The organism is Paenibacillus helianthi (assembly GCF_001909055.1).
Classification (GTDB): domain Bacteria; phylum Bacillota; class Bacilli; order Paenibacillales; family Paenibacillaceae; genus Paenibacillus_AQ; species Paenibacillus_AQ helianthi.
Map to the genome: position 1 here is coordinate 1 of NZ_LVWI01000031.1, position 57671 is coordinate 57671.

Here is a 57671-nt window from a genome sequence, read left to right on the forward strand (position 1 = left end):
GTTTGAACGTCTGGATCAATGGACGCGAATGAGGGTGCGAGCCTTTATGCGCAAAAAGAGATCTACGGTGTCAAACCGGCTGATACCAAACAAAGTACTGGAATCAGCCGGAATGGTATTTCTAACAAGCTTACTCACCACACGTTCCTAATTCAGGAGTGAAATAAGCAATCCGGCGACGGATGAAGGAAACTCACTCCTGAAGATGGGGAACTGACGAAGGAAAGCCGTGTGCGGGAAATCCGCATGCACGGTTTGACGGGGAGTCCGAGGGAGTAATCCCTCGTCTTACCCTACTGATCTCTACATAAAATGTTCTGCCAGTTATATGAATGCTGTTACTTCTTAAAGTTCTCAATAAACTTCTCAGCCAGGGACGACAAGTATTTGTCCTTCATCCAGACTGCGGCCACCCGGGTATTCAGTGAATCGCTGCGAATTTCCTTGGACAGAACATTGCTGTTGTTGGCAAGGATAAAAGCGGACCTTGGAATGATACCGATGCCGAGCCCTGCATTCGCCCAGAGCAGGGTCGTGCGGGCGTCATCGTTCATACAGAAGACCTGGGGATCGAAGCCATGCTCCAGACAGGTCTCGCGGATCAGCTGTTCGAAGCGGCGGTAAATAATGAGCGGCTGCTTACGGAGCTCCCCAATCTCAATTTCGGGCTCTCCACCTGTCCAGTCATATTCAGGTGCCATCACGGCAATCATAGGTTCCGATGAGGTGTATACACACTCAAGGCCTGCGGAGTTGAAAGGAGTGCGGACAATGCCGACTTCGACGATACCCTTGTTCAGCAGATCGAGAACGCGATAGGTATTGCCTTCGTGAATCTCGAATTTCACCCCGGCGTAGACCAGATGGAACTCCATCAGCCGCTCCTGAAGCAGGGTTGCCGCAGAAGAAGAGACGGTGCCGATGGACAGGGTGCCTGAGATACCTTTGACAAAATCCTTCAGCTCCCGGGTTGTAGAATCGGTCAATTCAAGAATTTGCTGTGCCCGGTCCCGCAGAATGATTCCGGCTTCGGTAAGCTGGATACTGCGCGGCCCGCGTTCTACCAGCTTCACCCCCAGCTCCTCCTCCAGCAGTTTCAGCTGTTGGCTGAGCGGCGGCTGGGCCATTTGCAGCTTTCTCGCCGCTGAGGTAATTTGTCCTTCTTCGGCAATAGCCATGAAATATTTCAGTTGGCGGATATCCATAAGTTAACCTCCGTATTGAGCTCGCTGCCATATGCGGATCGTATCGCATGGATACGAAACCAATATTATTAATATGTAAATAGGTATGACATAATCATAACGGGTCTTATTCCATTTTTCTAGCTGTTACATACTACATAGGTTAGGTGAGGATTACTGTGTTCAAAATTGCTGTATTTCTTAAGCCCTATAGGAAAGAAGTGACACTGGGGCCGATCTTCAAGCTACTGGAGGCCATTCTTGAACTCTTACTGCCCACCATTGTTGCACTGATCGTCAATAACGGCATCGGCCGCCATGACAGCGCCTATGTGTACCGGATGGGAGGGCTAATGGTGCTGATGTCCTTGCTCGGATTTGGCTGTTCCATGGTTTGTCAATATTATGCCGCCCGGGCTTCGCAAGGCTTTGGTACTTCCCTTCGCAACAAGATGTTCAAACATATTTCAGCCCTCTCCTATGCCGAGCTGGATACCTTCGGTACGCCTTCGCTAATCAACCGGATCACGAATGACGTGAACCAGCTGCAGCTCGCCGTAGCGATGCTGATCCGGCTAGTCATTCGCGCTCCGTTCATCTGCATCGGAGCTATTATCATGTCTATGATTCTCGACTTCCGGCTCTCGCTGATTCTGCTCGCGGCGACTCCGGTATTTGGCGTGATTCTGTATTTCATCATCACGCGCAGCTCGCCGCTCTACCGCAAATACCAGCAGAAGCTGGATCATCTGGCTCTGGTGCTCAGTGAGAATCTGTCCGGCATCCGGGTGATCCGCGCATTTGCCAGGAGCCGCAGTGAAAAACAGCGCTTCAACGCTGCTTCGGAGGATCTGACAGCGACAGCAATCCGCGTCGCCCGCATCTCTGCATGGCTGGGGCCCATGACAACGCTGGTGGTGAATGCAGCGATTATCGCCATATTGTGGGCAGGCGGCATCCACATTGATGCCGGACGGCTGTCCCAGGGCGAGATTATCGCTTTTATCAACTATGTGACCCAGATCCTGCTGGCACTGATCGTAGTCTCAAATCTGGTGATTATATTTACAAAGGCTTCATCATCGGCGAACCGTGTGAATGAAGTTTTGGATACTGTGGGCTCTGTTGCGGATATAGGGAATCAGGGCCTTACACCAGCAGAGAAGCAGGCTCCTGCGATTGCTTTTGAGCATGTCTCGTTTGGATACAACACCACAGGTGAGCTGGCATTGCACGATATTTCAGTGACCATTCAACGTGGAGAGACCGTGGGACTGATTGGGAGTACCGGCTCCGGCAAGTCAACTTTTGTGAACCTGATCCCGCGTTTCTATGACGCTGTTGAGGGGGAAATCCGGGTCGATGGGGTAAGTGTCAAAAATTATGGATTGGAGGAGCTGCGAAGCAAGATCGGCATCGTGCCGCAGAAGGCAACGCTGTTCAGCGGTACCATAGCTGACAATATCCGCTGGGGCAGGCAAGATGCCTCACACGCAGAATTAATAGCCGCTGCTTCTGTAGCCCAGGCTGAGGAGTTCATCCAAAAGCTGCCTGAAGGGTTGGATACTCCCGTCGCCCGCGGAGGTCTGAACCTGTCTGGCGGGCAAAAACAGCGGCTGGCCATCGCCCGTGCCGTGGTGATGCGTCCGCAGATCCTGATTCTGGATGATTCGGCAAGTGCACTTGATTTTGCCACGGATGCGGCCCTTCGACGTGCGCTGAAGGAGAGCAGCGGAGAAACTACTGTGCTGCTGGTCTCCCAGCGGGTGAGCACTGTCCGCCAGGCGGATCAGATTATCGTCTTGGATGAAGGACGGATCGCGGGTGTTGGCACACATGAAGCATTATTGCAGAGCTGTGGAGTGTACCAGGAAATCTGTCAATCCCAGCTTTCAAGTGAGGAGGTAGGTACGCGATGAGCTCCGGAGCAACCTGGAAAAGAATGTTTAACTATACCAAACAGCATAGAGGCATCGCCATCGCCGCTGTTTGCTGCGCCATATTGAGTGTCATCGCCAGCCTGATCGGACCGCTGCTGATCGGACGGACTGTTGACCAGATGGTGGGTCCTGGACAAGTGGACTTTGACCAGATCCTCCGGCTGCTGCTGATCTTGGCTGTGGTTTATATTGTCGGCAGCTTTTTTGGCTGGCTGCTGACTTACTATACCAACCGGATCGCCTACCGGACGGTCTATGATATGCGGAGTGAGCTGTTCGACAAGCTGAACGTGCTGCCGCTGAAGTTCCATGATAATCATCCCCAGGGGGATAGCATCAGCCGGTTCGTCAACGACATGGATGCTGTCTCGGATGGTTTGCTGCAGGGCTTCTCTACGCTGCTGACCGGAGTGGTCACTATTGCCGGGGCCATTGGACTAATGCTCTACATCAGTCCGGTGATGACACTTGTTGTGCTGCTCTCGGCACCGGCAACCTTTTATGTCGCACGTTTCATTACGACCCGTTCCCAGAAGCTGTTCCGGGAGCAGGCCAAAATTCTCGGCGGACTGAACGGGTATGTGGAAGAAGTCGTAGGCGGCCAGAAGGTGGTGCAGGCATTCCGTTACGAAGACCACAGCTTCGCCCGGTTCTCTGAACGGAATAACGAGCTGTACCATACCGGCATCAAATCGCAGTTCTACGGCTCGCTGTCCAATCCAAGCACCCGTCTGGTGAACAACATTACATTTTCTGTGATTGCGATGATCGGCAGCGCACTGGTAATCGGGGGCCATTTCTCGGTGGGGGATCTATCCAGTTTTCTAATCTATTCGAATCTGTTCGCCAAGCCGTTCAATGAAATAACCGGTGTGATCACTCAGCTTCAATCAGCCACGGCTTCGGCGCAGCGGATCTTTGCCATTCTTGACCTGCCGCCGGAAACCCAGGATGCCAAGAACGCACATGTTATGGGTGTGAGCCAAGGTACGATTGCTTTTGAAAAGGTAAGCTTCGCGTATACACCGGAACGTCCGCTAATTAAGAGCTTCAGTCTGGAAGTGGAGCCGGGCACGCGGGTAGCCATTGTCGGGCAGACCGGAGCAGGCAAAACAACACTGGTCAATCTGTTGATGCGCTTCTATGACGTGGACAGCGGCAGCATCAGGATTGACGGCACAGATATCCGGGCGATTACCCGCGACAGCCTGCGCCGCAATTTCGGGATGGTGCTGCAGGATACCTGGCTGTATGGCGGTTCGATCCGCGATAATATTGCTTACGGCAAGCCGGAGGCGGCTGATGAAGAAGTGATTGCCGCTGCCAAGGCTGCGAACGCCCACAGCTTCATCAAACGGCTGCCCGAGGGCTATGCGACAAAGATTTCCGGATCAGGGGATAATCTGTCCCAGGGACAGAAGCAGCTGCTCACGATCGCCCGCGTCATGCTTGCCGATCCGCCGATGCTGATTCTGGACGAAGCCACCAGTAGTATCGATACACTGACGGAGGCCCGTATTCAGAAGGCTTTTCTCACGATGATATCCGGCCGTACCAGCTTCGTGATTGCCCACCGGCTGTCCACCATCCGTGAGGCGGATGTCATTCTCTACATGAAAGACGGTGATATCGTCGAGAGCGGCACGCATGAAGAATTGCTTAAGCGTGCTGGCCATTACGCCAGACTATACAACAGCCAGTTTGCGGCGGTGTAGCCGCCAGCGGATTCAAATGGTCAATTCCCTGAGGTCATGCTCCATCAGCAACAGATTATTTTTCATTTCCTTCATTCCGGCCCGCGACAGCTGGCCCGATTCAAATATGAGCTGAATCTGATCTCGTTCCAGCTGGATGCCTACCCGTGCCAATTCATCCAGAGTGGTGTCGAAGTCCTGCCTGGAAGAGGAAGAGGCTTCACTTCTGCTATATCTGCTGAGCATTCGCTCGTAACGCAGAATCGAAGAGCTGACGTCCTCAACTTCTGTGCCGGCCGTAGGCAGTACGGCATTTAATTTTTCAATAACATACTTGATATTGCGCACTCTGAAGGCATCCAGGGCCTCCCGTCTTTCCTGGAAGCTTAGAGTCGCCTGGTTAAGCATGCCGGACACCTCCATCCATTGCCGGAGTGCCTGCAGGTTAGTTTTGTATTGGTCATCCTTGGTGAACCGGAACAGTGTCCGGTTGAGCCTATGCAGAGTGCGGTAAGCGATAAAAAGATTCACTTCTTTGTTCTTGATCGCCAGCAGAGTGCTTTCCCTTTGCCATTTGAGCGTGTCGATAAGCAATGGCCGCTGCAGTCTTTCGGCAGCTTCGTCTTTTTTCAGCTTACGGATTCTTGAATGGTATGTATTAATAATTCTGCCGATAGCAACTCTATTGTCGTCATTGGTCTGTTCACTTAAGGCAATCACCACATTGCGCAGAATTTCCATTTCAATAGGAGTCTCATCGTTGACCTGAGCGGCTTCCGCATCATCTCCAATTAGAAGAGGCAATAGGTAGTTGGATGCCAGTAAGGTCCACAGAATGACACCTGCCGCCAAAAAGATGATCAGATCCCGCTCCGGGAACGGATTTCCGTTATCCAGGAAAAAGGGCAGCGACAAGGTACTTGCCAGCGTGATCGTTCCCCGTACCCCGGACAGGGTGAGAATGAGCGCGTTTTTGATGGTATGTCCCGGGGCTGGCTTCTGATATCCGGTACCGGGCAGCGTCATTACAAGAACCCAGACAAAGCGCAGGGCCAGTAGAGCAAGTGTCAAGACCAGTGTATAGAGAATCACCTGAGCATGACCAAGACTGGAGCTGTTCCAGATGGTCCGGATAATCTCCGGGAGCTGGGTGCCGAGAATCAGGAAAACCAATCCATTCAATACATAAATAATTACAGACCAGGTGCTTTTGGAAACGATATTCAGTCGGGCGATCTCGGGATTTAATTTTTTATATCCAAAAGAGTGGGCGATACCCGCGCTGACTGCCGCCAGAATTCCGTTGACCCCAAGTTCCTCGGCCATCAGAAAAACAGCAAAGGGAGTTAACACCTCGATCAGCATGTGCAGCGTAACATTTTCCATCCCCAGTTTCCGCAGCCACTTTACAAATACATATTTCACCAGAGTCATTAGAAGTCCTAGCAGAATACCGCCGAGGGAGATTGCCGCAAAGCTGAGGCTGGCCGAACGTAAGGAGAACGCGCCGGTTACCATTGCTGCTGCGGCGAATTGAAAGGATACCAGCCCGGAAGCATCATTAATGAGTGATTCTCCCTCCAGGATTTTCATCGTGTGGTGGGGGATTTTGATCTTTTCCTCCAGCGCTCCGACCGCTACAGCATCTGTAGGAGCCAGTGCTGCGGCAAGAGCAAAAGCTGCAGCGAGCGGAATGACGGGAAGCAGCCAATTCAGAAAGAAGCCCAGGATGGCTACAGTCATGAATACCAACCCAAGTGCCAATAAAAGTATCGGTTTCTTTAATCGCCAAAGGGCCTCTTTGTCTGATTGCCGCCCATCATTAAACAGCAGAGGGGCAATGAATAATAGTAAAAACAACTCGGGATTGAGCGTTAACTCGAAGTGGAGAGGCAGGTAGGTAATTACGACTCCGAGTATAATTTGAATAATGGGGACAGATACAGAAGGAATGAACCGGTTGACCAGATTGGATAATGCGATTGCCGCCAGCATCAGTAAAATGAACTCAAAGATTTCCAAAAGCATTAACCACCTTATGTGTAAATTGGATTGCAATGTTGCTTTCCTCTGAGGAAGGGCGCTGATGTTGGTTCTTAGGATTCATGCAGCCGCTTGCGCATCATCCCCGGTGTACAGCCGTAAGTATTCCGGAAGACACGGATGAAATAATTGGTCTCCATGCCCAGTTGCAGGGCGATATCCTGCACCGGTGTATCGGCATTCTCCCGGATAAGCTGCAGTGCACGTTCGAGGCGGAGGTTCTGCAAATATTTATGCGGTGTGATCCCATACTCCTGCAGGAACAGCCGTTGGAAATGCTGCACAGAGTAGCCTACCGCAGCAGCGAGATTTGAGACCAGCAGCGGTTCGGTAAAATGCTCATTAATCAGGCTGACCGCCTTCTGTAAAGCCTCGTTGCGAACGCTCTCCAGCTCAAGACGGCCTGCGGGTCCTGAATCAGAGGCATTGCGGCGGAGTAACAGAAGGAGCCGGTAGAGCGCCACAGAGAGCTCTTGCATCACATGCTCGTCCTGGCGGCTTGCTTGCTGATTCACCGCATGCCAGATGCCGCCGACCTGTTCCCAGCATTCCTCAAAATGCTCGGGACGAAGCGGCGGGGCACCTGGCAGAATACCAATTCCTTCAAGCAGGCCCGGTGACAACTCGCCATGAAAACCGATGAAGCCTACATGCCAAGGGGTAAGCGACAGCGGGTAATACTCATGGCCCCTGTCGGGTGGATAGGCGAAGGCCATACCGGGTTCCAAGATTGTTTCATTTCCGTTCTCCAGGTCCCGGAACAGGCCTTTTCCACTGCGGATCAGAAAAATTTGGTATACCGGGAAGCCGCCTGGACGAACATGATGATACTGGATATGGCGGCCGACCGAATAGGGATACAAGGGGAAACGGTTCAGGTCGCGCGGCATTTCAATTAGGGAGAAAGGTAGCATGATGGTCACCTCGTATTCATTTTGTACTAGTAAAGCGAGTGTATATTCCTACTGCCTGAATGGATTTATCCTATATGATATACAGTATAAAGAATGATTCATGAAATGGACAGGACTTAATCTCAGAATGTATCAGAGAATAATCCCATCCTGACATGGACCACATACCGAAAGGATGAACCCACCCATGAATATGAAATTACCCCCAGTCAGCAGCAAGATTCCAGTCATGCTGCATGGAGCCGACTATAATCCCGAACAATGGTTGAAGTACCCTGAGGTGCTGCAAGAAGATATCCGTATGATGAAGCTTGCCAATTGCAATGTAATGTCTGTTGGAATCTTTTCCTGGGTATCCCTGGAGCCGGAAGAAGGCGTATTCACCTTCGGTTGGCTGGACAACATCCTGGATACCTTTGCCGAGAACGGGATTTATGCTTTCCTGGCTACACCAAGCGGGGCACGCCCGGCCTGGATGTCGGAGAAATATCCTGAAGTACTGCGTGTAGAAGGAAACCGCGTGCGTAATTTGCATGGCGTCCGCCACAATCATTGCTATACTTCACCTGTGTACCGTCAGAAGACGGCACTTCTGAACGGCAAGCTGGCAGAGCGCTATGCGCATCATCCGGCAGTTATCGGATGGCATATCTCGAATGAATACGGCGGCGAATGCCACTGTGACCTGTGTCAGGCGAGCTTCAGGGAATGGCTGAAGGTGAAATACAACAACAGCCTGGAAGAATTGAACCATGCTTGGTGGGCTACGTTCTGGAGTCACACGTATACCTCATGGGATCAAGTGGAATCCCCGGCCCCGCATGGGGAGACGCAGGTTCACGGCCTGAACCTGGACTGGCGCCGCTTCGTAAGTGAGGCGACCATTGATTTCTGCCAGCATGAGATTGATTCTGTGCGTGATTATAATCCCGAGCTGCCGGTAACGACCAATATGCACAATATTGACGGTGTGGATTACCGCAAGCTGGCCAAGATTCTCGACGTAGTTTCCTGGGATTCCTATCCGTCCTGGGGCTACTCGGATGATGATGACGACGCTCGTCTGGCCGCTTGGGCCGCAATGCACCACGATATGTACCGTACCTTCAAGCATAAGCCATTCTTGCTGATGGAGAGCACACCTTCGCTACTGAACTGGCAGAGTGTCAGTAAGCTGAAGCGGCCGGGCATGCACAAGCTGTCCTCGCTGCAGGCGGTTGCCCACGGTTCGGACTCCGTGCAATATTTCCAGTGGCGCAAAAGCCGCGGCTCGAGCGAGAAATTCCACGGCGCTGTTATTGACCATAGCGGGCACGCCGAAACCCGCGTCTTCCGCGATGTTGCCGAAGTGGGCCGGACGCTCTCAGAGCTGCAAGCGGTAGTAGGTACTACCACGCCTGTGCAGACAGCAATTATTTATGATTGGGACAACCGATGGGCGATTAAGGATGCGCAGGGTATCCGCAACTCCGGCCTGAAATATGAAGAAACTGTACTTCAGCACTACCAGGCACTATGGGAGCTGGGGATTCCGGTTGATATTATCGGTTCGGAAGAGGACTTCTCCGCCTACAAACTGGTGATTGCACCTATGCTGTACCTGGTCAGCGAAGATAACGGCAAACGGATTGAGAAGTATGTCGAACAGGGGGGAACCTTCCTGGGGACTTACTGGTCAGGTATAGTCGGAGAGACGGATCTCTGCCATTTGGGCGGATTCCCGGGTCCGCTCCGCCGGACGCTGGGGATCTGGGCGGAAGAGACAGAAGGCCTGCACAGCCGGGATCTGAACGGTCTGGTGATGAATTCCGGTAATGCGCTGTGTCTTGATGGAGACTATGATGCGCATGAAATTGCCGAGCTGATCCACCTCGAAGGAGCAGAGGCGCTGGGTACGTATCGTTCGGACTTCTATGCCGGGCAGCCTGCGCTTACGCTGAACCGTCTGGGTGAAGGCCGGGCGTACCACCTGGCTACACGTGTGAAGGATGCCGGATTCTATGTAGAGCTGTATGCGGCAATTGCCAAGAAAGCGGGAATTATCCGCACACTGGATACCGAGCTGCCGGCAGGCGTCACCGCTCAACTGCGGACCGACGGAGACAGTGACTATATATTTGTGCAGAATTTCAGCGGCGTGGAGCAGTCCATAGAGATGGATGCCAGAACGTACACTGTATTAGAATCCGGTGAGCCAGTTCCAGCGGTACTTACGCTTCCGGTTCATGGCCTGGCTATTCTGAAGCGGGTCACACTAGTTCATCAGGCAAGCTAATAGTTAAAAGGCAGGACCCGGTAGTGCTGGGTCCTGCCTTTTTTGGGCTGTGATCATAGTAGTAGCTGTCAGCCACTTAGCGGAAAGCCGCTTCGATTCCTGCGATAATCTGCAGATAATAGTCCGTGTCATGCGGTACAAAATGACTGATGTCTACCCTCTCTTGGACGTCAATCCGCTCACCACGATCCGTGATACGAAAACCTGAGACATCAAGCTGCTGCAGATCTCCCTGCCAGAATTTGCGGAAGGAGGCAAACTCTGCGGTGACGATCCCGGCAACTTCTTCCGGCTGCAGATGAAATTGGTCCAAGGGGAAAGGATTGTCATACAGGAAAACATTCGCTCTCTCCCTATCGATCATCCCTTCCTTGACCATGGAATAGGGGATGATTCCTAGTGGGATGAGCTCGTCATAAGTAAGCTGCAGTCCCAGCTCCTCCTCCACCTCACGGATGCCGTCCATGGCCGTCTCGCCCGCCAGTAAATGTCCGGCAGCAGTAATATCAAGCAAGCCGGCATAGTCCCGCTTGTCCTTGCTCCGCAACTGAAGATAGATATAGAGCGAATCTGCACGCTGTTCTACGAACCAGCAGTGAAAGGTCTCATGCCAAAGTCCGTACCGGTGCACTTCATCGCGTGGGGCGGTGCCAGTCACCTGGCCCTGTGCATCATATGTAGTAAGAATTTCGTCTGACATGTGGATTCTCCTTATTGGCCCAGTTGCTAATAACACTATCATAAAAAATAGGAGAATGCTCGGCAGTCATTGTTCAGAAAGGTATAATATGGCATAGGAGGGGAAGAGCATGCACGTGGGGATAGACAGGAAAGAATTCAATTCATTAACGGATGAAAGACTCGGCTGGGTTTGCATGGAGCCAACCTTCAAGCTGATCCGCGGAAAATCACCGGAAGTGAAGGCTGCGGCAATCAAGCAGTTGGGCAAGGGGCAGACAGCACTTTGCATGTTCCGCATCATGTATGACCACAGCTCTAAGTCATCAGCAGAGTTTTATGCATGGAGCTCTTACCTGCTGGACCAGCCGGGAACTTGGAACGGAGTGCTGGAGGGTGTACGTTTTTTTGCAGATGATGCCATGTTGGAGCTGCTTGAAGAGACACGGAAGAGGCTGGAAGCCAGAAACCGCCGATTGGGTTTGGGGTGGGGCGATGCTCGGCTGAACGATATCGAAACCGATCCTGAACTGCTGGAGATAGTCAATGGCCTGTATGAGCGCTTTAAGCGGCTAATCCCGAATACCCATAACGTTATCGCTGAATATATCCGTGCCCACCCGGACGAGTTCGTAGAATTCATCGGATGATTGGTGGGGTTTTGTAAAGAAGCGGCAAGATTTAATGAGTTGACATATCGGGAAATGTCGATATAATGATGGCATGAAACCAATTAGCCCGATTGATGTATTTAAGGCACTTTCCAATGAAGCACGACTTCAAATTTTGGAGTGGTTAAAAGATCCTGCAGCTCATTTTGGACCCCAGGGAGGGGTTGATCTTATCGAAATCGGGGTATGCGTAAGCCAGATTACAGCTAAGCTGAATATGACCCAATCCACCACCTCTCAATACTTGTCTGTTCTGCAGCGGGCAGGGCTTGTGCATGCAACCCGGTTGGGGAAATGGACATATTACAAAAGAGATGAAACAGCATTATCCCAAATAGCTGCTTACATCCAGAAGGATCTCTAGAGAATAAAGACTGAATTCAAACATGTGAATTCAGTTTTTAAATACAAAACAAATCGATAATTCGTGATATGTAAATTAATTAATTTTTGCTCTATACATCGACATATCACGAATTGTGTGATTACAAAAGGAGCTGTTCCATGTGACCACCCCATCTAAACCTTCTGCCAGCCAGGCAACCCTCGTTATCGTTGCCCATCCACATTTGGAGACATCCCGGATTAACAAGCGGTTGGCGGCCGAGATTGACGGAATAGGTAATGTTACCGTTCACCGGTTGTACGAGAGTTATCCGGACGAAAAAATCGACATAGCTCATGAGCAGGCACTGTTAACAGCTCATGAGCGTATCGTGCTTCAATTTCCATTCTTTTGGTATAGCTCGCCTGCCTTACTGAAGAAATGGATGGATGAAGTATTCGAGCATGGCTGGGCTCACGGCAAAGGGGGAGACAAACTGAATGACAAGGAGCTTCTGATTGCGATCTCTTCCGGAGGCGCTCAAAATATGTACCAGGCAGGGGGGCTTCATAATTACTCTTACAGCGAGCTGTTGCGGCCGTTTCAGCAATCCGCTAATCTGACCGGGATGATCTACCGCCAACCTTTTGTAGTGAGCGGAATCCGTGAAGTGAATGATGAACAGCTGGAGAACTATGCCGCAGATTATGGTGTCTATGTGTCAGGTGTGACAGCTTGATTCATGAAACGGGTTCCCGGAGCTATTCACCGGAACATGCAAAAAAACTGGACCGGCCTTTGTTAGGATGATCCAGCTTTTTTTGTATGTGTATGTCTATTTTAAATTTAGGAAGAGAATAGCCAGGTATTATCTAGCCAACCATCCGCCATCCACGTTCAGAATGTGGCCGTTCAGGTAGTCGGAAGCAGCGGATGCCAGGAACACAGCAGGTCCTTTAACATCTTCAGCGGTTCCCCAGCGTCCGGCAGGAATCCGGTCAAGGATGGAATCGGAGCGGTTCTGGTCGGCACGGATCGGAGCTGTATTCTCCGTAGCCATGTATCCAGGAGCGATTGCGTTGATGTTCAGACCGGAGCCAGCCCATTCATTGGCAAAAGCTTTTGTCAGACCAGCTACAGCGTGCTTGCTTGCTGTATAGCCCGGTACATTGATGCCGCCCTGATACGAGAGCATGGAGCAGATGTTGATGATTTTACCGTTGCCTCTTTCCAGGAAATGGCGGCCGGCGATTTGCGACAGCAGGAAGACCGTGTTCTGGTTGAGGTTGATGACATCGAACCAGTCCTTTTCACTGTGGTCCTTGGCAGGTGTACGGCGGATCATACCTGCACAGTTGACAAGAATGTCAACGTGGCCTGTGAAGGCAACGGCTTCGTCGAACATGCCTTGAAGCTTGGAGTGGTCGCTCAAGTCGCAAGCGATGCTGAGTGCTTTTACGCCAAAGGCTTCAGCAGCTGCTACGGTTTCAACACTGGCATTGAGGGAAGCGGAGATAACGTCTGCGCCTGCTTCTGCAAATGCAAGGGCAATCCCTTGCCCAAGACCTTGGGCCGCACCTGTTACGATAGCTGTTTTACCTGCCAAACTGAATAAAGATGACATTTGATTATTCTCTCCTTTTAAAAAACGTTGATGAGTATCTTGAAATGGCTTAAATGTGTATTTAATCTACCCGCATTCGATGTTGATGCCTGCGTTTCGGAACTGGCTTACGGCTTCGGCCGCAAGTCCGCTGTCTGTCAGCAGCACATCCACTTCCTGCAGTGAAGCGAATGTGCGCAGTGCAGTATGTCCGAATTTGTGATGATCGCAGACGGCGAATACCGTGCGGGCCGTGGATACTAAGGCTTGTTTGAAATCGATGAAATCACCGGTGTAAATGGACAGTCCGTGTTCAATATGAACGGCTGTAGCCGACAGAAAGGCTTTTTCTATATTCAGCTTTTGGACATAAGAGACCGCTTCGGGACCGGCCAGCATATTGCGGACCCGGTAACCTCCCGGAACGACGAGACGGATGTTATCTTTCTGAACCAGCTCGCTGATGATGTACACATCATTGGTGATGACCGTCAGCGGAATATTCTCCAGCCTCCGGGCAATTTCAAGCGTGGTACTGCCGCCATCCAGTGCAATAATATCATCCTCTGCGATATGGGCCAGCGCCAGCTGAGCAATCTCCGTTTTCTCATCGGAGTATTTATCCAGCGGATTCCTCAAGGGCAGAATGCCGAACTGATCGCTTTGAGCCAGCACGGCTCCGCCGTGGACACGCATAATCAGTCCTTGTTCCTCCAGCTTGCTTAAATCCTCGCGGATTGTTTTACCCGTGACCTGGAGCTTATCACTCAGCTCGTTCACTGTTACATCCTTCTGGTTCAGCATTACTTCCATAATCATCTCGTGTCGCCGTATCGGGTTCATCCGCCTGCCTCGTCTTTCCGTAGTTGTTTTTGTTCTATTGTAATTCCTTCATGCCTACGGGGTCCATATCATCATAACGCTTATTGTCTCCGGCCATGCTCCAGATGAAGGTGTAGTTGTGTGTACCTACACCGCTGTGGATCGACCAGCTTGGAGAAATTACCGCCTGTTCATTGTGCATTACGATGTGACGGGTCTCTGTAGGCTCGCCCATGAGGTGGAACACAATGGAATCATCCGGAAGGTCGAAATAGAAGTAAGCTTCCATCCGGCGCGGGTGAGTGTGGGATGGCATTGTATTCCACATGCTGCCCGGTTTCAGCTGGGTCATACCCATAACGAGCTGAGCACTTTGCACACCATTGGTGTGAATGAAGCGGTGAATGGTACGTTCATTGGAGTTTTCCAGGCCGCCCATTGCGCCGGATTCGGATTCAGCCAGCGTAGTTTTGGTAGTAGGGTAAGATTGATGTGCAGGCGCTGAGTTCAGGTAGAACTTTGCAGGCTTTACGCTGTCAGCGCTTTTGAAAATAACATCTTTGGCGCCTTGTCCAACGTACAGACATTCCTTGAAATCTATTTCATATTCTGTTCCGTCTACTACAACTGATCCCTTGCCTCCGACATTGATAACACCCAGTTCGCGGCGTTCGAGGAAGTAAGTAACTCCAAGCTCTTTCAGGTCAGTAGTGAGCACGACATCTTTATTTACGGGATTAGCACCGCCGACGATCATTCGGTCTTCGTGGGTCAGGACAAGCTTCAGTTCATCCGGCGCAAAAATGACAGGAATGTGGAACTCCTTGCGCAAGCGTTCTGTGTCAAATTGCTTAACTTCATTAGGATGGGATGCGAAACGTCTTTCCATTGAATATTCAATCTCCTTCGCAAACATATTTTCGTTCGTATAGGTACAATTTAATCCATATAAGTTCATTTAGCAAGTGATAATCTTTTTTAGTGTGTTTATTTTAGTTCATTTATTGCGTTTTGGCGTTGCCATATGAACTGAAAGCGTGCACAATAGAATTGGAAAGAGAATGGATTTCCAGTATGAGGATTCTGCCGCAGCGGAGCTGATGAGAACAGGGAGGAACGTACCCATGAGGTATATTACAGGTGGTAAACGCAGTTCCGGGAATGGATTCAGCACCATAATGTAATAAGATACGAGCTCAGTAGGTATGGACTTTCCAGACGCGTGCCATAACATATTAAAATTCAAGAAATCTGGAGGGAGAACGAAAGTGGGAGAACTTAAGGCTGCACCGGGCCCATATCAGGCCCGCCAAAAGGAAATTATCTATAATATCGCTAACCGGGCTGAACAGCGTCCATTGATGGACAGCGGGCTGTGGTTCCATGATGATGTCCGGAATAACTTTTATTATGCATCTTACCTTTTTGCTGCGGCGGTGGATCCTGGTTTGGAGCTGCCTTTTGAGCGGGCGGAGGCCAAACGCAAAGCAGAGGCCGTGATGCTCGAAACCGTGCTGCTGCAGAACCGGCAGCCTGGAACTCTATTATACGGCCATTGGCCGCTGGGACTGCATCCTCTGCCGCGTGAAGCAGCGCCGCATGAGCTGCCGGTGGAGATCATGGGCAGCCTGTTGGTCTGGTTCTTCAAGCAATACGGGAGCAGACTGAATGCCGGACTGCGGATTGCGTTTCACACGGCAATCGGACATATCTACCGCAGCGGCTTCTATCGTAAGCCGGTGGTTCACTTTGGACATCATGAGGCCAAATATACGGCAGCAAAGCTAATCTTCGGCAGGCTGTTCGATGATGAGGAACTGCTGGCAGACGGGCGCCAGAGCCTGGAGAATACACTGGCGTATATCCGGGAGAAGGGAATGCCGGAGTACGGCAGCCTGCCCTGGTTCTGGCACTGGGTGCAGGCATTCACCTGTGCCTGGTCGCTGGAGGAAGACAAAGAGATTAAAGACACGCTTGGAGAAATGCTGGATTACCTGTGGAATGAACGGGGACAATTCTATCTGCAGGGAGCCTGGGCTGGTGCGCATTCCCGGGGCTGGCCGCATGACGTTCCGGCGGATGGCAACGTACTCCATGACTATGTGCAATTTGGGGATTTCCAGCTGCCGCAGAGTATGCCGCGTACGGAATATGCCGGGTTCCTGTTCTATGAAGCTCCTGCTCAGGTGCGGGCTGCCGCAGTGAACCGCCAGACTCCGGTGGAAGTCACCAAGGTGACGCAAAAAGTCATGCCAGTAGATCCGAACCCGCAGCCGCTGATTCACTCCTATGTGTATATTACCGGGAGCTTCGCTGCTGGTGGTCTATGGGAGCGGGTAGAGGAGTTCGACAATGAGCAGCTCCGCTGGGCCTTTTCACTGCCAGTGTCTCCAGAGTATGCCGTGAACCGGTTCTACTTCTTCCATCCCGGCCAAGGCCATCACGAAGGTGACCCCCGCCATCAGAGCCGATATATGGAGGTGCTGTATCACCGGAGCACCATCCTCTCTTTGTTCCCTGTACCGGAGGGTGAAGCAGACACGATAATTGGAGTACTGCCCAAAGGCGAGTGGGTGAAGGAGTCCTCTGCGCTGTTCGGCAAGACGGGTGATGTCTATTTTGCCGTGTACCTTTCCCGCGGTTACCAGCTTATTGACCGGGAAGCTTATCTCGAAGTGTCAGCCCAAGGGATGCCGGGCGGAGTAGTTGTCGAGGCTATCAGTGTCAAGGAGGCTATGGAACGGGGAATCAGCGATTTAATGTTGTTTGCAGCAGAACGGGCAGCACATGCACCCTCTTTTGAGACAGGAGCTATCTTGGCTGTTCAATATAACAATATCGAAGGAGATCAGCTGCAATTAAGTACAGGAGATCAAATGACAACGCAAGCGCTGCTGAACGGCAGCCCGATCTCCTTGGAGCACTATACCGTTAGCGGAAGCTAATCAGAAATTCTGGAATTGCCAAAGAACCCGCAGGCAGGATGTGAGCCTATGCGGGTTCTTTTTAGATTATACCCTCATGTTGCAGGGGTTCTTATTTGTCTGTACGTGCCCGTTATCCTGTATCCTTTCCACCGTAAGCGTTATTGGAATTGTCTACACGATATGGGATCTTATCACCGTCATACTGCAAGCCGTCCGATTCATAATCCTGCCTTCATTTGCCTAAAAACTGGTTATCCTTTACAGTTTGAATAACGATGTCTTTCTGCACAAGGTTGCAAATCACCAGACCAGGGATACCGGAAAGAATCATCATTCAATACAGGGAGGTTATTCAATTGATTGCTACACTGCAAGCATCCCTAGTGGGGGCAACTGCAACGTTTGAACGCCATTACAAGCAACCGGTGGACAAGGTATGGGCGATGCTGACGGATAATGCGCTGCTGGCTAAGTGGTTTCCCGAGCTAAAAGCCCAGGACTTGTCGGCAGGAGGAAGCATGATATTCGACATGGGGGACGGCAGCTCTGTAGTCATGGAAATTATGGATATCAAGGTAAACTCCATTCTGGAGTATGTCTGGGGAAATGACAGCGTGCGTTTTGAATTAAGTCCCGATGGAGATGGCACCCGCCTGCTGCTGATCGAGAGCATCAGTGAAATTACCAGTCATACGGCCAAAGACCTCTCCGGCTGGCATGTCTGTCTGGATGTAATAGAGGCACTTCTCGACGGTGAGGAGCTGCAAAACCGTAAGAAGGTATGGGAGCAATGGTTCGTAGAGTATACCCGGCTGGTGGAGGAATTCAGGTTCACCCGAACAAACAGGGGATAAGGTTCAATGAAATGCGCGTCCATGTTATAATATTCAGGAGCATTCATACGAGACTGAATTTATCCCTGTAATGACTTATTGGAGGAGTAGCGTGGCAAAAGCGAAGGTGGCCAAACGGCCGACAAGAGATGAATTTGTGCTGGAGGAAATTGGCAATCAACTGACAGAAGCCATGCAGGAGGTCTCTGAGATTTTATTGACCGTCTGGGGCAAAGAGGAGCAGGTCCGTGGAACGATCGTTGGCATGGACTCGCGAACCGGCAAGGTGCATGTGAGTTTTAATGAGGAACTGTTCAAGGTTCCATTTATGGACATAATGGCTTTGGATTACCCGAGAGATTAGCAGGTAAGCAGATAGAGTGCAGCCGAAAGGTCGATGAATGATGCAAATCACCAAAACGAACGCCATGCGGATTCTTGATACCCGAAAAATAGCCTATGAGGTTCATCAGTACGACAACGAGGACGGCCAGATTCATGGAACTGCGGTAGCTGAAAAAGTGGGTCTGCCGCCTGAAACGGTCTTTAAAACGCTTGTCGCGCATAACGGACCGAACCTGTATGTGTTTGTCATTCCGGTGGCTGAAGAGCTTGATTTGAAAAAAGCCGCCAAGGCGGCTGGTGAAAAAAAGATTGAGATGCTCCCGGTGAAAGATCTGCTGAAATGGACCGGCTACGTGCGCGGTGGCTGTTCTCCGGTAGGGATGAAAAGGCTCTATCCGACCTTTATCGACAGCAGTGCCGAGACGCTGGCAACTATAGCGGTGAGCGGCGGGAAGATCGGGATGCAGATGGAGCTGGCACCCGATCAGCTCGCCGGAGCTATAGGCGCTAAATTCAGCGAGCTGATTAAGTGAGGTTCCAGATAAAGTCTCCAACCAAAAAGCAGTGGCCGATGAAAGGATTCATCCAGTCCACTGCTTTTTGCTGTTCAAAGGGTTACTCCCAATTAGAAACGGGCGGCGAGGTAGCCCAAATATTCCTTTAGTGCCGTCCCGGTATTATTTATTGCACCGGGGGATGGAGTGAATCTGGCTAAATAGAGTCGCCGATCAAGGCTAACGGTATAATCCGTCGGATACGCCAGCGGCAAAAGCCCGTTATTCTTAAAATGGATCATGGCACGGGGCATATGAAATGCCGAGGTAACCAGAATCGGGTGGCTGAGTCCCTTGCTTTTCATGAGGAGCTTTGTATAGGCGGCGTTCTGCTCCGTATTCAGTGACCGGTTCTCGGTCAGAATATCGGTCTCCGGGACACCGAGGCCCATTAGCTGCCGCTTGGCGATATTCGCTTCGTTGCCGCTGTCTGCAAATACTTGGCCGCCGGAGAACAGGATCGGCAGTCCCGTCTCGCGGTACAACCGCACTGCGGTCAGCAGCCGGTTCGCCGCCGAACCGTACAAATTGCCTTCCCCGTCGATATCAGGAGTTCCCGAGGTGGCTCCCCCGCCCAGGACGACGATTACATCGCCTTGAATCAGCTCGGGCTTGTCATACTGCCGTTCCAGGCTGCCCATCAGCAGATCACCGATCAAGGGAGTCATGGAGAGGTAGAGCAGGATAGTAATGCCGAACAGGACCAGTGACGGACGGCGGCTCTGCCGCCACAGCCAGATTGTCACACCCAGGAGCAGTACGACGAAGAGACCTGGCGGAAGCACGAAGCTGTAGACGGATTTTATGAAATAAATCAACGAATTCACCTCATTATGTATAATTGCTGCACATATTGTACCATGTTCAGTGGAAGCAGGCCTAGCGCCTTTGGATGCATAGGAGTCTGCTTTCCCGTGAACATCGGTTGATTTTGTGCCACTAAGCACGTACTATTATGGTATTACTTAGGGTTCGAAGGAGTGTAGTCTGTGCTGGAGCTTGGTTTTGATGATCCGGAGAAGCTGGTGGCAGTGGCACATGCGTTGTCGACCCGCTCCCGGGTTGATATTCTCCATTTATTAAATTCCCGGAATTTAAATGTGATTGAAATTGCTGAAGCGCTGAAGCTGCCGGTGTCCACAGTGGCCAACAATGTGAAGGTGCTTGAAGCGGCGCGGCTGATTAATACCGAGCTGCTGCCAGCTTCCCGCGGGGCGATGAAGGTCTGCAGCCGCAATTACGACGATATACATATTGCTTTGAATGAGGAGAAAGCTGCCCCTAAAGGGGCTGTACGTGTATACGAAATTGAGGTACCCATTGGACATTACAGCGATTGCGACGTGTCACCTACCTGCGGCATGGCCGATGCCGAAGAGATGCTGATCCGTGAGGATGAGCCCTCCGGCTTTTACCATCCCAGGCATATAGGCGCTCAGATTATCTGGTTCCGTAAGGGCTATCTCGAATATTTGCTTCCGTTGGAGGTGCCGAAGGGGGCGAGAGTCGAAACGCTGGAGCTATCGATGGAAATATGCTCGGAAGCCCCCAATTACGACAACAACTGGCCATCAGATATATCGGTCTGGATCAACGGGGTGAAGATTGGCATGTGGACAAGTCCCGGCGACTTCGGCGGCCGGCGGGGCAAGCTGAATCCGGTCTGGTGGAGCGATTCCTCCACACAATATGGCCTGCTTAAGACGTGGCGGATCGACATGGACAAGACCATGCTGGATATGGAAAAAGTATCGGATGTGAGCCTAAGCCAGCTTAATCTGGCACAAAGCCCGAAAATCCGGCTGAGGATCGGTGTCAGCCCGGATTCGGTCCATCAAGGCGGCGTCAATCTGTTCGGGCGGGGTTTTGGCGACTATGCGCAGGAAATCATGATGAAGCTGAGCTTTACACGGGACGAAGAAGAACCGGACCATTAGATACAGATAATCTGTAACTAATGGTTTTTTTTGCGTTTTATAGCATCCGAAAACAATATGAAAGCGTTGACGTAACGTGTTTATCTTCTTATAATCGGTATTAAATACAATAAAACAGAAACAAAACAAAAAAACCGTTTTTAATAGAGGTATTTGAGAGGACAGGTGTTATTCACATGACTACTAAAGCATATATTCCCAATTATCCAAGACCACAGTTTGTACGCAAGGAATGGCTTGACCTAAACGGAGAATGGAGTTTCAGCTTCGATGATGCCAATAGCGGTGAGGCTGAGGAATGGTATGCAACGTTTCCGGACGCCCGGCTGATTACGGTTCCTTTTACTTATGAGACTATCGCCAGCGGCATCGGTATTCAGGAATTCCACCCCAATGTCTGGTATGAGAGAACACTGGAGCTTCCGGCAGAAAATACCGGCCAAAGGGCGATTCTGCATTTTCAGGGCGTTGATTACCGGGCGAAATGCTGGGTGAATGGTTCCTATGTCGGCCAGCATGAAGGCGGATACGCCGCATTTTTCTTTGACATTACTCCATTTGTGACTTATGGTGCTGCCAACCGTATTGTGCTCAAAGCGGAGGACAGTATGGACTGCACTCAGCCCAGGGGCAAGCAGCGCTGGGTAGCCGACAATTTTGAATGCTTCTACGTGCAGACGACTGGAATTTGGAAACCGGTCTGGCTGGAATGTGTTAGTGAAGCCCGGATTGATTCCGTGAAAATGACGCCTGATATCGACCGGCACATGATCCGTTTCGAATTTCGGTTTACAGGTCTTAAGAAAGGAATGGACCTGACACTCGATTCGCTGATTACCCTGAAAGGACAGCAGGTGAAACGGTTCAGCCTGAGTGCTGACCGCGATCTGGTGAGCATTGAAGTAGACGTATGGCATGAAGCGGGAGGTCCATGGATGCAATCTCTGTGGTCACCGGAGGCCCCGAATTTGTATGACGTTGAGTTTAAGCTGCTTCAGGGATCAGAGACCGTAGACCATGTGTACTCATATTTCGGGATGCGCAAAATTTCTATTGAAAACGGACAGATTCTCCTCAACAATAGACCACTCTACCAGCGCCTGATTCTGGATCAGGGGTACTGGAGTGAGAGTCATTTGACACCGCCTAATGAGCAGGCACTAATCGGCGATATCGAGCGGATCGCGGAAATGGGCTACAATGGTCTCCGCAAGCATATGAAAATCGAGGATGCACGTTTTTTGTATTGGTGTGATGTGAAAGGGATGCTGGTATGGTCAGAGATGGCAGCTACCTATGAATTTAATGACCTCGCCGTTGAACGCTTCACCCGGGAATGGCTGGAAATTGTGCCACAGCAGTACAATCATCCTTGCATCATCACCTGGGTTCCGTTCAACGAATCATGGGGAGTTCCCGCCATTGCCAACGATGTCAGACAGCAAAAATTCACGGAAGGCATCTACCACTTGACCAAAGCCATTGATCCTTACCGTCCCGTTATAACCAATGACGGCTGGGAGCACACAGTTTCAGATATTCTGACGCTGCATGATTATGTGGAAGCTGGAGAACAATTCCTGGCTGCTTACACCGACAAGACTTCCATCGTGGATAATGGCATCTCCTTCAATAACTTCAAATTCGCCTGGGCCGAAGGTTACGCCTATTCAGGCCAGCCGGTTATTGTCAGTGAGTTCGGCGGCATTGCCTTTCAGACGGAGAGCGGCTGGGGTTATGGAAATCAGGTGAAGACAGAGCAGGAGTTCCTGGAGCGCTTCCAGACAATTACTGCGGCGATCAAAGCAACGCCATACATCAGCGGCTACTGCTACACCCAGGTCAGCGATGTACAGCAGGAAGTGAATGGCCTATTGACGGAGGACCGCAAGCCCAAGGTTCCGTTCGATAAGATCCGTAAGATCAATCTGAGTTAAGTTCGTCTATAGTGAATATTGTCCACGGAAGACGGTTTTCCATTCGTTCGCTGAATTGGAGCCGTCTTTTCATCTTTTCCGGTATGTACAGGATTCTAAAGGGTTCTTGCATCTATTCCATTTCGCTTTGTGCTCCAGCATGGTTCTAAATTGATAACCATAGGAACATGATCTGGTCAATAAAAACAGCGGTAGCCTAGGACTTGGTTATCTCGTCCGTGGCCGCCGCTGTTTCTATATGACGATATTACCATTCCAAAATCCTTGAGGAATCAAAGCTTCCAGTCCAGGGCTTTTTTCGTTCTGCAGTTAGAAAATCCGGTGTTTCCAGCCGTTCAGCTTGGAGACCGCTTCAATATAGTAGTAGTCTGCATAGATCAGCGAAACTTCAATGAAGGAATCCCCGCTGCCGGTGCCTTTGGTAAGGATCGCTTCATGCTCGGGCTGATCCCAGGTGGCGTAATTCTCTGTTAATGAGCGGAGGATACGTTCCGCCGCATCGGCATACAGGCTCTGTTCACCCCGTGGAACCAGATTGGCAAGCTCCAGCAGACCGGAAGCGGCAATAGCTGCAGCCGAGCTGTCCTTATATTTGCGTTCGTCATTTCCGGTGCGGAAATCCCAGTACGGGACCTGATCCTCCGGCAGCGCCGCGATGAAATAATGGGCAGTCCGCTTGGCGGTATGGAGAAAGCGCACGTCCCCGGTATGCCTGTACGTATTGATGAATCCGTAGAGGCCCCAAGAGGCTCCGCGGCTCCAGCAGGACTCTGGCGAATATCCCTGTCCGCCTAAGTTCTCAATATACGCGCCGGTCTCGGCATCAAAGGAGAGGATATGCTTGGTGGAACCGTCTTCCCGAATCCCGTACTGCATCGTAGTTTCTGCATGGCTGATCGCTATATGCTTGTAACGGGGATCACCGGTAACCTTGCTGGCCCAGAACAGCAGCGAGATATTCAGCATGGAGTCAATGATGACCCAGCCGTCTTTGTCCGCATTCCAGGCACGGATGAACCTGCCGGCAGGATTATAGCGGGCGGCCAGGAAGTTGGCGGCCTCGATTCCTCTACGCAGACCATCCTCATCGCCGGTCAATGTATGCTTGATGACAGCAGTAGGCAGGAACTGAAAGCCCACATCATGGTGCAATTCTTCAGTCGGCTTGACGAACCATTCCTCCAGGGTCGCGTCCCAATGCCAGGCTGCCTCTTTATATACATCTTTTCCCGTCATATCATGCATGATCCAGAGTAGTCCCGGCCAGAAGCCTGAAGTCCACCAGTCCGATCCGATATCGTCGAATTTGCCGTCTTCACCGGCATAATGCGGACATTTACCGCCGATTTGTTCTACCATGCGTGTGACCTTTGTATCCAGTTTGTCCATAGCTTCCTGCCAATAGGCTGTGCTCATTGCGGATGCCTCCAATATTTAAGAATGTGCTCTGAGTATATCGTGAAGAAGCTAGAGGAAGTTGCGAATTTATATCCCGAAATATCGAAATCTTGTCATGATCCTCAGGAGCATTTTCAACCTCAATGCTTTTTGACAGGGCTGTTATCGCGACAATATACCAACATTTCTGTGTAACCCAGCCAAACTACAGATGCAAGAAGGACGGTATGCTTGAAGTATTGAACATCCCAGGAGGTTATTAGACAATGAATCAGCTGCAAGTGTATGAAGCCCCTAAGGACATTCCGGGCCGGCAGGATTACCAGGTGAAGGTGCGGAATCCGGGTGAAGCGTGGCAAACGCTTTTTATTTATGAGGTCAAAGTAGACATGCATGAGGTCCGTCCGGCGTCAATGGCATTTTTTGATTTTGAGGGAGAAGCGGACGTAGAGATCACCTGCCTGTATACAAGGATTGAAGGCGGCGATCAAAGGCCGCGATATTATATTTTATGCTTCCCCCGATGGAGAAGCGTGGACCGCGATGTGCACGCCGCTTGATTTCGGCACATTGTCCGATGAATACGGCGGCAAGCTCGGTTTCACTGGCTCCTATGCCGGAATCTGCGCTCAGGATCTGGATCAGCAGGCGATAGCAGCGTATTTTAACTACTTTGAGTATAGAGCGGACTAGTACGGCAAAAGGAATACTATAGCCCATAACGAAAGGCTGATTACGGGGATACGGGAACGGGAGCTTCAAGCCCGATCAGGCGCCGTATTACACGGACAACCAGAAGGTGGCTGAGCAGACGAATAATAGGGTCAGACGAAGAATGTCCCCATTGCCATTTCTGGCAGAATAGGGCGTTCTTTTTTTTGCGAAAGAGGTGGAGAGGCCAAGCAAATAGAACACCATTTAAGGGTACGGACAGGGGAATGGCGGGGAGGCTGGCAGTCCAATCAAAGAAATCTTGCAGGAACCATTCGTTGTCAGCTATGCAATTTAAGCAATTGACAACATTTATGGATGGGTTTAACATATAAATTGCTCATAGGAAATTCCAAAAAAAGGCATGATCAGGTGAGGGAATATGGATGTCTGAGGCTGATTTTGAATACCAGGAGAAGATTAGAAGACTTGCTGTGAAGATTGTGAAGCATTACCGGGGGAAGGGCCCGGAGAACGTGAAGGTGAAGCTGGATAGCGAGTCACAGATCACAATTGAAATCAGGGGGATTCTCTCCAGTCTGTCGGAAATTCTGTTCAAGGAAGGTGCGGCTGATCTCGTAACGGAGTACTGGAAGGTGCTGAAGCCTTATTTAGAACGCGGTTTTATGGAGGAAATGATTGAGACGATAGGCTCCGGGTTTTCCTATTCTTGGCGACTTTGCAATTTGTATCATGAAGACAGGACGGTCATTATACAACTTAATAAATCGGTTTGATTAAAGAGAAAGGACCCTGGTCTCTTCGCTTTTTAATAAGCCCGTACACAGCATATGAAATAAGTATGCTTTGTATTGGCTTATTTTTTATTGCAATTATTGTGCAACAATTCACAAGGAGAGGTGAAATCGGATGGGAAATAAAGTATTGACTGTCTGCCCATATTGCGGCAGCGGCTGCCAGCTGTATTTGCTGGTCGAGAATGGACAGGTCGTGGGCGCAGAGCCTGCGGATGGGCGGACGAACGAGGGAAACCTCTGTCTGAAAGGTCACTACGGCTGGGATTTCCTGAATGATCCGCAGCTGCTGACCTCCCGCCTCCGCAAGCCAATGATCCGCAAAGAGGGAGTTCTTCAAGAGGTTACCTGGGAAGAGGCCATTCAGTTCACCGCAGAGAAGCTGACAGCGATCAAGGAGAAATACGGGCCGGATGCAATTATGGGTACAGGCTCGGCCAGAGGACCGGGGAATGAAGCAAACTATGTGATGCAAAAGTTCATGAGAGCGGCGATAGGGACGAATAATATTGACCACTGTGCCCGAGTCTGCCATGGACCATCCGTTGCGGGACTGACCTATTCGCTGGGAGACGGGGCCATGTCGAATTCTATCCCGGAAATTGAAGACACCGATCTGCTGCTGATTTTTGGATATAATGCTGCCGTTACCCATCCGATTGTGGCGAGAAGAATTGTAAAAGCCAAGCAGAAGGGGGCAACGCTGATCGTCGCTGACCCCCGGATGACCGAATCGGCACGGATTGCGGACACCTGGCTGCCGCTGAAGGGTGGCTCGAATATGGCGCTTGTGAACGCTTTTGGCCATGTGCTTGTGGAGGAGGAGCTATATGACAAGGATTATGTGTCTGATTTCGTAGAGGGGTTTGAAGAATACAAGGCGAATGTGCAGAAGTATACGCCCGAATATGCGGAGAGCATTACCGGTGTGCGGGCGGCTGATATCCGCAAGTCGATGCGTCAATATGCCAAATCCGATAAGGCGATGATCCTCTACGGCATGGGGGTGTGCCAGTTTGCCCAGGCGGTGGATGTGGTTAAGGGGCTGGCTTCACTGGCGCTTCTGACCGGTCATTTCGGGAGAGCGAGTGTCGGGATTGGTCCGGTGCGCGGTCAAAACAACGTGCAGGGCTCCTGTGATATGGGCGCACTGCCTAACGTCTATCCCGGCTATCAGTCCGTAGAGGACGCAAAGCTACGCAAGAAATTCGAGAAGGCCTGGGGCACATCTCTGCCGGATAAAACAGGCTATCGCCTGACAGAGGTACCGCACCTCATCCTGAAAGAACACAAGATTAAGGCCTATTACATTTTCGGAGAAGATCCGGTGCAGAGCGACCCGAATGCCGCCGAGCTGCGGGAGGCGCTGGATCAGCTGGAGCTGGTGATTGTCCAGGATATCTTCATGAACAAAACAGCGTTACATGCCGATGTGATTCTGCCCGCCACCTCCTGGGGGGAGCATGACGGTGTTTATTCCTCAGCAGACCGGGGATTCCAGCGCATCCGAAAAGCAATTGAGCCCCCTGGCGGGGTGAAACCGGACTGGCAGATCATCAGCGAAGTATCTACGGCCATGGGTTATCCAATGGCTTATAAGAATTCCGAGGAAATCTGGGATGAGATGAGGAAGTTGTGTCCGAGTTTTGCCGGAGCCAGCTACAGGAAGATGGAAACACAGGGTGATGTTCAATGGCCCTGTCCTTCCGAGGATCACCCGGGAACGCCTTATTTATACAAGGGGAACCGATTTACCACGCCGAACGGCAAAGGGCAGCTATTTGCATGTGAATGGAGAGCGCCGCTGGAGCAGCCGGATGTCGAATATCCCTTGACACTCTCCACCGTCCGCGAGGTTGGGCATTATTCGGTACGGACGATGACCGGCAATTGCCGTGCGCTCAGCCAGCTGTCTGATGAGCCCGGCAATATCCAGATCAGTCTGGAGGACGCGGCGGAATATGGCATTGAGAACGGCCAATTGGTACGCGTCATTTCCCGTCGGGGGAAAATCATGGCCAGGGCGCAGGTCAGCGGCCGGACCAAGCAAGGTGCTACTTACATGACCTATCATTTCTGGATCGGAGCCTGCAACGAGCTGACGGCTGACTATCTGGACCCTGTCTCCAAAACACCGGAATACAAATACTGTGCGGTCCGGGTCGAAGCGATCGCCGACCAGGCCAAGGCCGAGGCGCTCATCCGGAAGCAATACGCGGAGCTGAGAAAGCAGATGATGGTAGGGGCGATGAAGGAATGAACCACGTACACTCCAATTCGCTGGTCATTGCCGAAGCGGCCAAATGCATCGGCTGCAAGGCCTGTGAGCTGGCCTGCTTCGCGGTGCATAACCGTGACAACGGTGTAGGCTCCACTGTGGGTACAGTCACCATGCCGGTTGTACCCCGCTTGTATGTGATCCGAACAGACAGCTTCACGATGCCGGTTCAATGCCGGCAGTGCGAGAACGCCCCTTGTGCGGGAGCCTGCCCGGTCCAGGCTATCCGTCAGAAGGATGGAGTCATTGCCATCGACGCGGATGCCTGCATTGGCTGCAAGGCCTGTGCCTTGGCCTGCCCGTTCGGAGCGATCAGCCTATACAAAGCCTACAGCGGAGGTGCGGAGCTGCCGCAACCGCTGCTGCAGGAACGCCGTGACAGCAAGCTGCAGCGCAAAACCCGAATCATTGCCTACAAATGTGATCTCTGCAGGGATATCGAAATGCCCGGGGCTGCGGCCGGGGAGCTGGGGGCAAGCGGCAGAGATTCTTCAGTCACAGCTGTTCAAGGCCGCGAACCCTTCCCCGCTTGTGTTGCCGTCTGTCCGGAAGATGCGTTGAGGCTGGTCAAGGTGGGTTCGGGCAATCCACTTAGTCAGCACAGAGAAGGGATGACCTGCGATGTTATTCAGTGAACCCATCATTAAGATTGATCCTGAGCTGTGCACCGGCTGCCGCCGCTGTGCAGCAGTCTGTCCGGTGGATGCCATCATCGGCGAGCCGGGCAAGCCCCAGGAAGTGGATGCCCACCGCTGTGTGGTGTGCGGCCAGTGCGTGCAGATCTGCACCGTCTATGCTGCAGACAGCCTGGAGTCCGGGGATAACCTTAAGAATAAACGGCTTCAAAGAGGACAGCTCCCAAGTGTACGAGAGCCTTTGTTCGCGGCCTATTCCGCGGGTCAAGTGCCGGAGGTCAAGCGTGCGCTGGCCGATTCTGCACTTTATAAGGTGGTGCAATGCGCACCGGCTATCCGCGTCTCGCTGGCTGAGGAATTCGGCCTGCCCATGGGTACACTGACACCGGGCAAGATGGCTGCGGCGCTGCGGCATCTGAAGTTTGACCGGATTTATGATACGAATTTTGGTGCGGACGTAACCATTATGGAGGAGGGCACGGAGCTGATCGGAAGGGTCATGTCTGGAGAGCGGCTGCCCATGTTCACCTCCTGCTGCCCCGCCTGGGTCAAGCATGCGGAGACGGCAGCGCCGGAGCTGCTTGACCACTTGTCGAGCTGTAAGTCACCAATGCAAATGGTTGGTGCGCTGGTCAAAACCTACGGAGCGAAGCAGAACGGGGTAGATCCTGCAAAGATTTATAGTGTAGCGGTCATGCCCTGCACCTGCAAGGAATTTGAGTGCAGCCGCGAAGAAATGGAGGTTGACGGGCTCCGGGAGGTTGATGTGGTGATTACCACCCGGGAACTGGCACAGCTGATTAAGGATGCGGGAATTGATTTTGTGAATCTGCCGGATGAGCCGTTCGATTCGCCGCTGGGCATATATTCCGGGGCAGGCTCGATATTCGGCGTTACCGGCGGGGTGATGGAAGCGGCCATCCGTACCGGCTATGAGCTGGTGACGCACGAGACGATCCCGAATCTGCAGCTGGATTTTGTCAGGGGTGAAGAAGGGCTTCGTACGGCAACGGCTCAGCTTGGCGATCTGGAGCTGAGGGTTGCCGTGGTCGCCGGTTTGAAATATGTGTCTGAAATTCTGAAACAGGTGAAGGAAGGCACCTCCCCTTATCATTTTATTGAAGTGATGGGCTGCCCAGAAGGCTGTGTCAGCGGCGGCGGACAACCCAAGCTGCTGCTGGAAACATTGCGCAAGAAAGCCTATCAGGCCAGAAAAAGCTCGGTCTACCGCCATGATTCCCATCAGCAGGTGCGAAAATCACATGAGAATCCGGCCATTATTAAGCTGTACAAGGATTTCCTGGGTGAGCCGCTGGGCCATGTATCTCATCACCTGTTGCATACGACGTTTCATTCCAGGGAGAAAATGTCACCAAACCAAGCACTAGGTGTGAAGGAGGACTAATATGAACAGTTTTGTCATTGCCGATCCCGGACTCTGCATTGGCTGCCATACTTGTGAAGTGGCCTGTGTGGCTGCCCATTCCGCAAATAATATGTTCCTGCAGCAGGAAGAGAATCCGGACTTTTATCCCCGTCTGAGGGTAACGGAAACCGATCAGGTCACCGCCCCGGTGCAGTGCCGCCATTGCGAGGATGCTCCATGCGCCAATGTGTGTCCCAATGGTTCAATAACGAATAATAGTAGTAGTATCTCGATCAACCAGGATACCTGTATCGGCTGCAAGACTTGCATGCTGGTCTGTCCTTACGGGGCCATTGCCATGGTTCCGGCGTCCCGGGACGGACAGCGGCAGATCCAGGCCGGACTGCGCTCGAACGCGAGCGGAGTCTGGGCGCGGAAGGAGCGGCTGGTTGCCAGTAAATGTGATCTGTGCGATGAGAGTGGCAACGGTCCGGAATGCGTGCGGATTTGTCCCACACATGCGCTTCAGCTGGTGGTCCCCGGGAATGTGACGGAGAGCATCGCTGCCAAAAGAACAGCCAGTGCGCAGACACTGCAGCAGTTCGGCGGACTCATCCGGTTCTGAAATCATTTACCCTAGAAAGCATGGTGAATATCTTGTCTAATGCCTTGGCCGATTCCTTTGGCCGAATACACAATTATGTGCGCATCTCAGTAACGGACCGCTGCAATCTATCCTGTGAGTACTGTAAACCGGACCAGGCAGCCGCAGCTTCTTCACCGCAGCCGCTCACTTTTGACGAAATCAGTTCAGTGGTAGCTGTGCTTGCGGATATGGGCGTCACTAAGGTACGGCTTACCGGTGGCGAACCGCTGCTGCGGCCACGGATCGAGGAGCTGGTGGCCCGTCTTCATGATATAGGCGGCATTGAACGCATAGGGCTCACAACCAACGGAATGCTGCTGGCTTCCAAGGCAAGAGCGCTGCGCGGAGCCGGCTTGACCGACGTCAATATCAGTCTGGATTCCCTTCAGCCGGAACGCTTTGCAAGGATTACCGGGGGAGGGGATGTCGGCCGGGTGCTCCATGCCATTAGCGCCAGCCTGGAAGCCGGTATTGAACGCGTGAAGGTTAATGTGGTCTTAATGCACGGGGTAAATGACGATGAAATCGAATCCTTTCTGCAGATGACCAACAAATATCCGCTGGACATCCGGTTCATTGAATATATGCCGATCGGCCGGAAGAATGAAGGCTGGAAAGCGGGATATATGCCGCTCAGCGGGATTCTGGATCGCTGTTCCAGAGCGGGCTGGGCTTATGATGCGGTGCCGCCTGAAGCCGCGAACGGGTCCTCCCTTGAACATGGTTTATCTACAAGCGCAACAGATTCGGGGCCGGCCCGTTATTACCGGATTGCTGGAGCAGCAGGGAAATTCGGATTGATTGACCCGGTCAGCAAGCATTTCTGCATGACCTGCAACCGGCTGCGCATCACCTCCAGCGGCCATGTCAAACCGTGCCTCTTCTGGAATGACGAATGGAATGTAAGACCTTACATCGGGAAGGATGAACTCTTGAAGCAATTGTTCCTGCGGTCGCTTGAGAACAAGCCGGTGCGGCATGAAATGCTCGGGGGGCTTAAGGCGGATGGTTCATACCATCCGCTGCAGGAGAGTACGATCCGCCAGATGTCACAGATTGGCGGGTGAAGCAGGGATGACGGATCATACGGCTTACCGTATTGAGAGTGATTCACTTGGCAGCCTGTCCGTTCCGCAGGATGCCTATTATGGGATTCATACCGCGCGGGCGAAGGATAATTTCAGGGCCGGAGGCCGTCCGGCGAACCTCTTGCTGCTGCTGGCGATCGTTCGGGTCAAACAGGCGGCAGCGGAGGTGAACGGGCGAATCCATGCCTTGCCGCAGAAGAAGGCACAGGCCATTCTTGAGGCCTGCAGGGAGATTCTGGAGGGCCGGCTGGATGCACATTTGATCGTCGATGCCTATCAAGGGGGAGCGGGGACCAGCAGCAATATGAATGTGAACGAGGTTATTGCTAACCGTTCGATTGAGCTGCTGGGCGGGGTGAAGGGCGATTATAGCATCATCCATCCGATTGATGATGTGAACCTCCATCAATCGACGAATGACGTCTATCCAACAGCGCTGCGCATTGCTGTCATTCCGCTTCTGCGGCAGCTGTCGGAAGAGCTGGCTGCACTCCAGGAAGCATTCCAGGCGAAGGAACGTGAGTATGCGGACCTGCTGAGACTTGGGCGGACTCAGCTGATGGATGCACTGCCCATCCTGGCCGGGCAATCCTTCGGCGCCTGCGCCAAGGCAACTGCGCGCGACCGCTGGCGGCTGTACAAGTCAGAGGAGCGGCTGAGGGAGATTAACATCGGGGGAACGGCTGTGGGTACAGGAATGAATGCGCCGCTTGATTACATTTATGCCATGGCTGATGTACTGCGTGAGCTCACGGGACTGGGTCTTTACCGCAGTGATTTCCCGATGGATACGACGCAGAATATGGATGTGTTCGTGGAAGTGTCGGGCCTGCTTAAGGCCGCAGCGGTGAATCTGCTGAAGATCTCCAGTGATTTTCGGCTGCTGTCCTCCGGTCCAGCCGGAGGAATAGGGGAATATATTCTGCCGGCGGTGCAGGCGGGGTCTTCCATCATGCCCGGGAAGGTGAATCCAGTGATTGCCGAAATGCTAGGCTCCGTGGCAATGCGGGTGATCGCTAATGATACGGCTGTGACTTTGGCAGCCGCAAGCGGTCAACTGGAGCTGAACGCGTTTACCCCTGTGCTGGCTGAGGCCCTGCTGGAATCCCTGGAGCTCCTGCTTCGCGGCGTTCCACTGTTCCGGGAACGCTGTCTCAGCAGCCTCACACTGGATGAAGCCCGCTGCCGGGAGCATGTGGAGCGTTCAGGGGTGATGGCTGCAGCAACAATAGCTTATCTTGGCTATGACACCGCTTCCGAGCTTGCCAAGGCAGCGGCTGCTTCCGGGCGTCCCCTGGAACAGCTTCTGCTGGAGGGCGGATGGATGACCGGGAAGCAGATTCATAAGGTGCTGCATCCGCTGGAAGTGACCAAGCCAGGGATACCCGGCCGGTCACAGTGGACAGTTCGGAATATGGAAGGAGGCTTAAGCCAGGATGAGCTTGAATGATACTCCGCGAGGAGAAAGACCGCATATCGCCGTATTCGGCAGCCGCAATGCCGGAAAATCAAGTCTGATTAATGCGATTTGCGGACAGGCGGTGTCCATCGTATCTCCGGTAAGCGGGACTACGACCGACCCGGTGTACCAGCCCATGGAGCTGCTGCCGGCGGGTCCGGTTGTACTGATTGACACTGCAGGACTCGACGACACCGGTGAGCTTGGAGAGCAGCGAATCCGCAAAACGCTCGATATTTTGAAGAAAACGGATTTGGCGTTCCTGGTGGTAGACGCAGCAGCCGGAGCTGGAGACTTCGAGCGTGAGCTGCTGAGGACTCTGGGAGCAGCAGGAACGAATGTAATGGTTGTTCTGAATAAAATTGACTTGATTACAGCTGATCCGCAGACGCTTGAAGAGCAGTGCAGTCAAATAGCTGCGCGTCTCGGAACTGGTGCTTCTATCCCTCTGATGCCGGTCAGCACCCTAAGCGGCAGTGGAATTGATGCTCTGAAGAAGACGGCAGCTGCGGTGCTGGCCAAGGAGGAAGAACGCTTCCGGCTGGTAGGGGATCTGCTGAAGCCGGGCGATGTGGCGGTATTGGTGGTTCCCATTGACAAGGCTGCCCCGAAGGGCCGTCTGATTCTGCCTCAGCAGCAGACGATCCGGGATATTATGGAATGTGATGGGGTGGCTGTGGTGACCAAGGAACAGGAGCTGGCGCACACGCTGGCCCAGCTGAACCGCAAGCCGCGCATCGTCATTACAGATTCACAGGTGTTTCTGAAGGTGGAGGCAGATACACCGCGGGATGTGCCGCTTACGTCATTCTCCATTCTGTTCGCCCGGTATAAAGGGGATCTTCCCCGGCTGGTCAGCGGATTGCGCTCCATCACGAGACTGAAAGACGGGGATCGGGTGCTGATTGCTGAAGCCTGCACGCACCACCGCCAGTCCGATGATATCGGCTCAGTCAAGATTCCCCGTTGGCTGCGGGAGATTACCGGCAGGCAGCTGATCATCGATAATGCTGCAGGGAGTGAATTCCTCGCGAATTTGGAGCAATACTCGCTGATTATCCACTGCGGTGCCTGCATGCTTAACCGAAGAGCGATGCTGAGGAGACTGGATGAAGCAGAATTAGCCGGTGTACCGATTGTCAATTATGGCATGTTTATTGCCTATGTTCAGGGTGTATTTCCGAGGGCAATCGAAATGTTCCCGTCGGCTATGCTGGCCTGGGAGAATGGTACCGGAAGCCCTGCCCCAGTAGTCCCGGCTCAGTACTCAGTAACCCAGTAACCCATATAAATAACCCAGCACCCCCAAAAGGTCCCGTTCGTGGAATTTTCCTCGACGGGATCTTTTGAGGGTGCTGAGATTTGCAGCTGCAGACTTGCGCTATGTCGCTGTCCAACATCTGTGTTAGAAGCGCAGATCCCGTTCGCCAGCATGAATTCGCTCTAGATGCTCCCGGGTGGCCTTTCTGACCCCCTCCCGCGGAATCCGATCCAGATTCTCGCGGATCGTCTGCTCGCCAATCGCGCGCATTTCGTCATCGGCATAGTCGAGCAGGTATTCCTGAAAGGTCATCAGTGAATTCGGCTGACAGACATTGTGAATCTGGCCCGATTTGGCCAGCTGCATGAAGCGGTCGCCTGTGCGTCCTTCCCTGTAGCAGGCAGTGCAGTAGCTGGGAACATAACCGTCCTTGCACAGGTTTTTGATAATTTCCATCGGTGAACGGTGATCGCCGACAGTGAACTGTGGTGTATCCTCCTTGTTCTTGTTGACGCTATAGGCTCCCACCCCGGTGGCAGAACCCGCGCTGATCTGCGAAATACCGAGCTTGATGATCTGATCTCGGAACTCCGAATCCTCACGCGTAGAGAGAATCATTCCTGTATAGGGAACGGCCATTCTCAGCACGGCAACAATTCGGGCGAAATCACTATCGCTGACCAGATAGGGGTAATTGTCCAGGTTCACATTCTCGGCTGCACGGAGGCGGGGGACAGAGATTGTGTGCGGTCCGCAGCCGAAGGCCTGCTCCAGATGCTCTGCATGCTTCAGCATGGCAATGGTCTCATACTTGTGGTCGTAAAGGCCATACAGCACACCAATGCCAACATCATCAATACCTGCGCGCATAGCCCGGTCCATGGCCGTTGTGTGCCAGTCATAATCATTTTTAGGGCCTTCAGGATGATAATACCGGTAGCTGGGGCGATGATACGTCTCCTGAAACAGGATATAGGTGCCGATTGCGGCTTCTGCCAGTCTACGGTAATCCTCCTCGGTAGTGGCGGCAATATTGACGTTAATCCGCCGAATGCTGCCGTTGTCGAGCTTAGTGTCGTAGATGGTTCGTATGCAATCAATAATATAGTCGATGGAGCAGTTGCGAGAATCCTCACCGGCCTCAAGTACCAGCCTTTTATGTCCGAGCGATTGCAGCACCTTGACCTCTTCAACAATTTCGGCTGCATTCAGACGGCTCCGTTCAAACTCCGAGTTGGAATGCTTGTACCCGCAGTATACACAATTATTCACACAATAGTTGCTGACATACAGCGGCGCAAAAAGGACGATCCGGTTGCCGTAGATCTGCTCCTTGATGCCCCGTGATACCTGATACAGCTGCTCCAGCGTTTCCTTGTCCTCCACATTGAGAAGTACTGCAGCTTCCCGGGAGCTTAGCCCTTTGCAGGCTTTTGCTTTTTCCAGTATTGCGGCTATAATCTGCGAATCAGCAGCAGCTTCCGACCCATACTGTAAAGCTTCCAGAATCTCATCATCTTGAATAAAATCGGCCGGCTGGCGTTCATTTAGCTTGCTCACTCATATCCACTTCTTTCTGGATTGTTTTAATGATCAGGGCGTCTAGTGTTCCTGTAGAGAGCGGGAGAGATGCTTCAAGCTGTCGCCGCGTCCCATATCGACATGGAAACCGGCAGACTTCACCCGCTGCTCCAGGCAGAATCTGCATTGGGCGGATTCGTCACCCGTACAGATTTTGTTGTTGTAGAGCATATATTTGGCACGGACGGCCATAGGTGAGAGATTGGGCATCAAAACATTTGCCCCTGCCTGCAGCGCCCGCTCGCGTCCGTTAGGATGGGCGGTGCCCATCGCGGTAGTCGCTGGAATCAGGGCATCCGGCACCATCAGCCGGGCAAGAGCAATCATATCCAGAGTGTCCTCTACGGTTCCCGGCAGCTCGTCCTTCAATGGCGTGTCCCGATGTGGTAAAAAAGGGCCGATACCGATCATGTCCGGCTGCAGCTGCTGCAAATATAAGAGGTCCTCCGCTAAATCGGCAGCCGTCTGATCAGGCAGTCCGACCATGAATCCCGCTCCAACCTGATAGCCGATTCTCTGCAACGCGTTCAAGCGGTCCTGGCGGTTCTCATACTCCATTGTAGGATGGAAGGAGCGGTACAGGTTGGCAGACGCTGTTTCATGACGCAGCAAAAAACGGTCTGCACCTGCTGCGTACAGCCTTGAGTAACACTCATCATCCCGCTCGCCAATCGAAAGCGTCAGAGCAGCATCCGGGAACAGCTGTTTGACCGCCGCGATCAGAAGCACTAGCTTTTCTGTGGTATACCAGTCATCTTCACCGCTCTGCAGCACGAAGGTTCGGTAGCCCAAGGCATAGCCCTCACGGCAGCAATTCAGAATCTCTTCCGGCAGCAGACGGTAGCGGCTTAAGGACTTGTTACCCGAGCGCAGGCCGCAGTAAAGACAGTTTTGTTTGCATATATTCGAGAATTCGATTAGACCGCGCAAGTAAACAGCTCTTCCGTAGGTTCTTATTCTAGCCGCATGGGCCAGATCATACAGTTGCCTTCGGAGATCTCCGCCAAGATGGCTGAGCAGGTCTACCAGTTCCTGCTTATCCAACGATCCACCAGACGCTAATTGTTCCAATAACGGGTACGTTGAGCATCCCTCCCCCGGTCCATTCGTGATCACCATGCGCCGCACATGACTTGAAAATATTGTAACAAAAGTAAATTTACAGTACAGTGAGTTTTATGCTTGAAATTGCATGATTTATAAGTTCATTTCCAGTTTGCTTAAGTCGCTGATCCGCTCGGGATGCGTATACACATTGCAGGAATTTTGCCGGATAAAGCCTACCGCTGTGATTCCAAGCTGCTCCGCCAGCTCCACAGCCAGTCCCGTGGGAGCGGACTTGGACAGAATGATCTCGCAGCCGATTTTGGCTGCCTTGAGCAGGATCTCCGAGGAAATACGGCCGCTGAAGACGATGATTTTATTTCCGGGGTCAATTCCTGTTTTGAGACAGTGCCCGTAAATTTTATCCAGCGCATTATGGCGGCCGATATCACTGCGGGCCAGCAGGATTCCTTCAGCATCACAGAGTGCGGCACAGTGCACGCCTCCTGTCCGGTGGAACAAATCTGCACTGGTGAGTACTTCATCCATCAGGCGAAAACAATCTCTGAAAGTCAGTGTAATATGAACGCCGGGTTTGCTTTTAGCCGTACGGGCATCATTCACATAGACAAAGCCATGCCGGCTGGACCCGCAGCAGGAGGTGACATAACGTTTGGCGAACAGCTGTCGGTGGAGCGGATTCCAGCGGTCCGTAGTCACATGCACATAGCCTTCCTCTTCCTGCGTCCACAGCTGCTGAATATCCTGAATTCCCCGGATCATGCCTTCCGAAGCCAAATAACCGACAACCATATCCTCGATATATTCTGGTGTGCAGACCAGGGTAACAAATTCCTCGCCGTTGATTTTGACCGTTACCGGATGCTCTGTCACAATAGTATCTTCTTCCCGGGTGAGCCTGCCGCTGCGGTAGCGGATGATGCTTCCATGCTGCTCCGATGGCTGTTCCATTGTCATCCTCCATATATATTTAATTTTAATAATATAAAAAATAACTTAAAATGTTAAAAATTACTATATCGCTCTATCCTACTACAACACTTTTCCAAAATCCTGTCAATTTCAGATTTCACATTCAATGGATTTATGTTAATTGTTCACTTGCTGCAAGCAGGATTTCCGGGGGTTCGCCGCTTTCCCGACAGCTTGTGGACCAGCCTTCCTCTTGCTTTGTATACTGAAGGACAAGAAAAGGGGGTTCCCTGGCGCTGCCCTCTGATATACTATTAAGAAATAACTTGTACAACTAGAGAGAAGGGTGAAAGCATAAATGGCCAGCTTATTGGAGATTTTGCGCAAAGAAGTCGTACCGGCCGAAGGCTGTACCGAGCCGATTGCGGTTGCATATGCTGTCTCCTTGGCGGCAGAGCTTCTTGAGGAAGATATCACGGCAATCCGGCTGCAGCTCAGCGGGAATATCATTAAGAACGCGATGGGTGTGGGCATTCCCGGTACAGGTCAGACCGGACTCCCGATCGCAGCAGCACTCGGAGCGGTGGTGGGCCGTTCCCACAAAAAGCTCGAGATCTTGTCAGGCCTGAATCCGGCCGAATTGAAGCTGGCTAATGATCTGCTAGAACGGGGACTCCTTGAAGTAGAGCTGAAGGTTACACCTGAGAAGTTGTATATTGAAGCCCAGGTATATTCGCGGAACCATATGGCGACTGCCATTATTGCCGGAGAACATACTCATATAGATTTTCTGGCACTGGATGGGGAGAAAATCACACCGGCCAAGTCCAAGGCAGATTGCGGCAAACCCGGACGGTCGGATTCCGAGACGTATGCGGGTTCTGTTGAAGGCATCTTTGAGTTTGTCCGCAACGTTCCTTTCCAGGATATCCATTTTCTTCTGGAAGGAGCCAGAATGAACAAAGCTATATCCGATGAAGGATTGCGCGGGGATTACGGCTTGCAGGTGGGCAAGAAAATGAGCCAGCAATCGGCGGTGAACTTGTTCGGCAATGATGTGGCAAGCAAAATCATCGCCGCGACGGCTGCCGCCTCCGATGCGAGGATGGACGGCAGCGCAATGCCGGTAATGACTACGGCAGGCAGCGGTAACCAGGGCATCGCCTGCACGCTTCCTGTGATTGCTTTGGCAGAGCTGCTGGGCAAGGATGAGGAAATGCTGGCCCGGGCGCTTGCGCTGAGCAATCTGGTTACTGTCCATATTAAGCATTACATCGGGCGGCTATCGCCGCTATGCGGTTCAGGGATTGCCGGCGGAGTAGGAGCGAACAGCGGAATTCTCTATCTTATGGGCGGAAGTCTTGCCCAGATTAAGTTTGGGATACAGAATACCATCGCGTCTCTTTCAGGCATGATCTGCGATGGGGCCAAATCAACCTGTGCGCTCAAAATCTCCACCTCTACCAATGCGGCTATTCAGGCAGCTACGCTGGCAATGAACAACATTGGGCCAACGACGAAGGATGGGGTTATCTTTGAAGAGGTGGAAGACACGATCCGCAACATGGAGCGTCTGGTTCAGGAAGGCCTTGCGGATACCGATGCTACAATCTTGAACATCATGCTCTCCAAAGGCGGAGTGCTGTAGCTGTATAATTTACAATCCATACCATCCCCGAATAAAACATACGTTTTCATACTTAAATACAAAACCGCCCGGTTCCCTGCGCAGTAAACACAGGGGACCGGGCGGTCTTTTTAATACAATACCTCGATATTCTCTTCGGCAAGCCGCTTCAGCCAAGGATCTGCAGGTCTGCGGTCCGTAATCAGCACATCTATACTGCCAAGTGCAACCAGCCTTGTGAAGGCGGTTTTGTCAAACTTGGTATGGTCGGCAAGCAGCACAACCCTTTCCGCCTGACGGAGCATGTGTTTCTTCAACTCACACTCGGGTTCATTGGAATCGGTAATTCCCCGCTCCATATCAATGCCTTTGCAGCTAATGACTGCGGTATCCACATTATAGCGCTGGATGGTATCATGGGCGACCGGCCCGACCAGCGATAGTGAACGGTGGCGCAGTGAACCGCCGGAGGAAATGATATTCAGGCCGGAGTTCGCGAACTCATGCAGAATATTAATGGAATTGGTGATGATCGTCAGATTGTTTTTGTTGCCCAGCAGCTTCAGAAATTCAAAAGAGGTAGAGCTGGGGTCGACCATCAATGTATCCCCATCATTAATCAGGTCCAGCGCTTTAAGCGCAATATTTCGTTTGATATCGGTGTTGAGCGCATTGCGCGTCACAAAAGGCAGGTCCTCATTCGTATGCCTGTTCAGCATTGCACCGCCATAAGTCCGGCTTAGAATGCCGTCTTTCTCCAGCTTTTCCAGGTCCCTGCGGATCGTTTCCTCGGTTACCTCGAACATCCGGCTGAGATCGGAGACGAGGACCCGTTTATCCTGATGTACAAGATCTATGATTTTCTTGCGTCTTTCGGCAGCCAGCATATGTATCCCCTTTCCGGAACGATATGGTCTAACTATAGACTTAAGTATCTGTGTTTTGCAAGAAAATAAACGAAAACCACAGGTGTTATATATGTGTTTCTTCGCAAAACAGACATTAAACAAATAAAAACAACATTATATATATTTTATTTGTTGACAACAAAGATTTGTGAAGATACGATGAGGATGTTAATGCTCTGACTGTAAGCGATACCTTTTGGAGTGGCGCCAGTACCGGTCGGCTGATATGCTCAGAGACCAGCTTGAGTTGCCAAAGACGGCATATAGCTTGAGGCTTGCGAAGAAGAACATTAATCCGAATAACACCGTTATAACAAATTGCCTGGGAGGCTGGTCAATCAATGAGTACTCATGTCTATTATGTTCCGTCCACCAACATTATGGGTAAAGGCTGTCTGAAGGATATTGGTCCTTACATTCAGGAATTGAATTTGAAGAAGGCGCTTGTGGTTACCGACAAATTTCTGGTCAAGAGCGGCATTGCTGGCAAATTGCTGGCTGTACTGGATGAAGCGGGGATTCAATATGCCCTCTATGATGAAGTCAAACCTAATCCAACGTGCAAAAATGTCCATGACGGTGTGGATTTTCTGAACGTTCAGGGCTGTGATTATCTGATCTCCATCGGCGGCGGCTCACCGCAGGATACTGCCAAAGCGATTGGAATTATTGCCACCAATGGCGGGCATATCAAGGAATACGAAGGCGTGCATAAATCCAAACATAAATCTCTGCCAATCGTAGCTGTCAATACAACCGCCGGTACTTCTGCCGAAGTCACTATTAATTACGTAATTACCGATGAAGAACGCAAAGTGAAGATGGTTATGGTCGACAAAAACAGCATCGCTACCATTTCAGTGAATGATCCCGAGCTGATGATCGACAAACCAGCCGCGCTTACCGCCGCGACAGGAATGGATGCGCTCACCCATGCGATCGAAGCGCTGGTTACGCCTGGAGCCTATCCGGTAACTGATGCTACCGCACTGGCTGCGGTGGAGCTGATCTTCGCCAATCTGGCGCGGACCGTGAAGAACGGACATGATATTGAAGCGAGGGAGCAAATGGTCTATGCCATTTTCCTGGGCGGTCTGGCCTTCAATAATGCGGGTCTCGGCTACGTGCATGCGATGGCGCATCAGCTGGGCGGCGTATATGATCTGCCCCACGGTGTATGCAATGCAATGCTGCTGCCATATGTGGAAGAAGAAAATGCAAAACATGTACCAGAGAAATTCAGAAGTATTGCCAAAGCCATTGGACTGCAGGTTGAAGGCAAAACCGATCAGGAATGTGCGGCATTCGTCATTGAATCCATCAAGGCGCTGTCCAGGGAAGTGGGCATCCCGTCCAAATTGTCTGAGCTTGGCGTAGATGAAGTTGATCTGGATCTGCTCGCTGAGAACTCGATGAAGGATGCCTGCGCACCTGGTAATCCTTTTATACCTACCAAAGAAGAAGTAATTGCCCTGTTCCGCAAAATTCTCTAGTACAACATTTAGTAAGGAGAGCTTCTATGAACAAACATATCGCCGTCGATATTGGCGCCTCCAGCGGCCGGCTTGTGCTTGGGACCCTCAGGGATGGTATCCTGACTCTGGAAGAGCTCCACCGGTTCAGTAATGGATTCACCGAGCACGAAGGCTCCTGCTTCTGGGACATTGATTATTTATTCGACCAGATTATTACGGGTCTACAGAAAGCCACGGCACACGGCATTACAGAGTGCACGTTAGGCATCGATACCTGGGCGGTGGATTATGTGCTCCTGGACGCGGAAGGCAACCGCATCCAGGAGGTGTATGCGTACCGGGATTGCCGGACGGAAGGAATGATGGAGGAAGTGGCTGCGCTCATTCCGCCGGAGACGGTTTATGCCAAAACAGGGATTCAGCAATTAACCTTTAATACGCTATACCAACTGTATGCCCATGACCGAAATGAACGGGCCGCAGCAGAACAAATTCTGCTGGTGCCGGATTATCTCTACTATAGATTAGGCGGACGGAAGATCAATGAGGTGACCAATGCCTCGACCACTCAATTGCTAAATTTGCAGACTGGTGATTTTGACTCGGAACTGCTGTCCCTTTTACATTTGCGTAGAGAGCAGTTTGCTGTACTGACAGCTCCGGGTGAGAGCCTCGGTTATATCCGGGAGCAGCTTGTAAGCCGGTATGATCTGCCCCGGTGCCAACTGATTTGTGCAGCTACCCATGACACTGCATCTGCAGTGCTTGGTGTACCCGTGCAAAAGGGCCGATCATCAGCTTACATTAGCAGCGGTACCTGGTCGCTGCTGGGCGTGGAGCTTGACCAGCCGATTAACAATCCGCTAGCGATGGCAGCCAATTACACCAATGAATGGGGAGCCTTCGGCACCTACCGTTTCCTTAAAAACATCATGGGACTGTGGCTGATCCAGGAGGTGCGCAGATTGGACGGCGAACGCTACAGCTTCGCCGAGCTGGCCCGGCTTGCCGGGGAAGCCGAAGGCTTCCGCAGTCTGATTCCCTGCAACGATCCGCGGTTCCTGAATCCGGATCATATGATTGAGGAAATCCGTGCCGCTTGTGTGGAGAGCGGCCAGCCTGAGCCGCAGACACCGGGACAGCTTGCCCGCTGTATATTTGACAGCCTGGCCTTGTCTTACGGGAGTTATCTGCAGGAGCTTGAAGCTCTGACGGGAACGGCGGTTGAGGTGCTGCAAATCGTAGGCGGCGGTGCGAATAACGGACTGCTGTGCCAGCTGACCGCCAACGTTATCGGCAGGGAAGTGCTGGCGGGTCCGACAGAGTCGACAGCACTGGGGAATCTCGCGGTTCAGCTGATTCATGAGGGCAGTGTGGCCCATATAGCTGAAGCCAGAGAGATCATCGGGAACTCTTTTCCGATTGTATCTTATACCCCTCAACCGGTCCCTGAGCTGCAACATCTGCTGGAGCGCTGGGAGGCCCTTCGTGCACCCGATGTCCTTTAGGCAGTGCATGATCACCACATGACCGGTTTTTGTTTTCGAAGCCATTTTATATGAAGTGAAATCAGGGAGCGGATGCTCACAAAACTTTTAGGAGGTTACAGCATGGATCAGAGCATCATCAACAGTTATCACGAAGCCCAAAAATTATATGCAGCCCATGGAATCAACGTGGATGAGGTTTTGGAGAAGCTTGCACAGATCAAAATTTCACTCCACTGCTGGCAAGGGGATGACGTCAAAGGATTTCTATTCAAAGACAAGGAGCTGAGCGGGGGGATTGCTGTAACCGGCAGTTACCCTGGCCGTGCCGGTACACCGGATGAGCTGCGTAAGGATTTGGAAAAGGCCTTGTCGCTGATTCCGGGCAAACACAAGGTGAATCTGCATGCCATCTACGCTGATACGGATGAACAGGTGGATCTGGATGAGCTGGAACCGCGCCATTTTGCACCTTGGGTCGACTGGGCAAAGGAACAGGGGCTGGGTCTGGATTTCAATCCAACCTGCTTCTCCCATCCCAAAGCGGCAGACGGCTTCACCTTAAGCCACGCGGATGAGGAAATCCGCAGCTTCTGGATCAAGCACTGCAAGGCTTCTCGCAAGATTTCCGAATATTTTGGCCGCGAGCTAGGACAGACCTGTGTGACGAACTTCTGGGTACCGGACGGTTACAAGGATACTCCGGTAGACCGTCTGTCCCCGCGCATTCGGCTGAAGGAATCCCTCGATGAGGTATTCAGTGAAGAGATTGATCCTAAGTACAACATCGATGCGGTAGAGAGCAAGCTGTTCGGAATTGGTTCGGAGAGTTATGTGGTTGGATCTCATGAATTCTATATGGGCTATGGATTGACCCGCGGCAAGGCGATCTGCCTGGATGCCGGACATTTCCATCCGACAGAAGTGATCTCCAATAAATTGTCCTCCATTCTGATGTTCAGCGAACAACTTCTGCTGCATGTCAGCCGCCCGGTCCGCTGGGACAGCGACCATGTAGTCACTATGGATGATGAGCTGCTTGAAATCGCACGCGAGCTCGTTCGCGGGGATTTGCTGGGCCGCACGAATATCGGCCTGGATTTCTTTGACGGCAGCATCAATCATATCGCTGCATGGGTTATTGGCACACGCAATACCATCAAGGCGCTCTTGCGCGCCATGCTGGAGCCGGTGGCAGAGCTAAAGGCTATCGAGCTGGCAGGAGACTATACCTCCCGTCTGGCCCTGGTCGAAGAATTCAAGTCTTATCCATTCGGTGCTGTCTGGGATTATTACTGCGCTTCGCAGAATACACCTGTACGCGAACAATGGCTGGCTGAAGTGAAGAGCTATGAGCAGGAAGTGTTGTCTGCTAGATAACGGCTGATCCGAAGTTATGGGCTACGCTAGCAATGCATACAAAGGAGAGAAAACATATGAATACATCCGTAATTGAGTCCAAAGGCTATATTGCCGGTATAGAAGCACCGTTTATCCGGGAGATGTCGGAAATTACCCATCACATGTGGTCGCTCGGCTGGGATGAGCTGAACGGCGGTAACGTGAGTTACCTGCTGGATGAGGAAGAGGTAGCGAAATATATCAACATCCGTGAGTCTTTGCGGACGATTAAGCTGACTTTTCCGGTACAGGAGCTGGCTGGAAAATATTTTATCGTTACCGGTTCGGGCAAATACTTCCGCAATGTGATCAAGGATCCGGAAGCGAATCTCGGCGTCCTTCGTGTCAGTGATAGCGGAGAGAGTGTTGAAGTCCTGTGGGGCCTTCGTGACGGCGCAGTACCGACCAGTGAGCTGGCTTCGCATTTCATGAGCCATATTGAACGTCTGAAGGTCGATCCTACGCACCGCATTGTGCTGCATACTCATGCTACGAATGTAATCGCCATGACCTTCACCCATGATCTGGATGAGCTGAAATTCACCAAAACCCTCTGGGAAATGTGCACTGAATGTCTGGTTGTCTTCCCGGATGGTGTCAGTGTCATTCCTTGGATCGTTCCGGGCAGCAGTGAAATCGGCCGGGCTACCGCCGACAAAATGAAAGAATATCGCGTGGTGATCTGGCCGCAGCACGGCATTTTTGTCACCGGTGCCACTATGGACGCTACCTTCGGGCTCGTGGAAACGATCGAAAAAGCGGCAATCGTCTATAACCTGATTGGCGGCAGAGAAATCAAACAGAAGATTACGGACCGGCAGCTGGCTGATTTGGCTGCAGCCTTCCGCGTAACGCCAAAAGCAGGAATATTAGAATTATAGAATTCTTATGAATCAGGGAGTTTTTCATTTTATCTGAAACTTGAACCGGTCACTAGCAGTGAACTCCTGTGGCCGGCTTTTTTTGTGTGCAGGGAATCCTGCAGGCACTCCGTTTGCTTTTAAGCATGACAAGAGGCATAATATGCTTACTTAAAATATAAGGATCAATACGTTCCACGCTATAATCATCCTTCTATTTCTCGCGGTAATTCATCGTCCTTAACAAGACGGCGGGTTACCGCATGAGCAATTATATTAATTAACGGAGGCTGAATATGAACACTGATAAATTGTTTGCTCCTTTTCAAGCAGGAGGCTTGTCCCTCACCAATCGTATCGTAATGGCACCTATGACCCGTGTGTATTCGCCTAATGGCGTTCCTGGTGAAGATGTTGCTGCCTATTACCGCCGCCGTGCTGAAGGCGGAGTGGGCCTGATCATTACCGAAGGGACGGCGATCAACCATCCGTCAGCGGTCAGCCACCAGAATATCCCGAACTTTCATGGTGAAGCCTCTCTTAAAGGCTGGGCAAAAGTGGTGGAAGAGGTTCATGCCGCTGGCGGCAAGATCGTTCCCCAACTCTGGCATGTCGGCATGGCCCGCTCCGTTGGCCAATTACCGAATGTAGATGCACTGCCGGTTGGCCCCTCCGGACTGGACCTGGCCGGTGAGCAGATTACGGAACCTATGACCAAGCAGGAAATTGACGGGATTGTCGCTGCCTTCGCCCGGGCTGCTGCTGATGCCCAAGCAGCAGGCTTTGACGGAATTGAGCTGCATGGTGCACACGGCTACCTGATCGACCAATTTTTCTGGGAAAAAACCAACAAACGGACGGATGAGTACGGCGGCGATCTGGAAGCACGGACGACATTTGCCGTTGAAATCATCGATGCCTGCCGCCGTGCGGTCGGTCCGGATTTCCCAATCATTCTCCGTTTTTCGCAGTGGAAGAGCGGGGACTACTCCGCCAAGCTGGCGCAGACACCGGATGAGCTTGCCCGTTTCCTCACTCCGCTCAGCAATGCCGGTGTGGATATTTTCCACTGCTCGACGCGCCGCTTCTGGCTGCCGGAATTTGAGGGCTCCGAGCTGAATCTGGCGGGCTGGACGAAGAAAATCACCGGGAAACCAACAATTACTGTTGGTTCTGTAGGTTTGAACAGTGAGTTTGTAACCGCAGTTACCGAAAGAAATGATGAAGATAATATCGAACGTCTGCTGGAGAAATTGGAAAATGCTGAGTTCGATCTAGTGGCCGTTGGCAGAGCTCTTATCAGTGATCCTGCCTGGCCTGCAAAGGTACAGAGCGGCAGAACAGACGAGATTATTGCTTTTACTTCCGAAGCGACGAAGACTCTATATTAAAGTGATTAGGATATACTGAATATGTAGCCGCCCTGGTCAGGGCGGTTTTTTCTGTTAAAAGATAAGAATTTATATGTTTCACGCTATAAATTATCCTTCTCTTTCTCGCTGAAACGGTGCCGTCCTTAAAAAAGGACGGCGAAGCCGTTTCCACTTGACCCGCTGATTACCGGAATGGATGATTTATGCTATAATTTTTACTTGAGCATTACCATATCAGCCTTGCAGATGGTGTAGGGCTTCATGAATAAAGGACGTGAAACCATGACAATAGGGAATAACTCACCGGACTTAAAATCCGGCAAGGGTGGTTCGAAGGATTACTCGAAATATTTTGATTTTTCTGATGCCAAAGTCATCAGTGAAGAAGAAGGCAAAACAACTTACCGGATCAAGGGCCGTACTGTTCAGATCAATTCCAACCCGGATTACAAGGAAGGCAAACGCCGGGGCAAGCAGGAAATTGAGGTCATTGACTTCGAGAACACGGAAACGAACCGGATTATGGAAGAATTCAGAGAGATCAACCAGCACAAGCAGCATTATTACTCCATAGCCACCTACGGCTGCCAGATGAATGAGCATGACACTGAAACGATGAAGGGGCTCCTGGAGCAGATGGGTTACCTCGGCACCGAGGACCGTAATCTGGCGGATATCATTCTGCTGAACACCTGCGCCATCCGGGAGAATGCGGAAGATAAGGTATTCGGCGAGCTTGGACACCTGAAGAATCTGAAGCTGGAGAAACCGGGTCTCTTGCTTGGTGTCTGCGGCTGCATGTCGCAGGAGGAAGGTGTGGTCAACCGGATAATGTCCAAGCATGGATTTGTGGATATGATTTTCGGTACCCATAACATCCACCGCCTGCCGCAGCTTGTGAAGGAAGCGTACTTTAGTAAAGAACTCGTCGTAGAGGTCTGGTCCAAGGAAGGCGACATTATTGAGAACCTTCCCAAGAAGCGGGAGGGCATGCGTGCTTGGGTGAACATCATGTATGGCTGCGACAAGTTCTGTACCTATTGCATTGTACCGTTTACGCGGGGCAAGGAGCGCAGCCGCCGTCCTGAAGATGTAATCGGTGAGATGCGGGAGCTGGCACGGCAAGGTTTTAAGGAAGTAACATTGCTAGGCCAGAATGTTAATGCCTACGGCAAGGATTTTACCGATATAGACTATACATTCGGGGACCTGATGGATGATATGCGGAAGATCGATATTCCTCGCATCCGCTTCATGACATCGCACCCCCGCGATTTTGACGATAAATTAATTGAAGTGCTCGGCAAAGGCGGGAATCTGACAGAGCATATCCATCTGCCGGTACAGTCGGGTAGTACCGAGGTGCTGAAGAAAATGAGCCGGAAATACAGCCGCGAATCGTATCTGGAGCTTGTCCGGAAAATCAAGGCCAGCGTGCCGAATGCCGTGCTGACTACGGATATTATTGTCGGCTTCCCTGGTGAAACCGAAGAGCAGTTCGGGGATACACTGTCCCTGGTGCGCGAAGTGGGCTATGATATGGCATATACTTTCATTTATTCTCCGCGGGAAGGAACACCGGCAGCTTCCATGGAGGACAATGTAACGCCTGAGGTGAAGAGCGAACGCCTGCAGCGGTTGAATGATCTGATCAAGGAGCAGAGCCGGGACAGCAATGACCGGATGCTTGGCGAGATCGTCGAGGTGCTGGTGGAAGGCGAGAGCAAGAACAATTCGAATGTGCTGTCCGGACGCAGCCGCGCCAACAAACTGGTGCATTTTGAAGGGCCGAAGGAATGGATCGGAACCTTTGTTCACGTTAGAATTACCGATACGAAGACATGGTACATCAAAGGGGATTGTGTAGCTGAAGCTGCGGCAATTCTATAATCATAGAGGAATGGGGCGATAGAAATGAGCCAGGAAGAACCGCGTGTGAACCAATACGGAATGAACACCTACAATACCCGTGACCTGATTGTGCGAGAGGATATTATGGGCAAAGCCAAGGAGCTTGCCTCGCTCATTTCCACCAGTGAAGAAGTAAAGCATTTCCAGCAGGCTGAGCAGAAGATACAGAATCATGAACGGGTGCAAAGCCTCATCGCTACAATCAAGAAGAAGCAGAAAGAGATTGTGGCTTTTGAAAGCTTCAAGAACAAGGAAATGGTCGCCAAAATCGAACGCGAAATTGAAGTCCTGCAGGATGAGATCGACGGAATTCCGGTCGTGAATGAGTTCCAGCAAAGCCAGAGCGACATTAACTATCTGCTGCAGCTCGTCATTTCTGTGATCCGGGACACCGTTTCAGAGAAAATCAATGTAGAAGCGGGTACCGAAGCACCTCCTTCGACCTGTGGTGACTAAATCAAGAATAGACCACTTATTAAATAAGCTGCGGCAAAGGATGATTCATTGTGAGTGAGAACGGGGAACAAACCTATAACGTCAAAAAATACCGCACACCGGACGGTGTTCCGGCCGATATTGTCATGTTTACCCTGACCAAACGCGAGCGGAAGACCGTGACCAAGACGCTTCCGCTGCGTGAACTAAAGGTCATGCTCGTGAAACGCAAAAAATGGCCGTGTGCCGGGATGTGGGCGCTGCCGGGCGGCTTTTGCCAGGAAGATGAGTCCATCTATGATGCCGCGACCCGTGAGCTGAAGGAAGAAACCGGTGTGGACGGCGGACATTTGGAATATCTGGGTGTCTACAGCAAGCCCGGACGCGATCCGCGCGGATGGATCATCAGCCATGCTTTCTTTGCGCTGGTGGAAGAATGGATGCTGGAGCATAGACAAGCTTCCGATGATGCGGATGAGGTTGGGCTGTTCACGCTGCAGGAAGCGCTTGAGGAGCTTGAGCTTGCTTTTGACCATCATGACATTATTTCGGATGCCTATCTGCGGATTCAGCAGCAAATGCTGCAGACGACGATTGCCAGGCAGTTTCTGCCGCGTCACTTCACACTAAGTGAACTGTATCAGGTGATCCAGACTGTCGTACCTGAATTCAAAGAGCCCAATTTTATCCGCAAAATCACTTCAACCCGCAGCCGTCAGGGCATATTAAAAGAAGTACGGGATGAAGCCGGCAATCCGGTCAGCTCCAACCAGTATTCGCAGCGTCCGGCTCAGCTCTACATGTTCACGGATCATGAGCCTTTGTTATCAATCTATACCTAGGAGGGATAGGGAAATGAGAGCCTTGATCGTAATTGACTTCACCAATGATTTTGTGGACGGCAGTCTGCCCGTGGGGCAGCCCGGTATGGATATCGCACCACGGATTAGTGAGCTTACACAGATGTTTGTGGATAATGGGGATTACGTGGTGATGGCTGTCGATCTGCATGAGGAGAATGATCCCTATCATCCGGAGAGCAAGCTGTTTCCGCCGCATAATCTGCGGGGTACCGGGGGGCGTGAGCTATACGGCAGTCTGAAACACGTATACGATCAGAATCAGGATTTAATATACTGGATGGACAAAACGCGTTACAGCGCCTTTTGCGGTACGGATCTCGAACAGAAGCTGCGTGAACGGGGGATTACCGAACTGCACCTGACCGGAGTATGTACAGATATCTGTGTCCTGCATACGGCAGTGGATGCCTATAACAAGGGCTTCAGTATTGTCGTTCACAAGGATGCGGTGGCCAGCTTCAATCCGGAAGGGCATGCCTGGGCGCTTGGACATTTCAGCGGAAGCCTCGGAGCGAACGTAGTGGCAGCAGAATAACCGCTTATTCACCATTTATAGAAAGCACCAGCGAAAAGCTAGGAGATGAGGATTTTGAGGAGAGAACTTGCTCTACATACAGACAAATATCAAATCAATATGATGTACGCCCATTGGGTGAACGGAAGCCATAAGCGCCGGGCGGTGTTTGAAGCCTATTTCCGCAAGCTTCCTTTCGGTAACGGCTTCGCCGTATTCGCCGGGCTGGAGCGCATTACCCAGTATATCGCCGAGTTGCGTTTTACGGAGGATGATATCCGCTACCTGTCGGAGCAGGAAGAGAATTATGCACCTGCTTTTCTCGAAGAGCTGCTGCAGTTCCATTTCCAGGGCAGCATACATTCCATGAAGGAGGGTGCCCTGGTTTTCCCGGATGAGCCTCTTGTCCGCGTCGAGGGGACGATCATGGAGGCGCAACTGGTAGAAACAGCTATTCTGAACTTTATGAACTACCAGACTCTGATTGCCACAAAGGCCTCGCGGATTAAGCAGGTGGCTCCGAAGGATACCCTGCTGGAGTTCGGCACACGGCGTGCGCAGGAAGCAGATGCAGCTGTATGGGGCGCACGGGCAGCTTATATCGGGGGCTTCCATGCAACCTCGAATATGCTGGCCGGCAAGAAGTTCGGTATTCCCACAAAGGGAACCCATGCCCATTCCTGGGTACAGAGCTTTGCCAGCGAGCAGGAAGCCTTCGATGCTTATGCCAAGGTGATGCCAGATGGCGTTACTTTGCTGGTGGATACGTTCGATACGCTGCGCAGCGGTGTGCCGCATGCGATCAATACGGCTAAGAAGCTGGAAGCGGCAGGCAAGCGGATGAATGGCATCCGGCTGGACAGCGGTGACTTGGCTTATTTGTCCATCCAGGCGCGCAAAATGCTGGATGAAGCCGGACTGGACTACGTGAAGATCGTAGCCTCCAATGATCTGGATGAAAATACGATTATGAACCTGAAATCTCAGGGAGCGGCCATTGATACTTGGGGTGTCGGCACACAACTCATCACGGCTTCGGATCAGCCATCCTTGGGCGGTGTATACAAACTTGTCGAAATTGAATCGCCTTCCGGTGAAATGGTCCCGACGATCAAGATTTCATCCAACCCGGAGAAAGTATCCACACCAGGCAAAAAAGAAGTTTTCCGGATCATTGGGCCCAAAGGCAAAGCTCTTGCTGACTATATCAGCTTCCCCGGGGAGAAAGAGCCGCAGAGCGGTGCCCGCCTGAAGCTGTTCAACCCGCTGCATCCCTATCTGCAGAAGTATGTGGAGAAATATAAGGCCATGCCGATGCTTGAGCCGATCTTTGTGAACGGGTTCCAGGCCTACACCTTGCCGGATCTGGATGAAATCCGGCGCTATCATCAGGAACAGATTGATTTATTCTGGCCGGAGTATCTCCGCAAGCTGAATCCCGAAGTATACCGCGTGAATCTCAGTGAGCAGGTATGGACCCGCAAGCAGCAGCTGATTGCGGAGCATTTGATGCCGGACCCGAATGATGAAATGAGCTAATATCCAAAAGTGAGAGATGACGGCGAGGCCGTTCCTGCAGTGGAGCTTCTGCTGTGGAACGGCCTTTTTGTACCTGTAGAAAAGCAGTTTCCCTACAGTTCAGCTATCCACACTTTACCTGGTAAATTTATTCCATAGGACAATCTGCCTATTTACATCAGAGGATTGGAATAATATATTAATTATGTTCTTATTTTCAAATTATCAGATGGTTGGAGTTTTATTTTTTTGTTGCAAAAGTTAAAGCGCTTTAACTTTTGCGTCCCGGAAGCTGCTGTTTTCTAGGCTGCCAGGGAGGTGATGGTCCAGTCTGTATGGTATTTGGTCCGAAAAGTTTCTTACTCACGGGTATGCTTCCAAGGCGTGTTTTACACAAAGCTTATTGATGAAGCCGATGTCTACCAAACTTTGAGGAGTGATTGTTGATGGAAAATCAAGGGAAGCACAGGTTGCACTGGAAATCGCTAGTATTGTTATGTCTGGCCATATTTATTCTGCCTGCAGGCTCTGCTTTTGCAGCGGTCAACAAACCGTTTCCACAGCATACTACGTATACTAGCGGGACGATCAAACCGAATAATGTAACTCAAACCGTGATGGACAATGCCGTGAAGACCAAATGGGACGCATGGAAAGCAGCATATCTCAAGCCGGCGGGTACGGGCAAATATTATGTCAAATATAACTCGGACGGGGAAACAGTATCAGAGGCGCATGGTTATGGCATGCTGTTCACGGTGCTGATGGCTGGCTACGACAGCAACGCCCAGACATACTATAACGGGCTCTATAACTATTACACTGCGCATCCGAGTGCCATCAACCCGTATTTAATGTCCTGGAAACAAAACAGCAGCTTCCAGAATATTGAAGGCGAGGACTCCGCAACAGATGGTGACATGGACATTGCATTCTCACTTCTGCTAGCCCATAAGCAGTGGGGCAGCAGTGGCACGGTCAACTATCTGCAGGCGGCTAATCAGATTATTGGCGCCATTATGGATAACGAAATTAATCAGACCCAGTGGACGATCCGGCTTGGGGATTGGGCCAATAGCGGTACGTATAATACGGCCACACGTTCTTCGGACTTCATGCTGAATCATTTAAAAGCCTTCCAGGCCGCGACGGGAGATTCGCGTTGGCAGAACGTAACAGACAAAACCTATACCATTATTAATAGTCTTTACACTGGATACAGTCCCAGCACCGGTCTTTTGCCTGACTTCGTCGTGTATTCCGGGGGCGTCTACAAACCGGCGGCAGGGGGCTTCCTGGAAGATGCGAATGACGGGAATTACAATTATAACTCCTGCCGCACACCATGGCGGATTACAACGGATTATCTGCTCACCGGAGATACCCGCGCCTTGAATCCATTGAACCAGCTCAACAGCTGGATCAAAACGAAGGTCAGCAGCACTCCGGGCAATATCAAGGACGGTTACAAGCTGAACGGGTCAACATTCGGAAGCTATAACAGCGGCGCTTTTTATGCTCCTTTTGGCGTAAGCGCAATGACCTCCTCAGCCAATCAGTCCTGGCTCAATTCTCTCTGGAGTCATACCTCTGGCAGCGCAGCGGAAGATTATTACGAAGACAGCATCAAGCTGTTCTCCATGATTGTGATGTCCGGTAACTGGTGGACCTACTAAACTATACGTGTCACAAATGAAGCATAGGCCTATCCGTCAACGGATGGGCTTTTTTTGTACATATGAAAAATGATGGGTCCCGAAGGAATGGGATGAATTTACTCCACTAAAATAAATCGTTATGGAGATATTAATATGCGGGGAACAATTTTTAAGGAGGGTTATAAATGAAAAAGATCTCAATAGCGATTATGTCAGTATGTCTTATGCTATCTACTGCTTCTGCGGTACAAGCATCACCTAGTGAGACTCAACACGAAAAGAAAATGCATATGCAACAACATGAGACTAAAGGAATCAAAGCAAAAAGCATGAAAGAGAAAAGCATGAAAGAGAAAAGCATGAAGGAGAAAAGCATGAAAGAGAAAAGCATGAAAGAGAAAAGCATGAAGGCAAAAAGCATGGAAGCCAAAGGAATAAAAATAAAAGCAACCAAGCTGCCAAAATCCGGTTTTGGCGGTGCCAGTGAGCAAATGGAATAGGAGGACGAAAGAGGGCGGATCACTTCCCCCTCTTTCTTTTCTAAACATGAGAAAATGGGCTGCTTTATTTTTTGTGATATTCATTTGCATTAGTCTTGCCGGTTGCTTGGACAACCACTCCGGCAACTATGAGAAAGCGGAAACCTTAATCCCCGAAGCTTCCCCGGCTCCTTCAGAAAAGCCGAAGATTTTGGAGGTCAAGAAGTCTGAAGTTCCTCCGGAGAAATTTTTGCCGGATATCATAGAAATTCCCTCCATTTCAGTTAAGGCAGTAATCAAGCCTGTTACCATCCTTGCTAATGGGCAAATGGACGTGCCTAAGAACACGGGTGTGACGGGAATACTATATCCCGGAATTTTACCCGGGGAAAAGGGAAATGTTATTATCGACGGACATGTGGATAGCTATACTGGGCCGGCGGTTTTTTACAAGCTGAAAAAACTGAAGCAGGGGGATCTGATTATTGTCTCTGACCAGCTGAAACACAGGTTAACTTACACTGTCCAATCAGCAGAGGTTTTTACCCCGGCAGAAGCACCAGTGGAGCGGATATTTGGGAAAACCGATGAATACCGCATGAATCTGATCACCTGTACAGGAAGATATAGCAGAAAGAAAAAAGAACATGAACAAAGATTAGTCATCTTTGCGAAGATAGGTGAGAAACTATGAAACAGTTCACAAGAAAGATGTATATCTGTGCTGCCGCAGGCATTATTTTTGCGGCCACATTGTTTTTCCCGTTACCCGGTGCAAAGGCTGAACCGGACAAGCATGAAATTGAAGCGGAGCTGAACGAAATGTTCAAGGCCCGGGCGGAGGCATTAATTCATCCGTACCCGGAGTCCATTAATAAATATTACCTTCCGGAAAAAGCTAGCCAAATGGCACTGCAGCATGAGCATTTGCGGGAAGAGTATGTAAACAAGTGGGCGGAGAAAAGGGCGTTGAAGTTGACGAGCTCAGAGTCCAGTATTCGTATTATCCGTCAGAGCATTGTTGAGGATAAGGCCCGAATCTCCTTGGTGCAATCTCATAAAGTAGGATATGTATATATCAATAAAGTCATGCAGGAGCAAGTCTTCGGTGTTGGAACGAGGCACTTTCTCACATTAAAGAAAAGTGAAGGCCGTTGGAAGATCGCCCGGGAATGGTACCTCGATCCGCTGGATGAGAACCCTGCCAAAATTGCTGATGGACCTGAGGGCATAGCCCCAGCAGTTCGGGCAAAGTCCGAACCTACAGACGGACAAAAGTATAAGCGGAAACGGGCTGTACATTATGCCAATAAATACGCTGGTGCTGCGTGGGGAGCAGGGAATAAGCATCATTATAATAAAAAATACCTGGATTACACGGGTAAGGGCGGAGACTGTACCAATTTTGCTTCACAAGTAATAGGTGACCCAGAGGAAGGAGGGGGGTTGAACATGGCGGGAGGTTGGCGTTATTTTCAGAATTCAGGAGGAACGCAAACCTGGGTACAGACCGATGCCTTTAGTAATTACTTAACCAGATCCGGTTATGGAACTCTGATTGCCAAAGGCGATTACCATCATATCGTCACTCCTTCGCAAAAATACCCCGGGGGAGCCATTTCTCAGCTGCAGGCTGGTGATCTTATAGGCTATATATTGCGGCATAACGATACGGACCACTTTTCTGTTGTAGTCGGGTTTGATGATTATGGCTACCCTTTGGTCAATTCGCACACCGCAGACCGGTATCGTGTCCCTTTTGATTTAGGGTGGGATCGGGATACCAAATATCAGTTATTTCATATCAAAGATTGAGTAAGTTAATGCTTGTCAGCATATCGCGGGTTCACAGTCATAAAATAGAGATAAGAATCTATATTTATGCTGGAGGGAATCATGGGGATACCGCGGCTTCTCAATCAATTCATGATCAGAGCCGGTGCCATGTTCATAGTGAAATTGATTGGACTGGCTGGCCGTGTGATCCTTACAAGAATCGTTGGTGCTGAGGGAATAGGACTGTACCAAATTGCCTATTCCTTTTACGGCTTTATTTTGATGCTCACCAGCGGTCTACCAACGACGCTTGCAATTGCAACAGCTAAAGCACCTAAGCAGGGTTGGAGGATTTTTAAGGTAGTGTTCCTCTGTCTCGTTCTTTCCGGTTGCGTTCTTGGTCTGAGCATTTATAAGAATTCAGCCACTATTGGTCAGTTGCTTGGAAACCCTGGACTAGCATATGCAATTCGCAGCCTTGCTCCATCCTTGTGGATAGTTCCCCTTCTCGGATTAATAAGAGGATACTTGCAAGGGTTGAAACAAGTCGGGATCATCGCACTGTCTGAGATCGCTGAGCAGGCATTCAGAACTGTATTCATGCTGTTGATTGTTGGACAGCTACTGTCGCTCGGTGTAGAACGGGCAGTTGGATATGGACTATACGGTACTTTTTTAGGGGCGTTCCTCTCCTTCATTATATTGACTGTATGCATTTCTCTTAAAAAAGCAGAGTTCCCCCTTAGCAGGGCTCCAGATCAATTATTAACGACGTCCTGGTTTGTGAACACTTCGTTAGCGATCTCAGCTACCCGCCTGTTAATTCCATTTTCAGAATTCCTTGACGCTCTTATTATTCCCGATCGCCTGGTTGCAGCGGGAAACACTGCTTCTGAAGGTACCGCTATATACGGAGTTATTTATGGAATGGCTGTTATTGTGGTTTATGCGCCTACGTTGTTTATTGGAGCATTGAGTCATATCTTAACCAGTCAAATTGTTGCCGAATGGCAGCAGGGTAACCAGAGAAAATTCAATAGTCTCTGTAATACAGCCATATGCACATGTTGGTTATGGGGAGGACTAACGAGTTTGTTTTTGTTTTTCTACTCGGACGAGTTATCTTATTACATCTTTCATAGTGATAGCGCAAGTAATATGATTAGATATCTATCCCCAATTCCGCTTATCGTTGGTTTTCGGGAGATTTCCACCAGTATTTTGTGGGCGCAGGATAACCGGAAGAATCCTTTCATGGGGATACTTACTGGAATTGTATGTTCAATCATGGTCCAATATTTTTTGGTGGCAATCCCTGGTTATGAATATAAGGGGGCTGCTCTTGCAATTCTGTTGCTTGAAACAATGGCTTCTATTTGGAATATTAAAGTGTTATTCTTCTCAAAAGTGAACTTAAAGAGGGTAGTAAAACCTTTGCTATGTGATTTAACGTTCGGGATTTGCATACTTCTAGGAATGGCCCTTTCGACTCCCCCCTCAGAAAACATTATCAGTCTATGGCGATTTTTATGTATCGGCGCTTTATTTT

General features: G+C 51.1%; 51 protein-coding genes (1 of these 51 running past the window's edge). 38 read left to right on the forward strand and 13 right to left on the reverse strand.

Features of this window, described 5'->3' with window-relative positions:
• Positions 1 to 338 precede the first annotated feature (338 nt).
• Positions 339 to 1205, reverse strand: coding sequence for a LysR family transcriptional regulator (locus A3844_RS07935; protein WP_074103181.1), 867 nt, complete (start codon positions 1203 to 1205; stop codon positions 339 to 341).
• Between the two features lie 158 nt (positions 1206 to 1363).
• On the opposite strand from A3844_RS07935, the gene A3844_RS07940 reads away from it, so the two are divergent.
• Positions 1364 to 3103, forward strand: coding sequence for an ABC transporter ATP-binding protein (locus tag A3844_RS07940; RefSeq protein WP_074107106.1), 1740 nt, complete (start codon positions 1364 to 1366; stop codon positions 3101 to 3103).
• Positions 3100 to 4839: an ABC transporter ATP-binding protein gene (locus A3844_RS07945; protein WP_074107107.1), complete on the forward strand. Its 1740-nt coding sequence runs from the start codon at positions 3100 to 3102 to the stop codon at positions 4837 to 4839. The genes A3844_RS07940 and A3844_RS07945 overlap by 4 nt, the downstream gene beginning before the upstream one ends.
• Before the next feature lie 12 nt (positions 4840 to 4851).
• Here A3844_RS07945 and A3844_RS07950 read toward each other — a convergent pair whose 3' ends face one another.
• Positions 4852 to 6840 carry a Na+/H+ antiporter gene (locus A3844_RS07950; protein WP_074107108.1) on the reverse strand — a complete coding sequence of 663 codons (1989 nt, stop codon included), beginning with the start codon at positions 6838 to 6840 and terminating at the stop codon, positions 4852 to 4854.
• Positions 6841 to 6914: 74 nt separating this feature from the next.
• Positions 6915 to 7775, reverse strand: coding sequence for an AraC family transcriptional regulator (locus tag A3844_RS07955; RefSeq protein ID WP_074107109.1), 861 nt, complete (start codon positions 7773 to 7775; stop codon positions 6915 to 6917).
• 187 nt (positions 7776 to 7962) lie between these two features.
• Between A3844_RS07955 and A3844_RS07960 the strand changes: the two genes are divergently transcribed.
• Positions 7963 to 10050, forward strand: a complete 2088-nt coding sequence (locus A3844_RS07960) for a beta-galactosidase (RefSeq protein WP_074107110.1) — start codon at positions 7963 to 7965, stop codon at positions 10048 to 10050.
• Between the two features lie 76 nt (positions 10051 to 10126).
• Here the strand turns inward: A3844_RS07960 and A3844_RS07965 are convergent, their stop codons facing one another.
• Positions 10127 to 10750, reverse strand: a complete 624-nt coding sequence (locus A3844_RS07965; protein WP_074107111.1) for an NUDIX hydrolase — start codon at positions 10748 to 10750, stop codon at positions 10127 to 10129.
• 109 nt (positions 10751 to 10859) lie between these two features.
• Here A3844_RS07965 and A3844_RS07970 point away from each other — a divergent pair, with 109 nt between their 5' ends.
• The 3 genes from A3844_RS07970 to A3844_RS07980 all read left to right on the forward strand — a co-directional run bounded on the left by A3844_RS07970 (position 10860) and on the right by A3844_RS07980 (position 12463).
• Positions 10860 to 11378, forward strand: coding sequence for a hypothetical protein (locus A3844_RS07970; protein WP_074107112.1), 519 nt, complete (start codon positions 10860 to 10862; stop codon positions 11376 to 11378).
• Between the two features lie 82 nt (positions 11379 to 11460).
• Positions 11461 to 11763 carry an ArsR/SmtB family transcription factor gene (locus A3844_RS07975; protein ID WP_074086235.1) on the forward strand — a complete coding sequence of 101 codons (303 nt, stop codon included), beginning with the start codon at positions 11461 to 11463 and terminating at the stop codon, positions 11761 to 11763.
• Positions 11764 to 11905: 142 nt separating this feature from the next.
• Positions 11906 to 12463, forward strand: a complete 558-nt coding sequence (locus A3844_RS07980) for an NAD(P)H-dependent oxidoreductase (protein WP_074107113.1) — start codon at positions 11906 to 11908, stop codon at positions 12461 to 12463.
• A 129-nt stretch (positions 12464 to 12592) separates the two neighbouring features.
• Here the strand turns inward: A3844_RS07980 and kduD are convergent, their stop codons facing one another.
• The 3 genes from kduD to kduI form a co-directional block, all read right to left on the reverse strand.
• A complete protein-coding gene (gene kduD, locus A3844_RS07985) occupies positions 12593 to 13348 on the reverse strand; it encodes a 2-dehydro-3-deoxy-D-gluconate 5-dehydrogenase KduD (protein WP_074103189.1) in 756 nt (251 codons plus the stop codon).
• A 66-nt stretch (positions 13349 to 13414) separates the two neighbouring features.
• Entirely contained in the window at positions 13415 to 14170 is a 756-nt protein-coding gene (locus A3844_RS07990; RefSeq protein WP_074086156.1) for a DeoR/GlpR family DNA-binding transcription regulator, read from the reverse strand.
• A gap of 34 nt (positions 14171 to 14204) precedes the next feature.
• Entirely contained in the window at positions 14205 to 15038 is an 834-nt protein-coding gene (gene kduI, locus A3844_RS07995) for a 5-dehydro-4-deoxy-D-glucuronate isomerase (RefSeq protein ID WP_074086157.1), read from the reverse strand.
• A 379-nt stretch (positions 15039 to 15417) separates the two neighbouring features.
• On the opposite strand from kduI, the gene A3844_RS08000 reads away from it, so the two are divergent.
• The 4 genes from A3844_RS08000 (at position 15418) to ybaK (ending at position 18787) form a co-directional block, all read left to right on the forward strand.
• Positions 15418 to 17094, forward strand: a complete 1677-nt coding sequence (locus tag A3844_RS08000; RefSeq protein WP_074107114.1) for a hypothetical protein — start codon at positions 15418 to 15420, stop codon at positions 17092 to 17094.
• 338 nt (positions 17095 to 17432) lie between these two features.
• Entirely contained in the window at positions 17433 to 17930 is a 498-nt protein-coding gene (locus A3844_RS08005; RefSeq protein WP_074107115.1) for an SRPBCC family protein, read from the forward strand.
• 91 nt (positions 17931 to 18021) lie between these two features.
• Positions 18022 to 18273: a YolD-like family protein gene (locus A3844_RS08010; RefSeq protein ID WP_074086161.1), complete on the forward strand. Its 252-nt coding sequence runs from the start codon at positions 18022 to 18024 to the stop codon at positions 18271 to 18273.
• 40 nt (positions 18274 to 18313) lie between these two features.
• A complete protein-coding gene (ybaK, locus tag A3844_RS08015; protein ID WP_074107171.1) occupies positions 18314 to 18787 on the forward strand; it encodes a Cys-tRNA(Pro) deacylase in 474 nt (157 codons plus the stop codon).
• Between the two features lie 92 nt (positions 18788 to 18879).
• On the opposite strand, the gene A3844_RS08020 is transcribed toward ybaK, so the two are convergent.
• The gene (locus tag A3844_RS08020) at positions 18880 to 19626 is read right to left on the reverse strand and encodes a YdcF family protein (protein ID WP_074103194.1); all 747 of its coding nucleotides are present in this window, start codon (positions 19624 to 19626) and stop codon (positions 18880 to 18882) included.
• A 171-nt stretch (positions 19627 to 19797) separates the two neighbouring features.
• On the opposite strand from A3844_RS08020, the gene A3844_RS08025 reads away from it, so the two are divergent.
• Together A3844_RS08025 and A3844_RS08030 are read left to right on the forward strand one after the other, a co-directional pair.
• Positions 19798 to 20745 (forward strand): ArsR/SmtB family transcription factor, encoded by a 948-nt coding sequence (locus tag A3844_RS08025; protein WP_074086163.1) that lies wholly within the window; start codon positions 19798 to 19800, stop codon positions 20743 to 20745.
• Positions 20746 to 20921: 176 nt separating this feature from the next.
• Positions 20922 to 22682, forward strand: a complete 1761-nt coding sequence (locus A3844_RS08030; RefSeq protein ID WP_074107116.1) for a glycoside hydrolase family 2 protein — start codon at positions 20922 to 20924, stop codon at positions 22680 to 22682.
• A gap of 309 nt (positions 22683 to 22991) precedes the next feature.
• Here the strand turns inward: A3844_RS08030 and A3844_RS08035 are convergent, their stop codons facing one another.
• The gene (locus A3844_RS08035) at positions 22992 to 24098 is read right to left on the reverse strand and encodes a glycoside hydrolase family 88 protein (RefSeq protein WP_074107117.1); all 1107 of its coding nucleotides are present in this window, start codon (positions 24096 to 24098) and stop codon (positions 22992 to 22994) included.
• Positions 24099 to 24346: 248 nt separating this feature from the next.
• On the opposite strand from A3844_RS08035, the gene A3844_RS32730 reads away from it, so the two are divergent.
• The 10 genes from A3844_RS32730 to hydF all read left to right on the forward strand — a co-directional run bounded on the left by A3844_RS32730 (position 24347) and on the right by hydF (position 34300).
• Complete coding sequence (locus A3844_RS32730; RefSeq protein ID WP_167374648.1) at positions 24347 to 24640, forward strand: hypothetical protein; 294 nt, start codon at positions 24347 to 24349, stop codon at positions 24638 to 24640.
• Positions 24555 to 24773, forward strand: a complete 219-nt coding sequence (locus A3844_RS08040; protein ID WP_244169725.1) for a beta-xylosidase family glycoside hydrolase — start codon at positions 24555 to 24557, stop codon at positions 24771 to 24773. Before A3844_RS32730 ends, A3844_RS08040 begins: the two co-directional genes overlap by 86 nt.
• Before the next feature lie 404 nt (positions 24774 to 25177).
• Positions 25178 to 25528 (forward strand): Na-translocating system protein MpsC family protein, encoded by a 351-nt coding sequence (locus A3844_RS08045; RefSeq protein ID WP_074086167.1) that lies wholly within the window; start codon positions 25178 to 25180, stop codon positions 25526 to 25528.
• Positions 25529 to 25661: 133 nt separating this feature from the next.
• Positions 25662 to 27806 (forward strand): formate dehydrogenase subunit alpha, encoded by a 2145-nt coding sequence (gene fdhF, locus A3844_RS08050; RefSeq protein ID WP_074107118.1) that lies wholly within the window; start codon positions 25662 to 25664, stop codon positions 27804 to 27806.
• Positions 27803 to 28459 carry a 4Fe-4S dicluster domain-containing protein gene (locus tag A3844_RS08055; RefSeq protein ID WP_074107119.1) on the forward strand — a complete coding sequence of 219 codons (657 nt, stop codon included), beginning with the start codon at positions 27803 to 27805 and terminating at the stop codon, positions 28457 to 28459. Before fdhF ends, A3844_RS08055 begins: the two co-directional genes overlap by 4 nt.
• Entirely contained in the window at positions 28446 to 29864 is a 1419-nt protein-coding gene (locus A3844_RS08060; RefSeq protein WP_074107120.1) for a [FeFe] hydrogenase, group A, read from the forward strand. The genes A3844_RS08055 and A3844_RS08060 overlap by 14 nt, the downstream gene beginning before the upstream one ends.
• 1 nt (position 29865) lies before the next feature.
• On the forward strand, positions 29866 to 30450 hold the full coding sequence (locus A3844_RS08065) for a 4Fe-4S dicluster domain-containing protein (RefSeq protein WP_074086171.1): 585 nt from the start codon (positions 29866 to 29868) through the stop codon (positions 30448 to 30450).
• A 23-nt stretch (positions 30451 to 30473) separates the two neighbouring features.
• Positions 30474 to 31538 (forward strand): GTP 3',8-cyclase MoaA, encoded by a 1065-nt coding sequence (moaA, locus tag A3844_RS08070; RefSeq protein WP_341864884.1) that lies wholly within the window; start codon positions 30474 to 30476, stop codon positions 31536 to 31538.
• A 7-nt stretch (positions 31539 to 31545) separates the two neighbouring features.
• Positions 31546 to 33009 carry an aspartate ammonia-lyase gene (locus A3844_RS08075; protein WP_074107172.1) on the forward strand — a complete coding sequence of 488 codons (1464 nt, stop codon included), beginning with the start codon at positions 31546 to 31548 and terminating at the stop codon, positions 33007 to 33009.
• Entirely contained in the window at positions 32996 to 34300 is a 1305-nt protein-coding gene (gene hydF, locus A3844_RS08080; protein WP_074103200.1) for a [FeFe] hydrogenase H-cluster maturation GTPase HydF, read from the forward strand. The genes A3844_RS08075 and hydF overlap by 14 nt, the downstream gene beginning before the upstream one ends.
• A 123-nt stretch (positions 34301 to 34423) precedes the next feature.
• Here hydF and hydG read toward each other — a convergent pair whose 3' ends face one another.
• The 3 genes from hydG to fdhD all read right to left on the reverse strand — a co-directional run bounded on the left by hydG (position 34424) and on the right by fdhD (position 37876).
• Positions 34424 to 35839 carry a [FeFe] hydrogenase H-cluster radical SAM maturase HydG gene (gene hydG / locus A3844_RS08085; RefSeq protein WP_074107122.1) on the reverse strand — a complete coding sequence of 472 codons (1416 nt, stop codon included), beginning with the start codon at positions 35837 to 35839 and terminating at the stop codon, positions 34424 to 34426.
• A gap of 42 nt (positions 35840 to 35881) precedes the next feature.
• The gene (gene hydE / locus A3844_RS08090) at positions 35882 to 36979 is read right to left on the reverse strand and encodes a [FeFe] hydrogenase H-cluster radical SAM maturase HydE (RefSeq protein WP_083606759.1); all 1098 of its coding nucleotides are present in this window, start codon (positions 36977 to 36979) and stop codon (positions 35882 to 35884) included.
• A 78-nt stretch (positions 36980 to 37057) separates the two neighbouring features.
• Positions 37058 to 37876: a formate dehydrogenase accessory sulfurtransferase FdhD gene (gene fdhD, locus A3844_RS08095; RefSeq protein WP_074103203.1), complete on the reverse strand. Its 819-nt coding sequence runs from the start codon at positions 37874 to 37876 to the stop codon at positions 37058 to 37060.
• A 319-nt stretch (positions 37877 to 38195) separates the two neighbouring features.
• Here fdhD and A3844_RS08100 point away from each other — a divergent pair, with 319 nt between their 5' ends.
• On the forward strand, positions 38196 to 39485 hold the full coding sequence (locus A3844_RS08100; RefSeq protein ID WP_074102824.1) for an L-cysteine desulfidase family protein: 1290 nt from the start codon (positions 38196 to 38198) through the stop codon (positions 39483 to 39485).
• A 110-nt stretch (positions 39486 to 39595) separates the two neighbouring features.
• Here the strand turns inward: A3844_RS08100 and A3844_RS08105 are convergent, their stop codons facing one another.
• Positions 39596 to 40351 (reverse strand): DeoR/GlpR family DNA-binding transcription regulator, encoded by a 756-nt coding sequence (locus A3844_RS08105; protein WP_074086178.1) that lies wholly within the window; start codon positions 40349 to 40351, stop codon positions 39596 to 39598.
• A gap of 362 nt (positions 40352 to 40713) precedes the next feature.
• On the opposite strand from A3844_RS08105, the gene A3844_RS08110 reads away from it, so the two are divergent.
• From A3844_RS08110 to A3844_RS08180, 15 genes are all read left to right on the forward strand, one after another.
• Complete coding sequence (locus A3844_RS08110) at positions 40714 to 41865, forward strand: iron-containing alcohol dehydrogenase (protein ID WP_074107123.1); 1152 nt, start codon at positions 40714 to 40716, stop codon at positions 41863 to 41865.
• Positions 41866 to 41891: 26 nt separating this feature from the next.
• Positions 41892 to 43355, forward strand: a complete 1464-nt coding sequence (rhaB, locus tag A3844_RS08115) for a rhamnulokinase (protein WP_074107124.1) — start codon at positions 41892 to 41894, stop codon at positions 43353 to 43355.
• Positions 43356 to 43457: 102 nt separating this feature from the next.
• Positions 43458 to 44714 (forward strand): L-rhamnose isomerase, encoded by a 1257-nt coding sequence (rhaA, locus tag A3844_RS08120; protein ID WP_074086181.1) that lies wholly within the window; start codon positions 43458 to 43460, stop codon positions 44712 to 44714.
• A 56-nt stretch (positions 44715 to 44770) separates the two neighbouring features.
• Positions 44771 to 45616: a rhamnulose-1-phosphate aldolase gene (gene rhaD / locus A3844_RS08125; protein ID WP_074086182.1), complete on the forward strand. Its 846-nt coding sequence runs from the start codon at positions 44771 to 44773 to the stop codon at positions 45614 to 45616.
• A 275-nt stretch (positions 45617 to 45891) separates the two neighbouring features.
• A complete protein-coding gene (locus tag A3844_RS08130; RefSeq protein WP_074107125.1) occupies positions 45892 to 46986 on the forward strand; it encodes an NADH:flavin oxidoreductase in 1095 nt (364 codons plus the stop codon).
• A gap of 264 nt (positions 46987 to 47250) precedes the next feature.
• Complete coding sequence (miaB, locus tag A3844_RS08135; RefSeq protein WP_074107173.1) at positions 47251 to 48858, forward strand: tRNA (N6-isopentenyl adenosine(37)-C2)-methylthiotransferase MiaB; 1608 nt, start codon at positions 47251 to 47253, stop codon at positions 48856 to 48858.
• Between the two features lie 24 nt (positions 48859 to 48882).
• Positions 48883 to 49335: a YlbF/YmcA family competence regulator gene (locus A3844_RS08140; RefSeq protein ID WP_074086184.1), complete on the forward strand. Its 453-nt coding sequence runs from the start codon at positions 48883 to 48885 to the stop codon at positions 49333 to 49335.
• A gap of 50 nt (positions 49336 to 49385) precedes the next feature.
• Positions 49386 to 50156 carry an NUDIX domain-containing protein gene (locus tag A3844_RS08145; RefSeq protein WP_371916018.1) on the forward strand — a complete coding sequence of 257 codons (771 nt, stop codon included), beginning with the start codon at positions 49386 to 49388 and terminating at the stop codon, positions 50154 to 50156.
• 13 nt (positions 50157 to 50169) lie between these two features.
• Positions 50170 to 50712: a cysteine hydrolase family protein gene (locus A3844_RS08150; RefSeq protein WP_074107126.1), complete on the forward strand. Its 543-nt coding sequence runs from the start codon at positions 50170 to 50172 to the stop codon at positions 50710 to 50712.
• 45 nt (positions 50713 to 50757) lie between these two features.
• Positions 50758 to 52230, forward strand: coding sequence for a nicotinate phosphoribosyltransferase (locus A3844_RS08155; RefSeq protein ID WP_074102829.1), 1473 nt, complete (start codon positions 50758 to 50760; stop codon positions 52228 to 52230).
• 425 nt (positions 52231 to 52655) lie between these two features.
• On the forward strand, positions 52656 to 53885 hold the full coding sequence (locus tag A3844_RS08160) for a family 8 glycosyl hydrolase (protein WP_074107127.1): 1230 nt from the start codon (positions 52656 to 52658) through the stop codon (positions 53883 to 53885).
• A gap of 167 nt (positions 53886 to 54052) precedes the next feature.
• Positions 54053 to 54367 (forward strand): hypothetical protein, encoded by a 315-nt coding sequence (locus tag A3844_RS32735; protein ID WP_074102830.1) that lies wholly within the window; start codon positions 54053 to 54055, stop codon positions 54365 to 54367.
• Between the two features lie 229 nt (positions 54368 to 54596).
• Positions 54597 to 55040, forward strand: coding sequence for a class F sortase (locus A3844_RS08170; RefSeq protein WP_167374649.1), 444 nt, complete (start codon positions 54597 to 54599; stop codon positions 55038 to 55040).
• Entirely contained in the window at positions 55037 to 56161 is a 1125-nt protein-coding gene (locus A3844_RS08175) for an amidase domain-containing protein (protein ID WP_074107128.1), read from the forward strand. Before A3844_RS08170 ends, A3844_RS08175 begins: the two co-directional genes overlap by 4 nt.
• An 81-nt stretch (positions 56162 to 56242) precedes the next feature.
• Positions 56243 to 57671 carry the 5' portion of an oligosaccharide flippase family protein gene (locus tag A3844_RS08180; RefSeq protein WP_074107129.1) on the forward strand. Its footprint extends 53 nt past the window's final position, so the window shows 1429 of its 1482 coding nt (coding positions 1-1429); the start codon lies at positions 56243 to 56245; its stop codon lies off the right edge, out of view.

Coding starts and splice junctions, on each gene's coding strand:
- A3844_RS07935 (WP_074103181.1), bottom strand. CDS start 1,205: ATGGATATCCGCCAACTGAAATATTTCATGGCTATTGCCGAAGAAGGA.
- A3844_RS07945 (WP_074107107.1), top strand. CDS start 3,100: ATGAGCTCCGGAGCAACCTGGAAAAGAATGTTTAACTATACCAAACAG.
- A3844_RS07955 (WP_074107109.1), bottom strand. CDS start 7,775: ATGCTACCTTTCTCCCTAATTGAAATGCCGCGCGACCTGAACCGTTTC.
- A3844_RS07960 (WP_074107110.1), top strand. CDS start 7,963: ATGAATATGAAATTACCCCCAGTCAGCAGCAAGATTCCAGTCATGCTG.
- A3844_RS07965 (WP_074107111.1), bottom strand. CDS start 10,750: ATGTCAGACGAAATTCTTACTACATATGATGCACAGGGCCAGGTGACT.
- A3844_RS07970 (WP_074107112.1), top strand. CDS start 10,860: ATGCACGTGGGGATAGACAGGAAAGAATTCAATTCATTAACGGATGAA.
- kduD (WP_074103189.1), bottom strand. CDS start 13,348: ATGTCATCTTTATTCAGTTTGGCAGGTAAAACAGCTATCGTAACAGGT.
- A3844_RS07990 (WP_074086156.1), bottom strand. CDS start 14,170: ATGAACCCGATACGGCGACACGAGATGATTATGGAAGTAATGCTGAAC.
- kduI (WP_074086157.1), bottom strand. CDS start 15,038: ATGGAAAGACGTTTCGCATCCCATCCTAATGAAGTTAAGCAATTTGAC.
- ybaK (WP_074107171.1), top strand. CDS start 18,314: ATGCAAATCACCAAAACGAACGCCATGCGGATTCTTGATACCCGAAAA.
- A3844_RS08030 (WP_074107116.1), top strand. CDS start 20,922: ATGACTACTAAAGCATATATTCCCAATTATCCAAGACCACAGTTTGTA.
- A3844_RS08035 (WP_074107117.1), bottom strand. CDS start 24,098: ATGAGCACAGCCTATTGGCAGGAAGCTATGGACAAACTGGATACAAAG.
- A3844_RS32730 (WP_167374648.1), top strand. CDS start 24,347: ATGAATCAGCTGCAAGTGTATGAAGCCCCTAAGGACATTCCGGGCCGG.
- A3844_RS08045 (WP_074086167.1), top strand. CDS start 25,178: ATGTCTGAGGCTGATTTTGAATACCAGGAGAAGATTAGAAGACTTGCT.
- fdhF (WP_074107118.1), top strand. CDS start 25,662: ATGGGAAATAAAGTATTGACTGTCTGCCCATATTGCGGCAGCGGCTGC.
- A3844_RS08055 (WP_074107119.1), top strand. CDS start 27,803: ATGAACCACGTACACTCCAATTCGCTGGTCATTGCCGAAGCGGCCAAA.
- A3844_RS08060 (WP_074107120.1), top strand. CDS start 28,446: ATGTTATTCAGTGAACCCATCATTAAGATTGATCCTGAGCTGTGCACC.
- A3844_RS08065 (WP_074086171.1), top strand. CDS start 29,866: ATGAACAGTTTTGTCATTGCCGATCCCGGACTCTGCATTGGCTGCCAT.
- A3844_RS08075 (WP_074107172.1), top strand. CDS start 31,546: ATGACGGATCATACGGCTTACCGTATTGAGAGTGATTCACTTGGCAGC.
- hydF (WP_074103200.1), top strand. CDS start 32,996: ATGAGCTTGAATGATACTCCGCGAGGAGAAAGACCGCATATCGCCGTA.
- hydE (WP_083606759.1), bottom strand. CDS start 36,979: ATGGTGATCACGAATGGACCGGGGGAGGGATGCTCAACGTACCCGTTA.
- fdhD (WP_074103203.1), bottom strand. CDS start 37,876: ATGGAACAGCCATCGGAGCAGCATGGAAGCATCATCCGCTACCGCAGC.
- A3844_RS08100 (WP_074102824.1), top strand. CDS start 38,196: ATGGCCAGCTTATTGGAGATTTTGCGCAAAGAAGTCGTACCGGCCGAA.
- A3844_RS08105 (WP_074086178.1), bottom strand. CDS start 40,351: ATGCTGGCTGCCGAAAGACGCAAGAAAATCATAGATCTTGTACATCAG.
- A3844_RS08110 (WP_074107123.1), top strand. CDS start 40,714: ATGAGTACTCATGTCTATTATGTTCCGTCCACCAACATTATGGGTAAA.
- rhaB (WP_074107124.1), top strand. CDS start 41,892: ATGAACAAACATATCGCCGTCGATATTGGCGCCTCCAGCGGCCGGCTT.
- rhaA (WP_074086181.1), top strand. CDS start 43,458: ATGGATCAGAGCATCATCAACAGTTATCACGAAGCCCAAAAATTATAT.
- rhaD (WP_074086182.1), top strand. CDS start 44,771: ATGAATACATCCGTAATTGAGTCCAAAGGCTATATTGCCGGTATAGAA.
- A3844_RS08130 (WP_074107125.1), top strand. CDS start 45,892: ATGAACACTGATAAATTGTTTGCTCCTTTTCAAGCAGGAGGCTTGTCC.
- miaB (WP_074107173.1), top strand. CDS start 47,251: ATGACAATAGGGAATAACTCACCGGACTTAAAATCCGGCAAGGGTGGT.
- A3844_RS08140 (WP_074086184.1), top strand. CDS start 48,883: ATGAGCCAGGAAGAACCGCGTGTGAACCAATACGGAATGAACACCTAC.
- A3844_RS08150 (WP_074107126.1), top strand. CDS start 50,170: ATGAGAGCCTTGATCGTAATTGACTTCACCAATGATTTTGTGGACGGC.
- A3844_RS08155 (WP_074102829.1), top strand. CDS start 50,758: ATGAGGATTTTGAGGAGAGAACTTGCTCTACATACAGACAAATATCAA.
- A3844_RS08160 (WP_074107127.1), top strand. CDS start 52,656: ATGGAAAATCAAGGGAAGCACAGGTTGCACTGGAAATCGCTAGTATTG.
- A3844_RS32735 (WP_074102830.1), top strand. CDS start 54,053: ATGAAAAAGATCTCAATAGCGATTATGTCAGTATGTCTTATGCTATCT.
- A3844_RS08175 (WP_074107128.1), top strand. CDS start 55,037: ATGAAACAGTTCACAAGAAAGATGTATATCTGTGCTGCCGCAGGCATT.